42 protein-coding genes and 1 pseudogene (1 of these 43 cut by a window edge) are annotated in these 57671 nt (G+C 66.3%); 31 read left to right on the top strand and 12 right to left on the bottom strand.

Annotated features, from left to right (window positions below; translation table 11 throughout):
- Both ACQG3P_RS16435 and ACQG3P_RS16430 read left to right on the top strand, forming a co-directional pair.
- Positions 1 to 1785, top strand: the 3' portion of a protein-coding gene (locus ACQG3P_RS16435) for a DUF4105 domain-containing protein (RefSeq protein WP_426805648.1). The gene continues 9 nt to the left of window position 1, outside the view; only the last 1785 of its 1794 coding nucleotides appear in the window; the start codon falls outside the window, past its left edge; its stop codon occupies positions 1783 to 1785.
- A 138-nt stretch (positions 1786 to 1923) separates the two neighbouring features.
- A complete protein-coding gene (locus tag ACQG3P_RS16430; RefSeq protein WP_426805647.1) occupies positions 1924 to 2661 on the top strand; it encodes an MliC family protein in 738 nt (245 codons plus the stop codon).
- A gap of 14 nt (positions 2662 to 2675) precedes the next feature.
- On the opposite strand, the gene yeiP is transcribed toward ACQG3P_RS16430, so the two are convergent.
- From yeiP to ACQG3P_RS16405, 5 genes are all read right to left on the bottom strand, one after another.
- Entirely contained in the window at positions 2676 to 3242 is a 567-nt protein-coding gene (gene yeiP / locus ACQG3P_RS16425; protein WP_068851495.1) for an elongation factor P-like protein YeiP, read from the bottom strand.
- Positions 3243 to 3280: 38 nt separating this feature from the next.
- Positions 3281 to 4051, bottom strand: coding sequence for an SDR family NAD(P)-dependent oxidoreductase (locus ACQG3P_RS16420; protein ID WP_095363843.1), 771 nt, complete (start codon positions 4049 to 4051; stop codon positions 3281 to 3283).
- Between the two features lie 79 nt (positions 4052 to 4130).
- On the bottom strand, positions 4131 to 6695 hold the full coding sequence (locus ACQG3P_RS16415; protein WP_426805646.1) for a sensor domain-containing protein: 2565 nt from the start codon (positions 6693 to 6695) through the stop codon (positions 4131 to 4133).
- Positions 6692 to 7585, bottom strand: coding sequence for a hydroxymethylglutaryl-CoA lyase (locus ACQG3P_RS16410; protein ID WP_426805645.1), 894 nt, complete (start codon positions 7583 to 7585; stop codon positions 6692 to 6694). The genes ACQG3P_RS16415 and ACQG3P_RS16410 overlap by 4 nt, the downstream gene beginning before the upstream one ends.
- A 176-nt stretch (positions 7586 to 7761) precedes the next feature.
- Positions 7762 to 8550 (bottom strand): enoyl-CoA hydratase-related protein, encoded by a 789-nt coding sequence (locus ACQG3P_RS16405; RefSeq protein ID WP_426805644.1) that lies wholly within the window; start codon positions 8548 to 8550, stop codon positions 7762 to 7764.
- Positions 8551 to 8667: 117 nt separating this feature from the next.
- On the opposite strand from ACQG3P_RS16405, the gene ACQG3P_RS16400 reads away from it, so the two are divergent.
- The 11 genes from ACQG3P_RS16400 (at position 8668) to ACQG3P_RS16350 (ending at position 20760) form a co-directional block, all read left to right on the top strand.
- On the top strand, positions 8668 to 8922 hold the full coding sequence (locus tag ACQG3P_RS16400) for a FeoA family protein (protein WP_068851506.1): 255 nt from the start codon (positions 8668 to 8670) through the stop codon (positions 8920 to 8922).
- Positions 8919 to 10775: a ferrous iron transporter B gene (gene feoB / locus ACQG3P_RS16395; RefSeq protein WP_068851509.1), complete on the top strand. Its 1857-nt coding sequence runs from the start codon at positions 8919 to 8921 to the stop codon at positions 10773 to 10775. The genes ACQG3P_RS16400 and feoB overlap by 4 nt, the downstream gene beginning before the upstream one ends.
- A complete protein-coding gene (locus tag ACQG3P_RS16390) occupies positions 10775 to 11029 on the top strand; it encodes a DUF6587 family protein (protein WP_426805643.1) in 255 nt (84 codons plus the stop codon). The genes feoB and ACQG3P_RS16390 overlap by 1 nt, the downstream gene beginning before the upstream one ends.
- A gap of 174 nt (positions 11030 to 11203) precedes the next feature.
- The gene (dapB, locus tag ACQG3P_RS16385) at positions 11204 to 11932 is read left to right on the top strand and encodes a 4-hydroxy-tetrahydrodipicolinate reductase (RefSeq protein WP_283938978.1); all 729 of its coding nucleotides are present in this window, start codon (positions 11204 to 11206) and stop codon (positions 11930 to 11932) included.
- A gap of 226 nt (positions 11933 to 12158) precedes the next feature.
- Positions 12159 to 13289: a glutamine-hydrolyzing carbamoyl-phosphate synthase small subunit gene (carA, locus tag ACQG3P_RS16380; protein WP_068851517.1), complete on the top strand. Its 1131-nt coding sequence runs from the start codon at positions 12159 to 12161 to the stop codon at positions 13287 to 13289.
- A 68-nt stretch (positions 13290 to 13357) separates the two neighbouring features.
- On the top strand, positions 13358 to 16600 hold the full coding sequence (carB, locus tag ACQG3P_RS16375; protein WP_426805642.1) for a carbamoyl-phosphate synthase large subunit: 3243 nt from the start codon (positions 13358 to 13360) through the stop codon (positions 16598 to 16600).
- Positions 16597 to 17073 carry a transcription elongation factor GreA gene (greA, locus tag ACQG3P_RS16370; RefSeq protein WP_068851523.1) on the top strand — a complete coding sequence of 159 codons (477 nt, stop codon included), beginning with the start codon at positions 16597 to 16599 and terminating at the stop codon, positions 17071 to 17073. Before carB ends, greA begins: the two co-directional genes overlap by 4 nt.
- A 7-nt stretch (positions 17074 to 17080) precedes the next feature.
- A complete protein-coding gene (locus ACQG3P_RS16365; RefSeq protein ID WP_426805641.1) occupies positions 17081 to 18001 on the top strand; it encodes a phosphoglycerate mutase in 921 nt (306 codons plus the stop codon).
- Between the two features lie 84 nt (positions 18002 to 18085).
- On the top strand, positions 18086 to 19819 hold the full coding sequence (gene recJ, locus ACQG3P_RS16360; RefSeq protein ID WP_426805640.1) for a single-stranded-DNA-specific exonuclease RecJ: 1734 nt from the start codon (positions 18086 to 18088) through the stop codon (positions 19817 to 19819).
- Positions 19820 to 19906: 87 nt separating this feature from the next.
- Positions 19907 to 20455, top strand: coding sequence for a hypothetical protein (locus tag ACQG3P_RS16355; protein WP_426805639.1), 549 nt, complete (start codon positions 19907 to 19909; stop codon positions 20453 to 20455).
- Positions 20452 to 20760, top strand: coding sequence for a hypothetical protein (locus ACQG3P_RS16350; RefSeq protein WP_141236255.1), 309 nt, complete (start codon positions 20452 to 20454; stop codon positions 20758 to 20760). The genes ACQG3P_RS16355 and ACQG3P_RS16350 overlap by 4 nt, the downstream gene beginning before the upstream one ends.
- A gap of 13 nt (positions 20761 to 20773) precedes the next feature.
- On the opposite strand, the gene ACQG3P_RS16345 is transcribed toward ACQG3P_RS16350, so the two are convergent.
- Complete coding sequence (locus ACQG3P_RS16345) at positions 20774 to 21823, bottom strand: DUF1176 domain-containing protein (RefSeq protein ID WP_426805638.1); 1050 nt, start codon at positions 21821 to 21823, stop codon at positions 20774 to 20776.
- Positions 21824 to 21947: 124 nt separating this feature from the next.
- Here ACQG3P_RS16345 and ACQG3P_RS16340 point away from each other — a divergent pair, with 124 nt between their 5' ends.
- The 6 genes from ACQG3P_RS16340 (at position 21948) to ACQG3P_RS16315 (ending at position 32174) form a co-directional block, all read left to right on the top strand.
- Positions 21948 to 24869, top strand: a complete 2922-nt coding sequence (locus ACQG3P_RS16340) for a VIT domain-containing protein (protein WP_426805637.1) — start codon at positions 21948 to 21950, stop codon at positions 24867 to 24869.
- A 45-nt stretch (positions 24870 to 24914) separates the two neighbouring features.
- On the top strand, positions 24915 to 25826 hold the full coding sequence (locus ACQG3P_RS16335; RefSeq protein ID WP_426805636.1) for a LytTR family DNA-binding domain-containing protein: 912 nt from the start codon (positions 24915 to 24917) through the stop codon (positions 25824 to 25826).
- Positions 25827 to 25881: 55 nt separating this feature from the next.
- Positions 25882 to 27007, top strand: a protein-coding gene (gene prfB, locus ACQG3P_RS16330) for a peptide chain release factor 2 (protein WP_099047393.1) whose coding sequence is annotated in 2 segments (ribosomal slippage) — positions 25882 to 25956 and positions 25958 to 27007 — 1125 coding nt in all. Because the reading frame shifts where the segments join, the coding sequence is not laid out codon by codon here.
- A 94-nt stretch (positions 27008 to 27101) separates the two neighbouring features.
- Positions 27102 to 28619 carry a lysine--tRNA ligase gene (gene lysS / locus ACQG3P_RS16325; RefSeq protein WP_282247200.1) on the top strand — a complete coding sequence of 506 codons (1518 nt, stop codon included), beginning with the start codon at positions 27102 to 27104 and terminating at the stop codon, positions 28617 to 28619.
- Positions 28620 to 28819: 200 nt separating this feature from the next.
- Positions 28820 to 29959, top strand: coding sequence for a response regulator (locus ACQG3P_RS16320; RefSeq protein WP_068851546.1), 1140 nt, complete (start codon positions 28820 to 28822; stop codon positions 29957 to 29959).
- Position 29960: 1 nt separating this feature from the next.
- Entirely contained in the window at positions 29961 to 32174 is a 2214-nt protein-coding gene (locus tag ACQG3P_RS16315) for an ATP-binding protein (protein ID WP_426805635.1), read from the top strand.
- A gap of 59 nt (positions 32175 to 32233) precedes the next feature.
- Here the strand turns inward: ACQG3P_RS16315 and ACQG3P_RS16310 are convergent, their stop codons facing one another.
- The 3 genes from ACQG3P_RS16310 to ACQG3P_RS16300 form a co-directional block, all read right to left on the bottom strand.
- The gene (locus tag ACQG3P_RS16310) at positions 32234 to 33103 is read right to left on the bottom strand and encodes a crotonase/enoyl-CoA hydratase family protein (RefSeq protein WP_426805634.1); all 870 of its coding nucleotides are present in this window, start codon (positions 33101 to 33103) and stop codon (positions 32234 to 32236) included.
- A 247-nt stretch (positions 33104 to 33350) separates the two neighbouring features.
- The gene (locus tag ACQG3P_RS16305) at positions 33351 to 33935 is read right to left on the bottom strand and encodes a putative adenosine monophosphate-protein transferase Fic (protein ID WP_426805633.1); all 585 of its coding nucleotides are present in this window, start codon (positions 33933 to 33935) and stop codon (positions 33351 to 33353) included.
- A gap of 1 nt (position 33936) precedes the next feature.
- Positions 33937 to 34353 carry a YhfG family protein gene (locus tag ACQG3P_RS16300; RefSeq protein ID WP_426805632.1) on the bottom strand — a complete coding sequence of 139 codons (417 nt, stop codon included), beginning with the start codon at positions 34351 to 34353 and terminating at the stop codon, positions 33937 to 33939.
- Positions 34354 to 34664: 311 nt separating this feature from the next.
- Between ACQG3P_RS16300 and ACQG3P_RS16295 the strand changes: the two genes are divergently transcribed.
- Positions 34665 to 34964 (top strand): hypothetical protein, encoded by a 300-nt coding sequence (locus tag ACQG3P_RS16295; RefSeq protein WP_426805631.1) that lies wholly within the window; start codon positions 34665 to 34667, stop codon positions 34962 to 34964.
- A 64-nt stretch (positions 34965 to 35028) separates the two neighbouring features.
- Here the strand turns inward: ACQG3P_RS16295 and ACQG3P_RS16290 are convergent, their stop codons facing one another.
- Positions 35029 to 36705, bottom strand: a complete 1677-nt coding sequence (locus ACQG3P_RS16290) for a long-chain fatty acid--CoA ligase (RefSeq protein WP_093536271.1) — start codon at positions 36703 to 36705, stop codon at positions 35029 to 35031.
- A 199-nt stretch (positions 36706 to 36904) separates the two neighbouring features.
- Positions 36905 to 39658 (bottom strand): aconitate hydratase AcnA, encoded by a 2754-nt coding sequence (gene acnA / locus ACQG3P_RS16285; protein WP_184123731.1) that lies wholly within the window; start codon positions 39656 to 39658, stop codon positions 36905 to 36907.
- Positions 39659 to 39936: 278 nt separating this feature from the next.
- Here acnA and ACQG3P_RS16280 point away from each other — a divergent pair, with 278 nt between their 5' ends.
- The 5 genes and pseudogenes from ACQG3P_RS16280 to ACQG3P_RS16260 form a co-directional block, all read left to right on the top strand.
- A complete protein-coding gene (locus ACQG3P_RS16280; protein WP_068851559.1) occupies positions 39937 to 40161 on the top strand; it encodes an AbrB/MazE/SpoVT family DNA-binding domain-containing protein in 225 nt (74 codons plus the stop codon).
- A gap of 7 nt (positions 40162 to 40168) precedes the next feature.
- Positions 40169 to 40567 carry a type II toxin-antitoxin system VapC family toxin gene (locus tag ACQG3P_RS16275; protein WP_095363830.1) on the top strand — a complete coding sequence of 133 codons (399 nt, stop codon included), beginning with the start codon at positions 40169 to 40171 and terminating at the stop codon, positions 40565 to 40567.
- A gap of 61 nt (positions 40568 to 40628) precedes the next feature.
- A complete protein-coding gene (acnB, locus tag ACQG3P_RS16270; RefSeq protein ID WP_320458602.1) occupies positions 40629 to 43214 on the top strand; it encodes a bifunctional aconitate hydratase 2/2-methylisocitrate dehydratase in 2586 nt (861 codons plus the stop codon).
- Between the two features lie 253 nt (positions 43215 to 43467).
- On the top strand, positions 43468 to 48696 hold the full coding sequence (locus ACQG3P_RS16265; RefSeq protein ID WP_426805630.1) for an RHS repeat protein: 5229 nt from the start codon (positions 43468 to 43470) through the stop codon (positions 48694 to 48696).
- Positions 48693 to 49097: pseudogene (locus tag ACQG3P_RS16260) on the top strand (RHS repeat domain-containing protein); the annotation flags it as partial. The gene ACQG3P_RS16265 and the pseudogene ACQG3P_RS16260, both read left to right, overlap by 4 nt.
- 1048 nt (positions 49098 to 50145) lie before the next feature.
- Here the strand turns inward: ACQG3P_RS16260 and ACQG3P_RS16255 are convergent.
- Positions 50146 to 51402: a LysR family transcriptional regulator gene (locus ACQG3P_RS16255; RefSeq protein WP_426805629.1), complete on the bottom strand. Its 1257-nt coding sequence runs from the start codon at positions 51400 to 51402 to the stop codon at positions 50146 to 50148.
- 101 nt (positions 51403 to 51503) lie between these two features.
- Here ACQG3P_RS16255 and ACQG3P_RS16250 point away from each other — a divergent pair, with 101 nt between their 5' ends.
- From ACQG3P_RS16250 to ACQG3P_RS16225, 6 genes are all read left to right on the top strand, one after another.
- Positions 51504 to 52175, top strand: a complete 672-nt coding sequence (locus tag ACQG3P_RS16250; RefSeq protein WP_068851571.1) for a 4-carboxy-4-hydroxy-2-oxoadipate aldolase/oxaloacetate decarboxylase — start codon at positions 51504 to 51506, stop codon at positions 52173 to 52175.
- A complete protein-coding gene (locus ACQG3P_RS16245; protein ID WP_426805628.1) occupies positions 52168 to 53223 on the top strand; it encodes a 4-oxalomesaconate tautomerase in 1056 nt (351 codons plus the stop codon). Before ACQG3P_RS16250 ends, ACQG3P_RS16245 begins: the two co-directional genes overlap by 8 nt.
- 42 nt (positions 53224 to 53265) lie before the next feature.
- On the top strand, positions 53266 to 54579 hold the full coding sequence (dctA, locus tag ACQG3P_RS16240) for a C4-dicarboxylate transporter DctA (protein ID WP_426805627.1): 1314 nt from the start codon (positions 53266 to 53268) through the stop codon (positions 54577 to 54579).
- A gap of 80 nt (positions 54580 to 54659) precedes the next feature.
- Positions 54660 to 55940, top strand: coding sequence for a carbohydrate porin (locus ACQG3P_RS16235; protein ID WP_426805626.1), 1281 nt, complete (start codon positions 54660 to 54662; stop codon positions 55938 to 55940).
- 22 nt (positions 55941 to 55962) lie between these two features.
- The gene (locus ACQG3P_RS16230) at positions 55963 to 56985 is read left to right on the top strand and encodes an amidohydrolase family protein (RefSeq protein ID WP_210132453.1); all 1023 of its coding nucleotides are present in this window, start codon (positions 55963 to 55965) and stop codon (positions 56983 to 56985) included.
- 11 nt (positions 56986 to 56996) lie between these two features.
- Positions 56997 to 57671 (top strand): amidohydrolase family protein (locus tag ACQG3P_RS16225; RefSeq protein ID WP_426805625.1); only part of this gene is annotated, 675 nt, incomplete at its 3' end.

Here is a 57671-nt window from a genome sequence, read left to right as displayed (position 1 = left end):
CGCCGCAGGGCCCTGCGCCGATGCGCGGCGGCCCTGGCGGCGTTGCTGGCCGCCCCGGCCGCCCATGCCGCCCTGCAGCTTCAGCTGCAGGCGGACGGACTCGATCCCGGCCAGCGGGCGAACGCCGAGCAGGTGCTGCAGCAGGCGCCTGCGTTGCTGCCTGCGTCATGGCAGGCGCGCTTCGTCGCCCCGGTGACCCTGTCCTGGTCGGACCAGCTTCCCGACACGGTGCATGGCCGCACCCGCAGGAATGCGATCACCCTGCGGCGCAGCCTGCTGGACGAGGTACAACCCGGCCAACCACTGCCACGCGCGGTGCAGGCGGCGCTGATCCATGAATTGACCCACGTGCTGGACCGCGCCGTTGATGGCCGCTGGTCGTACAGCGCCCGCTGGCGTGACCTGGCCGGCTGGCAGCAGCACCCGTGGCGTTGGGGGCGTGGTGACAACGCGTTCACCGAACGCAGTCCCGACCCGTACGAGCGCCACAGCCCGGCTGAATACCTGGCGGTGAATGCCGAGCATTACCTGCTCGACACCGGGTTCGCGTGCCGTCGGCCGGTGCTGGCGGCGTGGTTTGCAGATCACCTTGGCCCCGGGCCGCAGGCCGCGTGCGACCCGCGCGTGGCGCTGGTGCAGGCCGGTGATGTCACCGGCGAAGCCTCGTTGCTGGAGCTGGATCCGCAGCGGGTATATGCGGTGGACTACCTGCTGGCCGAGGGCAACGACCAGCTGATGAGCCGCTGGGGCCACAGCATGCTGCGGCTGGTGATCTGCGCGCCGGGGCGTCCGCGCGGCCCGGCGTGCCGGCTGGATCTGGCCCATCACCGGGTGCTGTCGTTCCGCGCGTTCGTCGGCGATGTGCAGATTTCCAGCTGGCGCGGGCTGACCGGCGCGTATCCGTCGCGGCTGTTCGTGCTGCCGCTCAACCAGGTGATCAACGAGTACACCCAGCTGGAGCTGCGCGGGCTGAAGTCGGTACCGCTGGCGCTTGATGAAAGCGACATCGCGGGTCTGCTGGAACGCGTAGGGCAGGTGCACTGGAGCTATGACGGGCGGTATCGTTTTGTCAGCAACAACTGCGCGGTGGAAACCGGCAAGCTGCTGCAGGAAGGCGTGCCACGCTGGGCCGATCCCGGCCTGAACCGGCTCAGCCCCGGTGGCCTGCTGCGTCGGCTGGAGCGGCAGGGCCGTGCGGATGGCGCGGTGTTGGAGGACAGGCGCGAAGCGATGCGCATGGGCTACTACTTCCCGTCGGCGCAGGCGCATTACCAGCAGTTGTTTGATGTGGCGCGTTCGGAACTGGCATTGCCGACGGCGAAAGTGACCGCGTGGTTGGCATTGCCGGCGGCGCAGCGTGCGCACTGGGCGGACCGCGGCGGATTGCGTGCCACTTCGGCATTGTTGTTGCTGGAGCAGGCGGCGCGGTACCGCGAAGAACTGCGTGCGCGCGATGGGTTGAAGCGGGCGCTGGGCGGTTCGGATGCGGGCGATGATGCAGCGCATGCGGCGTTGCTCGCGCTGCTGGACGATGCCGGGCAGCTGGTGAATCCGGCCGGGTTGGTGGGCGGTGACGGCTATGGCTTGCCGAGCACGGAGGAGCGCATCATTGCGGCCGAGGCTGCAAAACAGATCAGCGAACGCGGCGTTCCGGCATGGACGGCGTTGCAGGCGCAGATGCGCGCGCGATTGCCTGCGGCGCAGCAGCAGGAGCTGGCCACGATCGACGACACGCTGGCCCGGCTGGGAAGCCGTATGCGCCAACTGGCACGCGAAGGGGTGTAGGGACACGCCGCGCGTGTCTGCGCGGTGCCCGGCGAAGAGCAGACACGCATGGCGTGTCCCTACGCGGCGTTTCACCCTCGCTCACACCTGCAGGGCTACGATCGTTGGTTGAACCAGAACATCGGCAAGGAGTCGAACATGCGCGCATCTCCCCTTATTCTCAGCCTGGCCATCGCCGCCGGCCTGGCCGCGTGCCAGCCCGCGCAGCAGGCCGACAGCGCGGCACCCGATCCCGTCGCGGCCGGCAATGAAGCTCCCCCGCCGGCGGCCGCACCGACTTCCGACGAACGCGTCTATGCCTTCCAGTGCGGCGATCTGCCGGTGCAGGCGACCTATCGCGGCCAGGATTCGGCCACGGTGGTCGTCGGCGGGCGTACTTTCGTGATGGCCTCGGACACTGCCGCCTCCGGCGCGAAGTTCAGCGACGGGCAGGGCAACGTATTCTGGACCAAGGGCACCACCGAAGGCACGCTGACCCTCAAGGGCGAGCCGGACCGCAACTGCACCGGATCGGGCAAGGAAGGCGAGATCGCTGCCGCCGCCGCGAGCGCAGCAGCGCCGCCCGGGTTCCGTGCCACCGGCAACGAGCCGGGCTGGCTGGCCCAGGTGAGCGCAGGCGAAAAACCGGTGCTGCGCGTGGAGACCGGTTACGGCGAGCAGAAATTCGAAGTGGTCGCGCCGACCCAGGGCAAGGATGGCTGGTCGGGCAAGGCCGCCGATGGCACCGACATCAAGGTCAGCTTCCAGCGCACGGTCTGCCATGACGACATGAGCGGGCAGGCATTCGGCGCTACCGTGATGCTCACGGTGGGCGCACGCCAGTACCACGGCTGTGGCGATTTCGCAGGGGCGCCGGCCTTGGCTGAGCGCCCCTGATTCAGCGCGCTACCTCAGTCCGCGCGGCCGGCGAATTCACCGGTCGCAGTATTGACCAGCACGCGCTCGCCGTTGGAGATGTACTCCGGCACCATGATTTCAATACCGGTGTTGAGCTTTGCCGGCTTCGGGCGCTTGGTGGCGGTGCCGCCCTTCAGTTCCGGCGGCGTCTCGACCACTTCCAGTACCACGCTGCTCGGCAGCTGCACGGCCACCGGCTGGTCATCGATGACCTGCACGTAGATGCCGGTCAGGCCATCGGTGATGTACCCGGCGTCATCGCCGATGACATCGGCATCGAGGGTGTACGGGGTGTAATCCTCATCGTCCATGAACACGAACGCATCGCCGTCCTTGTACGAATAGGTGGACTGGCGGCGCAGCAGTTCGACTTCCGGCAGGTTGTCGTCGGCATCGAAGCTGGCGTCCAGCTTGTTGCCACCGGGCACGCTATACATGATGAAACGGAAGCGGACGTTGCCGCCGCGACCCTGCGGCGAGCTGCGCTCGATGTCGCGGATCTGGTACACGCCGTTGTTGTATTCGACGACGTTGCCTTTCTTGATGTCGTTGGCTTTCATGTAATGAAGGTCGGTTCGTGGGAGGTAGTGGTGCTTGCTTACTTGGGTGCCAGGCGCACCGCACCGTCGAGGCGGATGGTCTCGCCGTTGAGGTAGGTGTTGGTCAGGATGTGGCCGACCAGGCCGGCGAAATCTTCCGGCTTGCCCAGGCGCGGCGGGAACGGGATGGAGGCGGCCAGCGATTCCTGCACGGCCGGCGGCATGCCATCGACCATCGGGGTCCAGAAAATGCCCGGGGCGATGGTCATTACGCGGATGCCGAAGCGCGACAGCTCGCGCGCCATCGGCAGGGTCATGCCGACCACGCCACCCTTCGAGGCGGCATAGGCGGCCTGGCCGATCTGGCCTTCGTAGGCGGCCACGCTGGCGGTGTTGATGATCACGCCGCGCTCGCCATCGTCGCCGGCGGCGTTGTGCTGCATGCGGTTGGCCGCGGCCTTGGCCACGTTGAAGCTGCCGACCAGGTTGACCATGACGGTGTTCTGGAAGGTGGCCAGCGGCATCGGCGCCTCCTTGCCGAGCACGCGGCCCGCGCCGAGGATGCCGGCGCAGCTGACCACGGCGTTCAGGCCGCCCAGGAAGTCGTGCGCGGCGTCGATCTGCGCGGCCACGGCGGTTTCGTCGCTGACATTGGTGCTGAAGTAGCGGGCGTTGGCAGCGCCCAGCTCGGCAACGGCGGCGGCGCCCTTGTCGTCATTGAGGTCGAACAGGGCCACCTTGGCGCCTTGGGCGACGAGGTGCTGGGCCACCGAAAGGCCGAGGCCGGAAACACCGCCGGTGACGACGGCGCGGACGGAAGACAGCTGCATTGCACGATCCCGCAGGTTCAAGAGCCGCCGATTCTAGCGGATGCCGGCCCGTTCGCCGTTGTGCAGCGCAGACGGGCGCTCAGCGGCGCGGCGGCAGGCGGCGGGCGAATTCGTCCGGGGACAGTCCGGGCGCGAACAGGAAGCCCTGGCCGACGGTGACCCCCATGCCGTGCAGGAAGCGGCGCTGCTCCTCCGATTCGATGCCTTCGGCGACCAGCCCCAGTCCCAGGCTGCGGGCGATGCCGCAAACGGCCTCGCACACCGCCACGTCCGAGCGGTTGCCGGGCACGCCCTCGACGAACATCTGGCTGAGCTTGAGCCCGTGGATGGGCAACCGCCGCAGGTAGTTGAGCGCGCTGTAGCCTTCGCCGAAATCGTCGATGGTCAGCAGCACCCCCATCTCGCGCAGCCGCGCGAAGGTCTGCAGGGTATCGGGGGCGTCCTCGATCAATACCCGCTCGGTGAATTCCAGCTCCAGCGCGCTGCCGGGCAGGCCGTACTGGTCCAGCGCCTGGCGCACGTTGCGGGCCAGGTCCTCGCCGACGAACTGGCGGTAGGACACGTTCACCGCCACCCGCACGATGCCCAGGCCATCGTCCTGCCACTGGCGTACCTGGCGGCAGGCCTCGTTGAGCACCCACAGCCCGATCCGCACGATGTCGCCGGTGCTTTCGGCGTGGCCGATGAAGATGTCCGGGCGCAGTTCCCCCAGCTGCGAGTTGCGCCAGCGGATCAGTGCTTCGGCGGCCACCAGCTGGCCGGTATGCAGGTTCACCTGCGGCTGGTAGACCAGGTGGAACTCGTCGTCGTCCAGCGCGCGGTGCAGGCGGCTTTCGATCTGCAGCCGGTCGTGCTGGCGCTGCGCCAGCTCCGGGGAAAACACCTGCCAGCCGTTGCGGGTGCGCCGCTTGCAGTCATACATGGCGATATCCGCGTTCTGGATCAGCTGCTGCGGGCGCAGCCCGTCCTGCGGCGCGCGGGCGATACCGATGCTGGTGGTGACCGAGAACTCGTCGCTGCCGAACCGGAACGGGGTGGAGAAGGCGCGGGTGATCGCCTCGGCCAGGCGCTCGGGCTGGTCGGGCTGGTCGCGGGTATCGCACACCACCAGGAATTCGTCGCCGCCAAACCGCGCCACCAGCCCCTCGGTGCCGATCGCGGTGGAAATGCGCCGGGTGGCATCGATCAGCAGTTCATCACCGGCGTTATGGCCGAGCAGGTCGTTGACGGTCTTGAAGCGGTCCAGGTCGATGTACAGCACGCCCACCTTGCAGTGGGTGGGGCTGCCCATGCGGGTGGCCAGGTCGGTGAGCACCGCATCGCGGTTCATGATGCCGGTGAGCGGGTCGGTCCGGGCCTGGATGCGCAGGGTTTCCTCGGCATGCTTGCGCGAGGTGATGTCCTGCACGGTGCCGGCGATGCGCGCGGCATTGACGTCGCCGGCCTCGGCCTCGCCGATCATGCGCACCCAGAACGAATGCCCGTCGCTGCGCTGCCCCTGCAGCTCCAGCTCGAACGGCACCTGCCGGTCGATCACGTCCAGCAGCGCCTGCTGCAGCTGCGCGCGGTCGTCCAGGCGCAGGCAGTCCATCAGGTGCGCCATGTCCTGCAGCGGCAGCTCCTGGCCCAGGATGCGCGCGGCTTCGTCGGTCAGGTACAGGCGCTGCAGGCCACGGTCCCATTCCCAGCCGCCGATGTGCGCCAGCGACTGGGCGCGGTCGAACAGGGTGTTGTTGCGCTTGAGTTCGGTGATGTCGCTGAACAGCGCGAACACGTGGTCGGGAATGTCGCGGCCGTTGCCGTACACCGGCACATTGGTGGTGGAAATCCAGATCATGCGGCCGCGCGGGCGATGGTAGAGGCCCACGATGGTGCTGCGGATGATGCGCCCGCGATTCAGGGATTCGCTGGCCGGCCACTGCTCGCGGGTGAGCGGGTGGCCGTGTTCGTCCACGCTGATCCAGTCGTCCGGTGCCAGCATCGCCTGCAGGCTGCCGCCGTTGCCCTGCGTGCCGAGGATGCGGTGCGCGGCCGGGTTGGCCGAAACCACGTGCAGGTCGCGGTCGAACAGGATCACCCCCTTGTCGATGGATTCCATCAGCAGCCGGTAGCGCGATTCGGCCTGCCAGCGGCTGCTCAGGTCGCGCGCCACCGCCACGATGCAGTGCTCGCCCTGGTGCTCGAAGCCGGCCGAATGCACTTCCACCGGGAAGCGGCTGCCGTCACCGCGCATGTTGGTGACTTCGATGACGTAGGTTTCGCCCCGGCGCAACGCTTCCCAGACCGGATCAAGGTGATCGCTGGGCAGGTCCGGATTCAGCAGTTCGATCGGCTGGCCGATGATGTCTTCGCGGGCGCGGCCATAGGCGCGGATGCCGGCCTTGTTGAGATCCAGCACCACGCCGGATTCGCTGAGGATGCTGACCGGATCAGGCACCGCATCAAACAGTGCGGCGTAGCGGCGCAGCGCCAGCTGGCGGTCGTCCATCGCTTCCTGCAGCGCCTGCTGCACATCGCGCAGCAGGGCATGCAGGTCGTCGCCGGGCGGCTGCGCCAGCGCCTCTTCCAGGGCCGCCAGCGCGTCGACGTGCCCGGTGAGGTGATCACCGACCGCTGCATCCGTGCGCGGGCGGCGTCGGCTCATGTCGCGGCCAGGGCCCTGCCGGCCTTGCTGCCGGTTTCGCGGCCGAGCCGCGCGGCCAGCCAGCGGCCGGTGGCGGCCAGCGCCGGCAGATCGATGCCGGTGCGCATGCCGATGCCATGCAGCAGGTACACGACGTCTTCGCTGGCCACGTTGCCGCTGGCACCCTTGGCATAAGGGCAGCCGCCGGCACCGGACACGGCCGAATCGACCACGCGCACGCCTTCCTCCAGGCATGCATCGATGTTGGCCAGCGCCTGGCCGTAGGTATCGTGGAAATGCACGGCCAGGGCCGGCATCGGCACGTCGCTGGCCACCGCGCGCAGCATGGCGCGGGCCTTGCGCGGCGTGCCCACGCCGATGGTGTCGCCCAGCGAAATTTCGTAACAGCCCATCTCGTGCAGCGCGCGTGCGACGCGCACCACTTCGCTGACGGCGACCTCGCCCTGGTAAGGGCAGCCGAGCACGGTGGACACGTAGCCGCGCACTTTCACCCCGTCGACGCGGGCGCGATCGAGGATCGGTGCGAAGCGCGCCAGCGACTCGTCGATGCCGGCATTGGTGTTGGTACGGTTGAACGTTTCCGAGGCGGCGGTGAACACCGCCACTTCCTCCACGCCCACCGCGCGGGCCCGGTCGTAGCCCTGCTCGTTGGGCACCAGCACCGGGTAAGCAATACCCGGGCGGCGTTCGATGCCGGCATAGACCTCGGCGGCGTCGGCCAGCTGCGGTACCCAGCGCGGGCTGACGAAACTGGTGGCTTCGATGGTGCGCAGGCCGGTCAGCGAGAGCTGGCGGATCAGCTCGATCTTGTCGGCGGTGGCCACCGGCTGGGCTTCGTTCTGCAGTCCGTCGCGCGGACCGACTTCGACAATGCGTACGAAATCATCCATGCCGATGCTCCCCATGGGAGGGAAGACGCACAGCCTGCAGTGGACGGGTGGGGGATGGAGTCACGAACGTTCCTGGCGAAGTGGAGCGACCCAGGTTTCCCTGTGGGCCATGAAAGGGGGATACGCGGGATGGGCGGCAAAGCGGCCAGCCCGCGGGTGCGTGGGCCCGGGGCCCTTCAGTCCTGGGTAACCCAATGGGGCGCGCGCTTGTCCAGGAAAGCGCCGAGGCCCTCCTGGCCTTCCTCGGACGCCCGCAGGCGGGCGATCAGGGCGGCATTGTCGCGGTCGGTGGCGTCGCGGTCGCGTCCGATCGTTACCCGGCGCACCAGTTCCTTGGCCGACGAGGAGGCGATCGGGCCGGCCTTGTCGAGCAGGCCCAGCTGGCGCTGGACCGCTTCGTCGATCCGTTCAGGTTCGATCAGCTGGTGGACCAGGCCGATGCGCAGGGCGGTGTCGGCGTCGAAATGCTCGCCGGTGGCGAACCAGCGCCGCGCCTGGCGCGGGCCGATCGCATCGATCACATAAGGCGAGATCACCGCCGGCAGCAGGCCCAGCCGGCTTTCGGTCAGGCCGAAGCGGGCGGTGGTGCTGGCAATGGCGATATCGCAGCAGGCCACCAGGCCGACCCCGCCGCCGAACGCCGCCCCGTGCACGCGGGCGATGGTCGGCTTGGGCAGCTCATCCAGGGTGCGCATCAGCCGGGCCAGCGCCAGCGAATCCTGGCGGTTGTCCTCCTCGCTGGCCGCAGCCATGCCGCGCATCCACTGCATGTCCGCGCCGGCCGAGAAAGAAGCCCCGGTGGCGGCCAGCACCACCGCGCGGACCTGCGCGTCGCGGCCGGCCGCTTCCAGCGCGGCGGTGAGCTGCGCGATCAGCCCGGCGTCGAAGGCGTTGTGCAGGGTAGGGCGGTTCAGCCACAGGGTCAGCACGGCCGCGCTGCGTTCAATTCGTAAAGCGTCACTCATCGGGGGCCTGCGCCTGCTCCATACATGTATGGATCATAGCGGCCCATGCGGCCCGGGCCATGACGCGGCGCGGCGATGCTAGAATTGATAACCATTCTTATCGACCGAAGGCGACCTGTGACGTTGTCCGATCTGCCGCTGCACGGCTCCGCTCTGGTGGAATCGGTGCGCGACCTCCATGCAAACGACGCCATCGCCCGCCGGCTCAGGGAACTGGGCTTCGTCAAGGGTGAAGATGTGCGTCTGGTAGCCCGTGGTCCCATCGGCGGCGAACCGCTGCTGGTGCAGGTCGGGTTCACCCGTTTCGCCCTGCGGATTTCCGAAGCCAGGCGCATCGACATCACCGCCGTTGCAGATGGAGCGGCCGCATGAGCGCCGCCACCCTGCGCATTGCCCTGGTCGGCAACCCCAACAGCGGCAAGACCGCGCTGTTCAACCAGCTCACCGGCAGCCGCCAGAAGGTCGCCAACTACACCGGCGTGACCGTGGAGCGCAAGGAAGGCCGCCTGCGCGCGCCATCTGGCCGTGAATTCGCCGTGCTCGACCTGCCAGGCGCCTACAGCCTGCAGCCGGCCAGCCTGGACGAAGCAATCACCCGCGACCTCTGCCGGGGTTTCTACCCGGGCGAGGCCGCCCCCGACGTGCTGCTGTGCGTGATCGACGCCACCAACCTGCGCCTGCACCTGCGCTTCGCGCTGGAACTGCGCGAGCTGGGCAAGCCGATGATCGTGGCGCTGAACATGGTGGATGCGGCCGAGCGCCGTGGCATCAAGATCGACGTGCCGGCGCTGGAGCAGGCCCTGGGCGTGCCCGTGGTGGAAACCGTGGCCGTGCGCCGCAACGGCGCCCAGGCGCTGGTCGAACGCCTGGATGCGATGGTGCCGCACCTGGATGCCCCGCTGGTGGCGGCGGTCGCCGGGGAAGCGGACTACCACGCCCAGGTGCGCGGCATCCTCGCCGCCGCGGTCAGCATGCCCACCCGCACTGCGAAGATCGACGACGCACTGGACCGCTGGCTGCTGCACCCGGTGTTCGGGTTGATGACCCTGATCGTGGTGATGTTCCTGATCTTCCAGGCGGTTTTCGCCTGGGCCACGCCGATGATGGACGGCATCGAGGCCGGCTTCGGCTGGCTGGGCGAGGTGGTGGGCGCCAACCTTCCGCCCGGCCCGCTGACCAGCCTGCTCACCGACGGCATCATCGCCGGCGTCGGCGGGGTGGTGGTGTTCCTGCCGCAGATCCTGATCCTGTTCGCCTTCATCCTGGCCCTGGAAGAGTCTGGCTATCTCCCGCGTGCCGCGTTCCTGCTCGACCGCATGATGGCCTCGGCCGGCCTGTCCGGCCGTTCGTTCATCCCGCTGCTGTCCAGCTTCGCCTGCGCGGTGCCCGGCATCATGGCCACCCGCAGCATCCAGGACCCGCGTGACCGCCTCGCCACCATCCTGGTCGCCCCGCTGATGACCTGCTCGGCACGCCTGCCTGTCTACGCCCTGCTGATCGGCGCATTCATCCCGCAGAAGACCCTGTGGGGCTTCGTCAGCCAGCAGGGCCTGATCCTGTTTGCCCTGTATGCGGCCGGCATCTTCAGCGCACTGGCGATGTCGTGGGTGATGAAGAAGTGGCGCCGCGACAAGAGCGAACACCCGCTGATGCTCGAACTGCCGTCCTACCGCATTCCGCACCCACGCGACCTGGCCGTGGGCCTGTACGAGCGCGGCATGATCTTCCTCAAGCGCGTGGGCGGCATCATCCTCTCGCTGACCATCCTGCTGTGGGTGCTGCTGTCATTCCCGGGTGCCCCCGAAAACGCCACCATGCCGGCCATCGACTACAGCTTCGCCGGCCAGATCGGCCATGCCATGGCCGTGTTCTTTGCCCCGCTGGGCTTCAACTGGCAGATCTGCATCGCACTGATCCCCGGCATGGGCGCCCGCGAAGTGGCTGTGTCCTCGCTCGCCACCATCTATGCCCTGTCCGCCGCCGACGATGACGCCGCCATCCAGGCCCTGACCCCGGTGGTCGCCAACGGCTGGTCGCTGGCTACCGGCCTGTCCCTGCTGGTGTGGTTCATCTACGCCCCGATGTGCATTTCCACCCTGGCCACCATCAAGCGCGAAACCAACTCCTGGAAGCAGGTTGGCTTTGCCACCTTCTACCTGTTCGCGGCCGCCTACGTCGCCGCGCTGGTCACCTACCAGGTGACCGTGGCCCTGGGCGGCGGCTGATGAGCACCGGCCTGCTCCTGCAGTACATCGTGGTCGCGCTGATCGTCCTGGTCAGCGCCTGGGTAGTGCTGAAGAAGCAGTTCCCCGGCACCGTGCGCAAAGCGCGTGGCGCGATAGCGCTCGGGCTGATCAAACCCCAGCGCGCCACTTGGTTGCAGGCACTGGGCCGCCGCATAGCACCGCCGGCCACCGGCGGTGGCAGCGCCTGTGGTGGTTGCGACAGTTGTGGCCCGACACCGCCAAAGCAGCATTGATTGCTCGGGGCTCTACGCTCTTGCTCTCCGTCACCGAAAACCTGTAGAGGGCGGCGTCCCCCGCGGGCCTGCCCCGGACCCGCCCTGCCAGACGGCAACGCAGAGCCGACGCTTTTGATGTTGACGTTGATGTTGGCGATTGCCCAATCCAAACCCATTCGCTAGCCTGCGGGCATGACTACTCCCCCCATCCGTTTGCTCATCCACGGTGCGTCCGGCCGCATGGGCCAGGCCCTGCTGCGCCTGGCTGCCGAGCGCGACGACCTGCAGGTCGTCGCCGCCGTCACCCGCCGCTCGCCCGCCCAGCGCGTGGTCGACGGCGTCCCGCATTTCGCCGCCAGTGAACTCCATGGCGCGCCCCAGTTCGACGTCGCCATCGACTTCAGCCTGCCCGAAGGCTTCGATCCCGTGCTGGCCCTGTGTGTCGAGCGCGGTGCAGGCCTCGTTTCCGGCACCACCGGCATCAGCGAAACCCAGCGCCAGGCCCTGATCCAGGCCGCCACCCGGATCCCGCTCGTGTGGGCCTCCAACTTCAGCCTGGGCGTGGCCGTGCTCGATGAACTGGTCGAACGTGCCGCCGCCGCCCTGGCCGGCTGGGACTGCGACATCGTCGAATCCCACCACGTCCACAAACAGGACGCCCCCTCCGGTACCGCACTCACCCTCGGTGCCGCCGCCCAGAAGGGCGGCGCCCAGCCGCACTACGCCAGCCTGCGCGCCGGCGACATCGTCGGCGAACACCTCGTCCAGTTCACCGGCCTCGGCGAGCGCATCGAACTGACCCACCGCGCCACCAATCGCGACATCTTCGCCCGTGGCGCCCTGTTCGCCGCCGTGCAGCTGAACGGGCGCGCCCCCGCCAGCTACCGCGTGCGCGACCTGCTCGCCGCCAGCGCAACCTGAACGCGCGCACCGGCCACGCCTGAACCCCAGGGTGGCCGGACGCTCCCGTACGCTGCCCATTGCAAGCAAACGCTGGCGTTGGAGGGGGGTTGCCTTTACAATTCCCGCTCGCCGAATCACGACAGCCGGACCGGTCCCGCACCGCAGTCCGCGCTTTTTTGCAACCGCTTTTCCGTGAAGCGTGGCGTGACTTCGGTGACCCCTCGGTAGCCAAAGTGAGATTCCCGTGACCCAAGCCGCAATCCTCGTCCTCGAAGACGGCACCGTATTCGAGGGCGAATCCGTAGGCGCGCCCGGCCTGTCCGTCGGTGAGGTGGTGTTCAACACCGCCATGACCGGTTACCAGGAAGTGCTGACTGATCCCTCCTACGCCCGGCAGATGGTCACGCTGACCTACCCGCATATCGGCAATACCGGCCTTACCGACCAGGACGACGAAGCCCACAAAGTGTGGTCGGCGGGCCTGATCGTGCGCGACGTGCCGCGCCGTCCCAGCAACTGGCGCAGCCAGGTCTCACTGCAGGACTGGCTGCTGCAGCGTGGCGTGGTCGCCATTTCCGGCATCGACACCCGCAAGCTCACCCGCATCCTGCGCGAGCGCGGCGCGCAGAACGGCGCGCTGATGGCCGGTGACGACATCAACGTCGACATCGCCCTGGAAGCGGCACGCAAGTTCCCCGGCCTGAAGGGCATGGACCTGGCCAAGGTGACCAGCACCGACAAGGCCTACAGCTGGAACGAGGGCCAGCTCGACCTGGATTCCAACACGTTCGTCAGCGCCGCCCCGCAGTACAAGGTGGTGGCCTATGACTTCGGCGCCAAGCTCAACATCCTGCGCATGCTTGCCGAGCGCGGCTGCGACATCACCGTGGTACCGGCCCAGACCCCGGCTGCCGAAGTGCTGGCGATGAATCCCGATGGCGTGTTCCTGTCCAACGGCCCGGGCGACCCGGAACCGTGCGACTACGCCATCGAAGCGATCAAGGTGTTCCTGGACAGGAAGGTGCCGGTGTTCGGCATCTGCCTGGGCCACCAGCTGCTGGCGCTGGCCTCCGGCGCCAAGACGGTCAAGATGGGCCACGGCCACCACGGTGCCAACCACCCGGTGCAGGACCTGGACGACGGCCGCGTGATGATCACCTCGCAGAACCACGGCTTCGCGGTGGATGAAGCCACGCTGCCGGCCACCCTGCGCGTGACCCACCGCTCGCTGTTCGACGGCACCAACCAGGGCATCGCCCGCACCGACGTGCCGGCGTTCTCCTTCCAGGGCCACCCCGAAGCCTCGCCGGGCCCACACGACGTCAGCCCGCTGTTCGACCGCTTCATCACCCTGATGGCGCAGGCCAAGGCCTGATTCGAGACGCCGCTGCCTTCGGCGCGGCGCTGCGACCCCTGACACGCTGTACTGACTTAGAGAAGACAATGCCCAAGCGCACTGACCTAAAGACCATCCTCATCATCGGTGCCGGCCCGATCGTCATCGGCCAGGCCTGTGAGTTCGATTACTCCGGCGCCCAGGCCTGCAAGGCCCTGCGTGACGAGGGGTACCGCGTGGTGCTGGTCAACAGCAATCCGGCCACCATCATGACCGACCCGGAGATGGCCGACGCCGTCTACATCGAGCCGATCAACTGGCAGACGGTCGAAAAGATCATCGCCAAGGAAAAGCCCGACGCACTGCTGCCGACCATGGGTGGCCAGACCGCGCTGAACTGCGCGCTGGACCTGGCCGACAACGGCGTGCTGGAGAAGTACAACGTCGAACTGATCGGCGCCAAGCGCGAAGCGATCCGCATGGCCGAAGACCGCGAGCTGTTCCGCGTGGCCATGGGCGAGATCGGCCTGGAGTGCCCGAGCGCGGCCGTGGCCCACACGCTGGAAGAAGCCATCGAGATCCAGACCCGCGTCGGCTACCCGACCATCATCCGCCCCAGCTTCACCCTGGGCGGCAGCGGTGGCGGCATCGCCTACAACCGCGAAGAGCTGGTCGATATCGTGACCCGCGGCCTGGAACTGTCGCCGACCACCGAAGTGCTGGTGGAAGAATCGGTGCTGGGCTGGAAGGAATTCGAGATGGAGGTGGTGCGCGACACCGCCGACAACTGCATCATCGTCTGCTCCATCGAAAACCTGGACCCGATGGGCGTGCACACCGGTGACTCGATCACCGTCGCCCCGGCCCAGACCCTGACCGACAAGGAGTACCAGCGCCTGCGCGATGCCTCCATCGCCGTGCTGCGCAAGATCGGCGTGGATACCGGCGGTTCGAACGTGCAGTTCGGCATCAGCCCGACCACCGGCCGCGTCGTTGTCATCGAAATGAACCCGCGCGTGTCGCGTTCGTCGGCGCTGGCCTCCAAGGCCACCGGCTTCCCGATCGCCAAGGTCGCCGCCAAGCTGGCGGTCGGCTACACCCTGGACGAATTGAAGAACGAAATCACCGGCGGCCTGACCCCGGCCTCGTTCGAACCGTCGATCGATTACGTCGTCACCAAGATCCCGCGCTTCGCCTTCGAGAAGTTCCCGGCTGCCGATGCCCGCCTGACCACCCAGATGAAGTCGGTGGGCGAGGTGATGGCGATGGGCCGCACCTTCCAGGAATCGCTGCAGAAGGCCCTGCGTGGCCTGGAAACCGGCAAGATCGGCCTCGACCCGACCGGCCTGGACCTGGCCAACGAAGACGACATCACCACCCTCAAGCGCGAACTCAAGGCCCCGGGTCCGGAGCGCCTGTTCTTCGTGGGTGATGCATTCCGCGCCGGCTTCAGCGTGGAAGACGTGTTCGCGCTGTCGCACATCGACCCGTGGTTCCTGGACCAGATCGAAGAAATCATCCAGGCCGAAACCCAGCTGGCCGCCGATGGCCTGGACGCACTCGATGCCGCCCGCCTGCGCAAGCTCAAGCGCGCCGGTTTCTCCGATGCGCGCCTGGCCGAGCTGACCGGCACCAATGAAGCGGGCGTGCGCGCACTGCGCCGTGCGCTCAAGGTGCGCCCGGTGTACAAGCGCGTGGATTCCTGCGCCGCCGAGTTCTCCACCAGCACCGCCTACCTGTATTCGACCTACGAGGACGAGTGCGAAGCGGCGCCGAGCAACCGCGACAAGATCATGATCCTGGGCGGCGGTCCGAACCGCATCGGCCAGGGCATCGAGTTCGACTACTGCTGCGTGCACGCGGCACTGGCGCTGCGCGATGACGGTTACGAAACCATCATGGTGAACTGCAACCCTGAAACCGTCTCGACCGACTATGACACCTCCGACCGCCTGTACTTCGAGCCGCTGACGCTGGAAGACGTGCTGGAAATCGTCGAGCTGGAACAGCCCAAGGGCGTGATCGTGCAGTACGGCGGCCAGACCCCGCTCAAGCTCGCGCGCGCGCTGGAAGCCAACGGCGTGCCGGTGATCGGTACCTCGCCCGATTCCATCGACCTGGCCGAAGACCGCGAGCGCTTCCAGCAGTTGGTGGAAAAGCTCGGCCTGAAGCAGCCGCCGAACCGCATCGCCCGCAACGACCAGGAAGCCCTGCTGCTGGCCCGCGAGATCGGCTACCCGCTGGTGGTGCGCCCGAGCTACGTGCTGGGCGGCCGTGCGATGGAAATCGTCTACGGTGAGTCCGACCTGGCGCGCTACGTGCGCGATGCGGTCAAGGTTTCCAACGATTCGCCGGTGCTGCTGGACCGCTTCCTGGACAACGCCGTGGAAGTGGACGTGGACATCATTGCCGACAAGGACGGCAACGTGCTGATCGGCGGCGTGATGGAGCACATCGAGGAAGCCGGCGTGCATTCGGGCGATTCGTCCTGCTCGCTGCCGCCGTACTCGCTGTCGGCCGAGACCCAAGCCGAGCTGCGCCGCCAGGTGGTGGATCTGGCAAAGGCCCTGAACGTGGTCGGCCTGATGAACACCCAGTTCGCGATCCAGGCCGGCGAGAACGGCGAGGACATCGTGTACCTGCTGGAAGTGAACCCGCGTGCGTCGCGCACCGTGCCGTTCGTGTCCAAGGCCACCGGCATGCCGCTGGCCAAGATCGCCGCGCGCTGCATGGCCGGCAAGACCCTGGCCGAGCAGGGCGCGACCAAGGAAATCGTGCCGGACTACTACTCGGTCAAGGAAGCGATCTTCCCGTTCGCCAAGTTCCAGGGCGTCGATCCGATCCTCGGGCCGGAAATGCGTTCCACCGGTGAGGTGATGGGCGTGGGCCGCAGCTTCAGCGCCGCCTTCGCACGTGCGCAGGAAGCCGGCGGCATCAAGGCCCCGCCGCTGGGCAAGGCCTTCGTGTCGGTCCGCGACCCGGACAAGAAGCGCGTGCTGCCGGTCGCACAGGCACTGCTTGAGCGCGGTTACAGCCTGGTCGCCACCCGCGGCACCGCGGCGTGGCTGCAGGAGCACGGCATGCAGTGCGAGATCGTCAACAAGGTCGTTGAAGGCCGCCCGCACATCGTCGATTCGATCAAGAACGGCGAGATCGTGTATATCGTCAACACGACCGAAGGGCGTGCGGCGATCAACGACTCGTTCTCGATCCGTCGCGAGGCGCTGCAGCACCGCGTCACCTATTCGACCACCATTGCCGGCGCCAAGGCGCTGGTGCAATCACTGGAATTCCGCGGTACCGGCCCGGTCTGGTCGCTGCAGGAGCTGCACAAGGAGTTGAACGCATGAGAGCACCGATTACCCTGAAGGGCGCGCAGCGTCTGCGCGAAGAGCTTGACCAGCTGAAGTCGGTCAAGCGCCCCAAGGTCATCGCGGCCATTGCCGAGGCACGTGAGCACGGCGATCTCAAGGAGAACGCCGAGTACCACGCCGCGCGCGAAGAGCAGGGCTTCATCGAAGGCCGCATCAAGCAGCTGGAAGGCGAGCTGTCGCATGCCGAGATCATCGACATCACCAAGCTCAATGCCGGCAGCAAGGTCGTGTTCGGCGCTACCGTCAAGCTGGCCGATGTGGAAAGCGATGAAGAGAAGCGCTACCAGATCGTGGGCGACCTGGAGGCCGACATCAAACTCGGCCTGATCGCGATTTCCTCGCCGGTGGCGCGTGCCATGATCGGCAAGAACGAGGGCGACAGCATCGTGATCGACGCCCCGGCCGGGCAACGCGAGTACGAAATCGTCAGCGTCGAGTACCTGGACTGACCTGACCATGGCCACGGCAACCCTGTTGCTGCCGGCGCGCAGCCGCTTCCCGGCGGCGGCGTTGCCTGATGACGTGGCCAAGGCGCTCGGCCGCGCCGAGCGCAGCCGGGTCGATGCCGGCGAGCGCGCCCAGCTGCAGCGGCATTTCCAGCTGCAGCCGGCCGATTGGCCGGTAGCGGCGCTGACTCGCCAGCTGGATGTGGGCGATGCCCACGATGGCGTGTGGCTGCGTGCGGACCCGGCCAACGTGGTGCCGGACATGCACGGCGCGCGGATGATGGGCCACGGCGACACGCTGCGGCTTGAGGCCGACGACGTGGCGGCGTTGCTGCCGGCGCTGCAGCCGCTGTTTGCCGGATATGGATTCACCCTGGATGCGCCGACGCCGTCGCGCTGGTACCTGCGCTTGCCGCCAGGCACCACGCTGCCGGCGTTCGCCGCGCCCGATGACGTGCTGGGCGATGACCTGTTCGCGCACCTGCCCGAAGGCGACGCCGGGCGACGCTGGCGGGCGTTGTTGACTGAAGCCCAGGTGGTGCTGCACCAGCACCCGTGGAACGTGCAGCGCCTGTCAGCCGGCAAGCGGGCGGTCAATTCGCTGTGGTTCTGGGGTGGCGGTGAGCTGCCCGGGGCGGTGCGTACCGCCCACGCGCAGGTCCGCAGCCGCGATGCGCTGCTGCAGGCCTTGGCCAAGGCGGCCGGCGTGCAGGCCGATGGCGACCAGCAGGTGGATGCGCTGGTGGACCTGCGCCAGCTGCGTTCGCTGGAACAGCTGGGCAACGATGCGATCCGGCCGCTGTTGTCGGCATTGCAGCGCGGCGAACTGCGCCGGCTGGTGCTGGATTTCGAGGATGGCGCGCGGTTCGAGCTGGACAAGGGCCAGCGCTGGCGGTTCTGGAAGAAGCCGGTCCAACTTCACGAAGGGTGATCGGTCGCCCGTAGCGCCTGCCTTGTGGATTGACCGCGCGTATCATGGTCGCCATCGGCGTTCGCGCTGTTTATCGAGCCCGCTTTGACTTCTCCTGATTCGCTCCAGATCCAACGTCGTCCCGTTGCCGCCCTCGGCGAGTGGCCGGGCGACATCCTGCCGCTGCTGCAGCGCCTGTACGCGGCGCGCGGGGTTACCGATGCGGCGCAGGCGCAGCCGAAGCTGGCCCAGCTGCACGCGCCGGAACTGATGGGCAGCATGCAGGCCGCCGTGGACCTGCTGGCCACGGCGATTGCGGCCGATGAGCGCATCCTTGTCGTAGGCGATTTCGATTGTGATGGCGCCACCGCCTGCGCGGTCGGCGTGCGCGGCCTGCGCATGCTCGGCGCGCGCGACGTCGTGCATGCGGTACCCAACCGCATGCTGCACGGCTACGGCCTGTCGCCATCACTGGTGGCCGAACTGGCGCCGCTGCAGCCCGGCCTGCTGGTGACGGTCGATCACGGCATTGCCTGCCATGCCGGCGTTTCCGCGGCCAAAGCGCTCGGTTGGAAGGTGCTGGTGACCGACCACCATCTGCCGGGCGAACAGCTTCCGCCGGCCGATGCCATCGTGGATCCCAACATCAACGGTGATGCGTTCCCGAGCAAGGCGCTGGCCGGCGTCGGCGTGATCTTCTATGTGTTGATGGCCCTGCGCCGGCACCTGCGGGTGCAGGGTGCGTACGCAGCGGGTACCGAACCGGACCTGCTGACCCTGCTGGACCTGGTCGCGGTCGGCACGGTGGCCGATCTGGTCGCCCTGGATGCCAACAACCGGGCGCTGGTGTCGGCGGGACTGCGCCGGCTGCGCGCCGGCCACGGCTGCGTCGGGCTGCAGGCGCTGATCGAGGCCAGTGGCCGCGATGCCGCGCGGCTGAGTGCCACCGACATCGGCTTCGCCCTTGGGCCACGACTGAACGCGGCCGGCCGGCTGGAAGACATGGCGCTGGGCATCGAACTGCTGCTCACCGAAGACCGCAGCCAGGCCCGTGAGATCGCGCAGACGCTGGAGCAGATCAACGCCGAGCGGCGCGCGGTGCAGCAGTTGATGACCGATGACGCAGAGCTTGCCGTGTCCCGCGCGGTGCTAACCGCCGAAGGCGAGCGCCCGATTGCCGCCTGCCTGTTCGATGCCGAATGGCACCCGGGCGTGGTGGGCCTGGTGGCATCGAAGATGAAGGATCGCCTGCACCGGCCGGTGATTGCGTTTGCGCCCGCCGAACCCGGCAGCGATTCGCTGCGGGGTTCGGCGCGGTCGATTGCCGGTTTCCACATCCGTGACGCGCTGGCGCTGGTCAACGCGGGCCACCCGGGGCTGATCGACAAGTTCGGCGGCCACGCGATGGCGGCCGGCCTGAGCCTGCCGCACGCGCGGCTGCAGGAGTTCCAGCACGCCTTCGTCGCCGTGGTCGAAGCCAGCATGGATCCGGCTGCGTTGCAGCAGCTGCTGATGAGCGATGGCGAACTTGCCCCGGCCGAGCTGGATTTCCAGCACGCCGAAGCGCTGCGCCTGGCCGGCCCGTGGGGGCAGGGCTTCCCGGAGCCGCTGTTCGATGGCCACTTCCAGGTGGCGCGCTGGCAGGTGCTGAAGGAAAAGCATCTCAAGCTCAGCCTGCGCGTGCCCGGCCGCGCCGAGCCGATCAACGCCATCCACTTCAGTGGCTGGCGCGGCAACGCGCCGGCCAACAACGTGCACATCGCCTATCGCCTGGTCAGCGACGACTACCGCGGCGGCGGTGCGATCCAGCTGATCATCGAGCACTGCGCCGACGCGTGATTGGGACTGCGCCTACTGTGGCGCCGGATCGAGACACGTAGTGTCACGCCATTGCCCGCCATGTTGGCTTGGGGAGTGGCGAAAGACATGTCGCATGTTCGCTGGACCTACCTGGTTGCCACGCTGTTGGTCTGCGCATCGCTCGTCCATCTGAAGGGGGAGTGGGGCAATTCCGACAGCATCAACGTCTTCAATTACTGGTGCGGAGGCGCGACATTGGTGGCGCTGGTTGTTGCCATCGGGGAGATCGTGCATGCCGGAACCGCTGGAAAGGCAGTAAGGAAGGCCTTTGCGCGTGCCGCACACCAGCAAGCAAAGGTTCTAGCTATCGAAGTCATCTCTTTGATAGATGACGTGAGCTCGAAAGTTCAGCGAAAAGACTATAGTGCGGCCTTGAGGGCACTGCAGATGGCGCGCCGCTTCCTGGCGCGGCTGGATGCGCGTTACGCGAAGGAGCTCTCCCAACCCCCTTCGCTCACGCCCCTGTTGAACGATGCGGAAATGATCATCCTGAAGGCAATCCATAACGCGACAAGCGCGACGATGAGCCGGGAGGCCCGCCACACGCTCAGCGATCATCTGGTCAGGATCAAGTCAAGCGTGGAGACGCTGGAACGAAGAGGAGTGGAAGAATGATGCTGCCGACCGGTCTATTGACGTTCCTGGAAAAGGTCCTCCTCAAGACGGAGGCTGGCGAACTGGCGTGGCTGTTCGATGCGGAGGGTGACGATGTCTCGGTGGGAACACCGGAGTTCAGCATGACCGTGCGGCACGACTTCAACCGGAATCTGGAAGCCAACCAGTTCATGGTCTTCTATCGAGGCGGCATGGATCAGCAGGCCCATCGCTTTGTCACCAACGACAGTGCCGAGGGCGATTACCTGCTGCTGCAGCGCCTGTTCAATGCCGCGCAGGCAACCTCGACCGTGTTCCCGTTCTGACCCTGCGGGCGGCTCAGGGAGCCTCCTTCACCTCGGTTACCAGCGTGGGCAGGTCCCACGCACCGCCCGCGGCGACCAGGCGGCACAGGCCGGTGGTGCTGTCTGACGTCTTGACGTAAGCGGCGCCGTTCCACGCCCAGCTGGCGCTGGACCAGCAGTCGCCCAGGCCGCGGCCCTTGTGCGAGGACGAGATGGTCAGCGCGTCGTCGTCCACGCCCAGGTTGGTGATGTAAGCGGGCTGGTAGGGCGCGTGGTCGTTGACCACCCAGTAGCCGCTGCCCGCGTTGTAGGCGCCGCGCCAGCAGGTCATGGACACCAGCAGCCGGCGGTTGTCCAGGCGCTTGACCGCGATTGCCTGGGGGCCTTCGTCCGCATAGGTGCCCTCGGTGGGGTGCAGTGATTCGCAGTCGTCCTGCGAGGTCGCGGCGGCCAGTGCGGCACGAAGCGCCGGGGCGTTGGCCAGGGCTTCGTCGGCCGGGCGCGTGGCCACGCGCCGTGGCAGGTTCACCACCGGTACCGGCAGCGAGGCGGGCACGCTGGCTTCGGCCCGGCTGCCTTTGCGCAGGATCGCGCCCGGCGTGCCGAGCCGACCCTGGAATTCGTCCATCTTCAACAGCACCGCCGATGCGCCACGGTCGGAGAGGGTCCATTGGCGGCCGTTGTCGCCGATCAGCTCGATGCTGCTGTCCTTCACCAGGGCCTTGAGCAGTGCCGTTACCTGCGCCGCAGAGAAGCGGGTGTTGTCCGCCACGGTGCCCAGCGCGATGCCGTTGATGCGCAGGGTGACAGTGGCCGGCAGGTCGCTTTCCTCGTACTCGCCCAGCATCAGCTCGGCCCCGATCAGCTGGTCCGGCCCGCCACGCCGGGTGAGCAGCACGGAGACCGGATCGCCGCCGGCGTCCTCGTTCTGGTACCCGGCAGCCCGGCAGGTGCGGGTGTTGTCGCAGGCCAAGGTCCAGTCCTCATGGCTGAATGCCAAGCCGGGCGTGATCGCGCCGGCCGGTGCGGCGTGTGCGACCGGGAGCAGGCCGGCAATCAGCAGGGGAATCAGGGACAGGCGCATGCGGACATCCTTCTTCGACAACATTCCATGGGGGAGGGATCGTGGACCAGCAGGGGGCGTGCTGTCCAACCCCGTTTCCGGTGCTGGTGCGTTCAACCCTTCGTCATCGGATCAGGAGCGTCACATGGACAGCATGCTGCGCGGTATTGGCTTGGGGTTGTTGCTGTGGGTGGGCGGGGGAGCGGGCGTGCCGACGGCGGCAGCGCAGCGCTTGATCGAGCCGCTGCTGAAGGTGGCCGGTGCGGAACAGCCGGTGCAGCTGGAGCAGGCGCGCATCGACAGCCATGTGGCGGCCGGTCTGGCCGAGACCCGCATCGAACTGGTGTTCCGCAACCCGAACCGGCGCGTGCTGGAGGGGGCGCTGGAATTCCCGTTGGCCGAGGGCCAGCAGGTGACCGCGTTCGCGCTGGATATCGACGGCGTGCTGCGCGATGCGGTGCCCGTGCCCAAGGCGCAGGGACGGCAGGTGTTCGAGGCAATCGAGCGGCGCCGGGTTGACCCGGGCCTGCTGGAGCAGACCGCCGGCAACCAGTTCCGCCTGCGCATCTACCCCATTCCAGCGCTGGGCACGCGCCGGGTCGCGCTGACCGTGCGTGAGGCCCTGCCGGTGGACAGGGAGGGCCTGCGCTGGACGCTGCCGCTGCAGTTCGTGGGCCAGGCCAACGCGGTACAGCTGCAGCTGGACGCGGTCGCCACCGGCGTACCGGTGACGCACGGACCGCCGACGCTGGCCCTGGCCCTGCGCGACGGCGCATGGCGCGCCCAGTGGCAGGGCAGCGGCAGGCAGTTGCCGGATCAGCTGGGCTGGACCCTGCCGCTGCCGCGCGGGCTGGATGCGGTGCGGGGTGACTTCGATGGCGACCACTATGTGATGGTGCAGGTGCCTGTGCCGGTGCAGACCCGCGACCGCACCCTGCCGCATCGCGTCGGCTTGCTGTGGGATGCGTCCGGCTCGGCCCGCCATCGCGACACGGCTGCGGAACTGGCCGTGCTTGAGCGTTACTTCGCCGCCATCGGCAATGGCGAGGTACAGCTGACCGTGCTGCGCGATCGCGCCGAGCCGGCCCGTCGTTTCGCGATCCGCAACGGCGACTGGAGCGCGCTGCGCCGGTACCTGGAGGCCCTGCCCTACGACGGTGCCAGTGCGCTGGGCGACTGGACCGCGCAGCCCGATATCGACGAGTACCTGCTGGTCAGCGACGGGCTGGCCAACTACGGCAAGCGCGAGCGCCCCGCATTGCGTGCGAACCAGCGCCTGTATGCGCTCAGCGGCGCCGGTGCACGCACCGACAGCGACCGGCTGCGTGCGTGGGCGAGTGCAGGGCAGGGCCAGCTGCTGGTGTTGAACGGCAGCCAGGATGTGGAATCGATGGCAGCGCGCCTGCTGCGGGACAACCCGGGCAACGTGCAGGCCGAAGGCGACGGGCTGAACGACCTGATCGTGGATGCCGAACGCGCCGGCCAGGGCTGGGTGCGCGTGCTGGCCCGGATGCAGAACGCGAACGGTGTGCTGCGGCTGCAGGTGCCCGGTGCAGACGGTAGCCGGCAGGCGCTGACGGTGCCATTGGCGCAGGCGCGCGATACCGGCGGTGCACTGGTCGCCCATGCCTGGGCAGACGCCCGGCGTCGCGAGCTGGCCGCAGATCCCGCAGGCAACCATGCCGCCATCCAGGCACTGTCGCAGCGCTTCGGGCTGGTGGGCGCCGATACCTCGCTGCTGGTGCTGGAAACGCTGGACGACTACCTGCGCTACGGCATCCGGCCGGCTGCACCGTTGCAGTGGGACTACGACCGGCTGCACGCGGTGAAGCTGGATGACGAGGCCAGCGCCCGCCGCGCGCGCCTGGACACGCTGGCCCGGCAGTTCGCCGAACGCGAGCAATGGTGGAACCGGGCCTGGCCGAAAGGCGCACCTCCAGCGGTGGCGTCGCGCAAGCAGTTGATGGCGCCGATGCCAGCTGCCGCACCCGCACCGCCCGCGCCGGCCATGATGGTGGCGGCCGAAACCGCGCAGCGCGAGCGGGCGGAGGCCGCGGCCACCACGCTGGATCGCGTGGAGCTCACCGCGGCCCGCCGCACGCAGGCCGATGCTGCCGCCGAGATGGCGGTGGAAGGCGATGCCGATGACCGGGCGAACCAGAGCGGCCTGCGCATCACGGTCGCCGCCTGGGCACCGGATTCGGCCTACGCACGCCGGTTGCGCGCGGCACGCCCGGAGGCGGTGTACACGCTGTATCTGCAGGAACGCGAACAGCACGCTGACAGCAGTGCCTTCTATCTGGACGTGGCCGACATGCTGTTCGCCCACGGCCAACGCGAGCTGGCGCTGCGGGTGCTGTCCAACCTGGCCGAGATGCAGCTGGAGAACCGCCACGTGTTGCGCGTGCTGGGCTACCGGTTGATGCAGGCCAAGGCACCGGCGCTGGCGGTACCGGTGTTCCGTGACGTGCTGGCGCTGGGCGAGGAAGAGCCGCAGAGCTTCCGGGACCTGGCCTTGGCGCTGGAAGCCGACAACCAGCCGCAGGCGGCGCTGGCCGCGTTCAATGAGGTGGTGGTGCGGCCGTGGGACGAGCGCTTCGACGGCATCTCGCTGATCGCACTGGACGAGCTGACCACGCTGGTGGCGCGCACCGGGGTGGATGCACGCGCAGTAGACCCGCGCCTGCGCCGGGCGATGCCGCTGGACCTGCGCGTGGTGCTCAGCTGGGACAGCGACAACAGCGACATGGACCTGTGGGTGACCGACCCCAACGGGGAGCGCGCCTACTATGGCAATCGGCTGACCTTCCAGGGCGGACAGATGTCGCGCGACTTCACCGGCGGCTACGGCCCGGAACAGTTCTCGCTGCGCCAGGCCAAGCCCGGCCGCTACAAGGTGGAGGCGAACTACTTCGGCAGCCGCGAGCAGCTGGTTACCGGGGCCACCACGCTGACCCTGCGCCTGAGCACGCACTGGGGCAGCCGCCGCCAACAGGACCAGCAGGTGACCCTGCGCCTGAAGGACAGTGCCGACACCGTGCTGGTGGGCGAGTTCGACGTGCGCTGAGCCGCAGCCCGTAGAATCGGGCGCTGATTCCCCGGCGCCCGATGCATGGACCCGAACGTGCCACACCGAAGTTCCCCGCGCTGGCGGCCCACCAGCCGCCTGCTGGTCTGGGCCGCCATCCTGCTCGGCAGCGGCGTGGCCAATGCCGTGGTCGAGGTGATGGACGCCCAGCGTCGGGGCGAAGTGCTGGCGCTGTGGGAGCCGATGACCTGGGAGTTGAGCAGCGCCGGCATGATCCTGCTGACCCTGCCGCTGCTGTGGTGGGGCTGCCAGCGCTGGCCGCTGCATGCCGATACCTGGAAGCGGCGGCTGCCGCTGTACCTGCTGGCCAGCGTGGGCTGGTCGCTGCTGCACGTGGCCGGGATGATGCTGCTGCGCCACCTGGCCTATGCCAGCGTGGGCGAGCACTACGTCGACGGCTCGGCCTGGCCGACCCGGATCCTGTATGAGTATCTCAAGGACGTGCGCGCGTTCTTCAGCTTCGTGGCGCTGGAGCACTTCTTCAGCTGGTTCGGCCGCCGCCGGCAGGGCGAGGCGCACCTGCTCGCCGCGCCCGATGATGCCCCGCCGGAAGAGCCGGTCGAGCGCCCCGAGCGTTTCCTGGTGCGCAAGCTGGGCCGGGATTTCCTGGTGGCCACCGCCGACATCGAGTACGCCCAGGCCGCCGGCAACTACATGAACCTGCACGTGCGCGGCCATGAGTACCCGCTGCGCAGCACGATGGCGGCGCTGGAGGCGCAGCTGGATCCGGCCCGGTTCGTGCGCATCCACCGCAGCTACGTGCTCAACCTGGGCTTCCTTGTCTCGATCGAGCCGCTGGACAGCGGGGAGGCCCGGGCCCACCTGAAAGATGGCAGCACGCTGCCGTGCAGCCGCCGCCAGCTGCCGGTGCTGCGCGCCGCGCTGGGGCAGGGGCCCGCGCCGGCCGACCCTGCAGCGACGCCGACAGCAACATGAACAAGCGCTCTGGGCTACAATTCCGGTCTTGTCCCAAGCCTTCATTACCGCCGATATGATCGAGCTCAATCCCGTGCGCCAGCGAATCACCGATCTCACCGATCGCGTGCTCTCGCTCAGGGGGTATCTTTGACTACGACGCCAAGAAAGAGCGTCTGGAAGAAGTAACCCGGGAACTGGAAAACCCCGATATCTGGAACAACGCCGAATATGCCCAGACCCTGGGCCGCGAGCGTTCCAGCCTGGAAAAGACCGTGGGCGGCATCGCCACCATCCTCGATGGCCTGACCGAATCCGGCGAACTGCTGGAACTGGCTGAAAGCGAACAGGACGAAGACACCGCCCTGGCCGTGGTCGCCGACCTGGACAAGTACCAGAAGCACGTGGAACAGCTGGAATTCCAGCGCATGTTCTCCGGCAAGATGGACAACGCCCCGGCGTTCGTCGACATCCAGGCCGGTGCCGGTGGTACCGAAGCCCAGGACTGGGCCGAAATCCTGCTGCGCATGTACCTGCGCTGGTGCGAATCGCGCGGCTGGAAGACCGAACTGATGGAAGTGTCCGGTGGCGATGTCGCCGGCATCAAGTCGGCCACGCTGCGCGTGGAAGGCGACTATGCCTATGGCTGGCTGAAGACCGAAACCGGCGTGCACCGCCTGGTGCGCAAGTCGCCGTTCGATTCGGACAACCGCCGCCATACCAGCTTCACCTCGGTGTTCGTGTCGCCGGAAGTCGACAACAACATTGAAATCGACATCAACCCGGCCGACCTGCGTACCGACGTGTACCGCTCGTCCGGCGCCGGTGGCCAGCACGTCAACAAGACCGAATCGGCGGTGCGCATCACGCACATCCCGACCAATACGGTCGTGGCCTGCCAGACCGGCCGCAGCCAGCACCAGAACCGCGACAACGCGATGAAGATGCTGGCCGCCAAGCTGTACGAGCTGGAAATCCAGAAGCGCAACGCCGAGCGCGATGCGGTGGAAGCGACCAAGTCGGACATCGGCTGGGGCAGCCAGATCCGCAACTACGTGCTGGACCAGAGCCGCATCAAGGACCTGCGCACCGGCATCGAACGTTCGGACACGCAGAAGGTGCTCGATGGCGACCTCGACGAATTCGTCGAAGCCAGCCTGAAGTCGGGCCTGGAAGTCGGTTCCAAACGCCTCGACGCCTGACGGTCGGGCCGCCACGTGCGGCCCGATCCGCTCCATCCCGGCACCCCGGGTTTCGTATTTCCCGTCCATATCCCCCCAGACATAGACCCACGCCATGAACGATCAGATCCCCGCGCCGCAGACCCCCGTCGACGAGAACAGCCTCATCGCCGAGCGCCGCGCGAAACTGACCGCGCTGCGCGGGCAGGGCATCGCCTACCCGAACGATTTCCGCCGTGAGGATTTCGCCGGCACCCTGCAGGGCGAGTTCGCCGATGCCGAGCAGTGGACCGCCGAAGCGCTGGAAGCCACCGACCGCCAGGTCAAGATGGCCGGCCGGCTGATGGCCAAGCGGGTGATGGGCAAGGCCAGCTTCGCCCAGATCCAGGACGAATCCGGCCGCATCCAGCTGTTCCTGCAGGGCAGCACGCTGGGCGATGCCTACACCGCCTTCAAGGGCTGGGACGTGGGCGACATCATCGCCGTCGAAGGCGGGCTGACCCGGACCAAGACCGGTGAGCTGTCGGTCAAGGCCACCAGCATCCGCCTGCTGACCAAGTCGCTGCGCCCGCTGCCGGACAAGTGGCACGGCCTGGCCGACGTCGAGCAGCGCTACCGCCAGCGCTACGTGGACCTGATCGTGACCCCTGAGTCGCGCGAGGTGTTCATCAAGCGCTCGCGGATCATCCGCGCCATGCGCGCGTGGTTGGACAACCGCGACTTCCTGGAAGTCGAAACGCCGATGATGCATTACATCCCCGGCGGCGCCACGGCCAAGCCGTTCACCACCCACCACAACGCGCTGGACCTGGACCTGTACCTGCGCGTGGCCCCGGAGCTGTACCTCAAGCGGCTGGTCGTGGGCGGCCTGGAGCGCGTGTACGAGATCAACCGCAACTTCCGCAACGAAGGCGTCAGCACCCGGCACAACCCCGAATTCACCATGATGGAGCTGTACGAGGCCTACGCCACGTACAACGAAGTGATGGACCTGACCGAAGGCGTGATCCGTGACGTGGCCAGCAAGGTGCTGGGCACCACCACGGTGGAGTGGGACGGCGCCACCATCGACCTGGCCCCGGCGTTCCGCCGCTGGCGGATGGACGAGGCGGTGCGCCACCACAACCCGGAAATCAGCCTGGCCGACTGCACCGACCGCGAGGCGCTGCTGCGCCATTGCGAGCGCCTGAAGATCCGGGTCAAGCCGTCCTACGGCTGGGGCAAGCTGCTGCTGGAGATCTTCGAAGCCACGGTCGAGCACACCCTGGTGCAGCCGACCTTCATCACCGACCACCCGGTCGAGGTCTCGCCGCTGGCCCGCGCCAACGACGACCAGCCCGGCTACACCGACCGCTTCGAGCTGTTCATCAACGGCAAGGAACTGGCCAACGGCTTCTCCGAGCTGAACGACCCGGAAGACCAGGCGGCCCGCTTCCAGGCCCAGGTGACGGCCAAGGAAGGTGGCGATGATGAAGCCATGCATTACGACGCCGATTACATCCGTGCGCTGGAGTACGGTATGGCCCCGACCGGCGGCCTGGGCATCGGCATCGACCGCCTGGTGATGCTGCTGACCGGCAGCAGCTCGATCCGCGACGTACTGCTGTTCCCCTACATGCGTCCCGAAAACTGAGACGTAGGTCCGGATGGCCCCGCAGGGGCCGTCCCGGCGGGCTTCCGCTGCGGTGGCCGGACGCGTATGGTTTCCCCGTGGCCCTAGATGGCGCAATCCGCGCCGGCCATGGAGCATGAGGTGGGACGGGGCATGCGTGACACGCGCATCACACTGTGACCACGATCATGAACTGGGGAATCGTGACCGGAGGTGGTTCCATGCAAGGTGCCGGTATGCAGAGCGGCGGGGTATCCTTACCGCAGCATGTGCCAGTGTGGTCCAGGAAGACGACGGAAACAGCCTTGAATATTGTCATCGTTGACGATCAGACGTCCGCGCGCACGATGCTGCGGCATGTCATCGAGGACATCGCGCCGGAACTGAGCGTGCATGATTTCGGCGACCCCCTGACGGCGCTTGCCTGGTGCGAATCGCACGGGGTGGACCTGCTGCTGCTCGACTATCGCATGCCGGAAATGGACGGGCTGGAATTCGCCCGGCGTTTCCGCCGCCTGCCCAAACACCGCGACATTCCGGTGATCCTGATCACCGTGGTCGGCGATGAGCCGATCCGCCAGGCCGCGCTTGAAGCGGGCGTCATCGACTTCCTGGTCAAGCCGATCCGCCCGCGCGAGCTGCGCGCGCGCTGCTACAACCTGCTGCAGCTGCGGCAGCAGTCGGAAAACGTGAAGCAGCGCGCGCTGTCGCTGGAACAGCGGCTGCTGGCCAGCATGCACGAGGTCGAGGAACGCGAGCGCGAGACGCTGTCGCGGCTGGCCCGCGCGATTGAGTTCCGTGATGCCGGCACCAGTGCCTACCTCGAGCGTATGGCGCACGTGGCCGGGCTGATCGCAGAGCAGCTCGGGCTGCCGGAAGAAGAAGTCAAATTGATCGAGATGGCCGCGCCCCTGCACGACATGGGCAAGATCGCCATTCCCGATGCCGTGCTGCTCAAGCAGGGCAAACTCAACGACGAGGAGCTGGCCATCATGCGCCGGCACCCGCGTATCGGTTACGAGCTGCTCAGTGGCAGCCAGAACCGGTTCATCCAGGTCGGCGCGTTGATCGCGCTGCGCCACCACGAACGTTACGACGGCAGCGGGTATCCCGACGGTCTGGTCGGTGAAGCCATCCCGCTGGAAGCGCGGATCGTGGCCGTTGCCGATGTCTTCGATGCCCTGATCTCGCCGCGCCCATACAAGGAAGCATGGACGATGGAAGCCACCCTGGCCTATCTGTACGCACAACGCGGGCGCCTGTTCGACCCGCGCTGCGTGGACGCACTGCTGCGCGGCCGCGTGCAGCTGGACGACATCTGCGCGCAGCATTCTGTTGCGTCCTCCCGCCCGGGGATGTGACATGGCCGGTCTGTTCCAGGTGTTGAAGCAGCGGCTTGGCGCGCTCCCGGGCCTGGCGCTGCTCAGGCACCGGCTGGGCAACCGCCCTGACAGCGAGCATGGCCAGGCGATCGTACGCATCGTCTTGATCGTGCTGATCCTGGGCTACGTGCTGATGCCGGGGGTGCGCAATGACCTTCCGCACCACCAGTACCAGGTGGTGCTGGGCATCGTGCTGACCGGGCTGACCCTGTCGGTGCTGCTGTTTTCGTGGCTGCTGGCGCGCCCCGGTCGTTCGGACCCGCGCCGGGTGGCCGGCATGCTGGCCGATTACGGGCTGATTGCTGCCGGCATGGTGCAGATGGGAGAGCCGCTGTCGTGGGTCTACATCGTGGTGATGTGGGTCACGGTGGGCAACGGCATGCGCTACGGCAACAAGTACCTGTACGCCGCCGTGGGCATGGCGCTGGTCAGTTTCGGGGTGACCGTGCTCGCCACCGGCTACTGGCAGGCCAATGCGCGGCTGGGCTTCGGCCTGTGGCTGGGCCTGGCGGCGGTGCCGCTGTACTTCGCCAGCCTGCTGCGCCAGTTGACCCATGCGATGGACGAGGCGCGCCGCGCCAGCGAGGCCAAGAGCCGTTTCCTGGCCAACATGAGCCACGAGTTCCGCACGCCGCTCAATGGCCTGTCGGGCATGACCGAGGTGCTGGCCACCACCACGCTGGATGAAGAGCAGCGCGAGTGCGTCAATACCATCCAGGCATCCTCGCGCAGCCTGCTGGCGCTGGTGGAAGAGGTACTGGACATCTCGGCCATCGAAGCGGGCAAGCTGCGGGTGGTGGCCGAGGACTTCTCGCTGGACGACGTGGTGCAGTCGATCGGCCTGATCCTGATGCCGCAGGCGCGTTTGAAGCACCTGGATTACCAGGTCAAGGTCGCCGCAGGCGTGCCGCGCCTGCTGCGCGGCGACCTCGGTCACCTGCGCCAGATCCTGCTCAACCTGGCCGGCAATGCGGTGAAATTCACCGAGCACGGCAGGATCGAGATCCGGGTGTCGCAGGTAGGCGAGGAGGGCCACGGCCAGGTCCGGTTGCGCTTCGACATCCTGGACACCGGCATTGGCGTGGGCCCGGAAATGCGTTCGCGCCTGTTCCAGGCCTTCGAGCAGGCCGATGTCAGCCTGGGCCGCCGCCACGAAGGCAGCGGGCTGGGTACCTCGATCTCGCGTGGGCTGGTGGAAGCCATGGGGGGACGGATCGGCTATGCCGAGAACCCGCCGCAGGGCAGCTGCTTCTGGTTCGAACTGCCGTTCTCATTGCCACCGGTGGTGGCCGGCGAGTTCACCCCGGCCGTGCTCGGCAATGGCCTGCAGAGCGCGCAGGACAATGTAATCGCTTTCGCCGACCCGTTCCTGCGCCACCGCGCTCGCGTGCGCAGCATGAAGGTGCTGGTGGCCGACGACCACCAGGCCAACCGGCTGGTGCTGCAGCGGCTGCTGCAGAAGGCCGGGCACAAGGTGGTGTGCGTCAATGGCGGCGAAGCGGTGCTCGATGCGATGGCCGAAAGCGATTACGACGTAGCCATCGTCGACCTGCACATGCCGGGCATGAGCGGGCTGGACATGCTCAAGGAGCTGCGCGTGCTGCAGGCCGGTGGCGCCCCGCGCACGCCGGTGCTGGTGCTCAGCGCCGACGTCACCCCCGAGTCGATCCAGCAGTGCACCCAGGCCGGCGCGCACACCTTCTTCGGCAAGCCGGTGGTGCCGGTGAAGCTGCTGGACACCCTGGCCGAGATCGCCGCCAACGATGGCCTGAAAGCCCGCACCGCCGTGGTGCCGTCCACGCCGGTGGCCGTCGGCGTGCTCGATACCGGCGTGCTCGATGAACTGGCCGCGCTGGGCATGGGCGAGGGCTTCGAGCAGGAGTTCATCCGCCAGTGCCTGGCCGACGCCACGCAGTGCGTGGGCGTGGCGATGGAAGCGGGCGAACGTGGTGACTGGGTATACCTGCGCGAGCAGGCGCACGCCATCAAGGGCGTGGCCAGCAACCTGGGCCTGGTGCGGGTGGCTTACCGTGCCGGCGAGGTGATGCACATGGCCGACTGGCAGCTCAAGAGCGAATGGCGCGAGCGGATGAAGCTGATCCGCACGGCGGTGAAGGAAGGCAAGCAGGCGCTGGAAGAGCGCAGGCGTCCCGGTGCTGCGTCCACGGACGACGGTGGCATCGACATGCGTTGAAAAAAAGCCCGGCTCCAACCGGGCTTTTTTACTGGTACCCCCTGCTTGCGATGGCGCAGTTACGCGGCATCGGACTGGGCACGACGGGTCTGCGCCTTGATCAACCGATCCATGGTGCGCAGCGACTTGTCTTCCAGGGCCAGTGCCGAATCCACCCAGATCTTGGTGATTTCCAGCAGTTCGTCATAGCCCACCGCCTGGGCCAGGTTGCGTGCAGCGTTCATCGCCAGGTAGGTGCGCGGGGTGCGCTGCTGCTGGCGGATCAGGTCTTCGGCAGCCTTGATGCCCTGTCCCTTGGGCACCAGCACGTCGACCACGCCCATGGCGTACATCTCTTCGGACGAGTAGACGCGGCCTTCGAGGATGATCTTCTCGGCCAGCTGCGGGGCCACGCGGCGGCACAGGAACGAGTACGCACCCATGCCCGGGAACAGCCCGAACAGTACTTCGGGCAGGCCCATGCCGCAGCCTTCCTCGGCGATGATGGTGTGGCAGGCCAGTGCCATCTCCAGGCCGCCACCCAGCGCATCGCCCTGGATCAGCGCGATCGAGCGGACGTCGCCACCGAAGCCGGTGTGCAGGTGATGCACACCTTCAACGCAGCGCTGGGCGTAGGCCAGCAGGCGGTCGCGGTTGCCTTCGCGGATGAGCTGGGCGAACAGGGCCAGGTCGCCGCCCAGGTTGTAGGCGGTGGCGTCGGAGGCGAGCACGAAGTGGCGCAGTTTGCCGCTGTTGCGCTCAGCCGGAGACAGGGTGATCTGGCTCATCACGCTCCACATCTCGTCCAGCATGTCCTTGCGGCAGCAGGGACGGATGCCGGTGGCGGCGTCGGCGTGCATGAAGAGCCAGTGGGCGGCATTGTCGGGGGTCGATTCGGTGCGGATGGTCGCATAGCCGTGGGAATACGGGAGCTTTTCGATGGATTGCATGGGGATTACCTCGGCGGGTTGGCCTGCAGGGAGGACGGTGGGCGGCAGGCCGGACGGGTCCACACGCCGCGATCCTACACCGCCAACCCGGGCCGTAATGCAAACGCCCTGCATAATGTCCAGCGGCTTCCGGAATACCCTCCAGAATCTCGTTCAGCCTTATGCCGCAAGGGAATCGGGCGATTCACATCGCGCCGCGCGGAAGGGGGGCACGCTGACGGGTCAGCATAGGAATTTGATGAAACTGTTATCCGGGGATGATCTGCTCGAAGATCGCCTGCATGGCCCGGTAATCGACTCGAACGCCGTCCAGATTCGCCTGGATCCATTGCCCAGGGTCTACGGTCGACCAATCCAGCGAATGACCCGCACTCAGCGCCAGCTGCTCGAACAGAATGCGTTGGACGCGCCCGTTTCCTTCGCGAAATGGGTGAATCATATTGAGTTCGCAATAATGCTCGGCCAGTTTGCTGCAGAGGGCATCGCGACCAAGTCCCTGCAGCCATCCGTCCTCGGCCATGGCATCAAAGCAGCGTCGCGCCTCGGCTCCGATCCGGCCATGGGAACAGAAGCGCGTGCTGCCCTTGGAAATATCGACATTCCGTACTTCGCCGGCCCAGTCGTACAGGTCGGCGAACAGCGCTCGATGAATGTCTTGAAGAGACTGCAGGCTGTACGGCGGGGGCGAGTATTGGATGGTTCTATGCGTGACGGCCGTGATGTCGCGCTCGGCAGCTTCCAGAATGTCCATCCGGGTAATGCCCAGCTTGTTCTTCAAGACGCCTGAGTCGCCAATGCAGTACTTGTCGTCTACATCGTCATACAGGTCCATCTCAGCGCTTTCGATACCTGTTGAGGACAGTCTGCAGGGATTGCGCCGGCTTCGAGTTGCGCATGTCTATGCCCTCGAGCCGGGAGCTGTGATGAAAGTTGCGTGTGCGCGTGGCCTGGTACATAGCAGCAGGGTCGCGTGCGGCAGCCACAAGCGTTGCAACAGCGTGCGACAGGGCTGCCTCCGGATCCGAAGCGGGGATCCGGACCGACGTTACGCTCATCAGGACGGTCGACAGCTTGGTTCTTGCCGCCTCGGAGACGGGATGCGGACCAGGGGAGCGAATGGACGGATCACTTTGAATGACCGCCTGGAGATCTCCAACGAAGCGGTAGAGCGACTGCCAGCTGCGCGGCGCGATTGTCAGGCCAAGCAATGCGCTGAGTGACGTTTTCAGCACATTGAAGTGCCCCAGCATTCTCAACTCTGACGGGGTCGCGACTGACAGGATGTCTGCGATGGTGAGAGATGTGGAAGCAGTTCGATGCATCTGCGCGGGTCCTGCTCGGAAGTGGCAGCTTTTTCAGCCGCAGCCAGCAGTAGGCTGCCGGCTGGGTGCGTTCACGAATCCAATTATACCGCCAGGCCCCGGTCGACGCTTTCCATTGGCACTCCAGCGGGCGATGCTAGGATCCCCCAAGCGACGCCGGTCAGCGCTCAAGTCGGGACGAGCGGCCCTGGCTCCAATGGTTGGAGGATGCGATGAGCGCACTGAGGTGGATGATTGTAATGGTGTTGCTCAACCTGCCGGTGGCGCAAGCGCTTGCCGGGGGTGACGGGGTGCGGGCGAAGCCAGCGATACCGGAGCAGTGCCTGAAGACTGTTCGTGATTACGTGAAGCGAACACGCGGGTGGGATGCCACCGTATACGCGATTGATGCTGAAGACGTTGGAGGTTCGGGGCGCGGCTTCTCTGTCCGTTTGCTGGCGGAGAGGAGCGCCCAGCGGCTTGCAGGTGGCGCCGAGTCGTTCCATGTGGATACGGACCCAGCTTGCTCGCGGGTGACGGGTGAGTTGGGGTATCAGTGAGCGCGGTAGGCAGAAAGCAGAACGCCCGCTAGGCGGGCGTTCCGGAATTGCTTGGTGTCGGCAGTTACGCGGCCGGTGTATCGCGCAGTTCGCGGCGCAGGATCTTGCCGACGTTGGTCTTCGGCAGTTCCTTGCGGAACTCGACGATGCGCGGGTGCTTGTAGCCGGTCAGGTTGGCACGCGCGTGTTCCTTGACCATTTCGGCGGTCAGGTTCGGGTCCTTCTTGACGATGACCACCTTGACGATCTCGCCGGACTTTTCATCCGGCACGCCCACTGCGGCGACTTCCAGCACGCCGGGCATCATCGCGATGACGTCTTCGACTTCGTTCGGGTACACGTTGAAGCCGGACACCAGGATCATGTCCTTCTTGCGGTCCACGATGTAGAAGAAACCGTGCTCGTCCATGCGCGCCATGTCGCCGGTGTGCAGCCAGCCGTCGGCGTCGATCGCCTTGGCGGTTTCTTCCGGGCGCTGCCAGTAACCCTTCATTACCTGCGGGCCACGGATGCACAGCTCGCCGACGTCGCCCGGAGCGAGGGTGACGCCGTTGTCGTCCTTCACGCAGGCGTCGGTGGACGGGATCGGCAGGCCGATCGCGCCGTTGTACTCGGCCAGGTTCAGCGGGTTGATGCAGGCCGCCGGCGAGGTCTCGGTCAGGCCGTAGGCCTCGACCAGGGTCACGCCGGTGACCTTCTTCCAGCGCTCGGCCACCGCACGCTGCACCGCCATGCCGCCACCCAGGGTGACCTTCAGCGAGGAGAAATCCACCTCGTCGAAGCCGGGGGTGTTGAGCAGGCCGTTGAACAGCGTGTTGACGCCGGTGATGGCGGTGAAGCGGGTGGCCTTGAGCTCCTTGACGAAGCCCTTCATGTCGCGCGGGTTGGTGATCAGGTGGTTGCAGCCGCCGAACTTCATGAAGACCAGGCCGTTCGCCGTCAACGCGAAGATGTGGTACAGCGGCAGGGCGGTGATGATCCACTCCTTGCCCATTTCGATGCCCGACGCGGAGATCCACGCCGAGGCCTGCTGCATGTTGGCCACCAGGTTGCGGTTGGTCAGCATGGCGCCCTTGGCCACGCCGGTGGTTCCGCCGGTGTACTGCAGGAAGGCCACGTCGTCGTGGTCCAGCTCCACCTTCGGCAGGGTGTGGCCGCTGCCCAGCTTCAGCGCCTGGTTGAAGCGGATCGCGCCGCGCAGGGTGTAGTTGGGCACCATCTTCTTGATGTACTTCAGCACGAAGTTCACCACCACGCCCTTCAGGCCGAGCATGTCGCCGAGGCCGGTGGTGATGACCTGCTTGATCGGCGTATCGGCGATGACCTGCTGCACCGTGTCGCCGAAGTTGTCCACCACCACCAACACGGCGGCGCCGGAATCGACCAGCTGGTGCTTGAGCTCGCGGGCGGTGTACAGCGGGTTGACGTTGACCACGGTCAGGCCGGCGCGAAGCACGCCGAAGGTGGCCACCGGGTACTGCAGGCAGTTGGGCATCATCAGGGCGACGCGGTCGCCCTTCTTGAGCTTCAGCTCGCCCAGCAGGTAGGCGGCGAACTGCTCGACCAGGGCGTCGGTTTCACCGTAGGTGAGGACCTTGCCGAAGCTGGAGTAGGCGGGACGGTCGCGGAACTTGGCCACCGACGCATCGAACACGGCCGACACCGAATGGAACTCGTTGACGTCGATTTCGGCGGGTACGCCGTTGGGATAGCTCTGCAGCCAGGGACGTTCCAGACTCATTATTCCCCCTCCAGGAAACGTTGATGGTGTGATGCTGACGGAGAGTATCCGTCGATTCGGTCCCCGGCAGCATACCGGGCCGAATGGAAAACGCGAAGGATTCGTGAAAATCGGGCGTGTCGGCCGCCGGAAGCCCCGCGTGGCGCGGGGTTCCGGGGAGGGCCGGCCAGGGGCCGGCGCCTCGGGGAGCCGGCTGGCGTCAGGCGGCTGCGAGCTGGCGCAGCACGTACTGCAGCAGGCCGCCGTGCTTGAAGTACTCCACTTCCTTGGGGGTCAGCAGCATCACGTGGGCCTGGAAGGTTTTGGCGGTGCCATCGGCCTTGGTGGCGGTCACGGTGGCGGTCTTGCTGGCCCCATCGGCCAGGCCGGTGATGTCGACCGTTTCCGAGCCGTCCAGGCCCAGGCTCTGGGCGTTCTCGCCGGCCTGGAACTGCAGCGGCAGCACGCCCATGCCGACCAGGTTGGAGCGGTGGATACGCTCGAAGCTCTCTGCGATCACCGCCTTCACGCCCAGCAGGTTGGTGCCCTTGGCCGCCCAGTCGCGCGAGGAGCCAGTGCCGTACTCCTTGCCGGCGAAGACCACCAGCGGCACGCCCTCGGCCTTGTACTTCATGGCCGCGTCATAGATGGCCAGCTTCTGCGGCTCGCCGCCCGCCTTGGGGAAGTACAGGGTGTTGCCGCCTTCCTCGCCGCCGAACATCAGGTTCTTGATGCGGATGTTGGCGAAGGTACCGCGCACCATCACATCGTCGTTGCCGCGGCGGCTGCCGTAGCTGTTGAAGTCGGCCGGCTGCACGCCGCGCTCCTGCAGGAAGCGGCCTGCGGGCGAATCCTTCTTGATGTTGCCGGCCGGGGAGATGTGGTCGGTGGTGATCGAATCGCCGAACAGGCCCATCACCCGCGCCCCGTGCACGTCCTCGATGTGGCCGACCTGCATGGTCATGCCGTCGAAGTAGGGCGGGTTCTTGATGTAGGTGGAGCCGCCGTCCCATTCGTACAGGTCGCCATCGGGCGACTGGATGGTGTTCCAGCGGCTGTCGCCCTTGAACACGTCGGCGTAGTTCTGCTTGAACATCTCCGGGCCGATGGTGGCAGCGATGACATCACCGATTTCCTTGTTGCTCGGCCAGATGTCGCGCAGGTACACCGGCTGGCCATCGCTGCCGGTGCCCAGCGGTTCGGTGGTGAGGTCGATGTCGGTGGTGCCGGCAATGGCGTAGGCCACCACCAGCGGCGGGCTGGCCAGGTAGTTCATCTTCACTTCGGGATGCACGCGGCCCTCGAAGTTGCGGTTGCCCGACAGCACCGAGGTGACCACCAGATCGCCGCTGGCGATGGCGGCACTGACTTCGGTGGGCAGCGGGCCGGAATTGCCGATGCAGGTGGTGCAGCCGTAGCCGACCACGTAGAAACCCACCTTTTCCAGCTCGGTAAGCACCCCAGCCTTCTCAAGGTAGTCGGTGACCACGCGCGAGCCTGGGCCAAGCGAGGTCTTCACCCACGGCTTGCGGTCCAGTCCCCTGGCGGCCGCGTTGCGGGCCAGCAGGCCGGCGCCGATCATCACCGCCGGGTTGGAGGTGTTGGTGCAGGAGGTGATGGCGGCGATGACCACCGCGCCGTCCTTGAGCCGGTAGCGGGTGCCGTCATGCTCGACATCGGCATAGCCCTTGGCCAGCTGCTCGTTGCCGACCGCCGCGCCGCCGCCTTCGTTGACGAACGTGGAGATCTCTTCGTTGCGCTTGTCGCGGTTGGTGGTCAGCCCGCCCAGGTTGTCGCGGTAGTTCTGCTTGACGTCTTCCAGCAGCACGCGGTCCTGCGGGCGCTTGGGGCCGGCAAGCGAGGGCTTGACCTCGCCCATGTCCAGTTCCAGCGTGGCGCTGTAGCTGGCGTGGGCGGTGTTGGCGTCGTGCCACAGGCCCTGGGCCTTGGCGTAGGCTTCCACCAGCGCGATCTGTTCCTCGCTGCGGCCGGACAGGCGCAGGTAGGTCAGCGATTCGTTGTCGATCGGGAAGATGCCGCAGGTGGCGCCGTACTCCGGCGCCATGTTGCCGATGGTGGCGCGGTCGGCCAGCGGCAGGTGCTGCAGGCCTTCGCCGAAGAACTCGACGAACTTGCCCACCACGCCGTGCTTGCGCAGCATCTGGGTGACGGTGAGCACCAGGTCGGTGGCGGTGGCGCCTTCGGGCAGGCGCCCGGTGAGCTTGAAGCCGACGACCTGCGGGATCAGCATGGAGGAGGGCTGGCCGAGCATGGCCGCCTCGGCCTCGATGCCGCCCACGCCCCAGCCCAGCACGCCGATGCCATTGATCATGGTGGTGTGGCTGTCGGTGCCGAAGACGGTGTCCGGATAGGCCACCTGCTTGCCGCCCTTGTCGGCGGTCATCACGACGCGGGCGAGGTTTTCCAGGTTCACCTGGTGGACGATGCCGGTGTTGGGCGGCACCACCTTGAAGTTGTCGAACGCCTTCTGGCCCCAGCGCAGGAAGCCGTAGCGCTCCTGGTTGCGCTGGAATTCGATCTTGCCGTTGAGATCCAGCGCATCGGGGGTGCCGAACACATCGACCTGCACCGAGTGGTCGATGACCAGTTCGGAGGGGATCTGCGGGTTGATCTGCTCCGGGCGGCCGCCCAGCTTGACCACCGCATCGCGCATCGCGGCCAGGTCGACCACGCACGGCACGCCGGTGAAGTCCTGCAGGACCACGCGGGCGGGCATGAAGGCGATTTCGATGTCCGGCTCGGCCTTGGGATCCCAGCGCGCCACCGCTTCGATGTGATCCTTGCCGACGGTGACCCCGCCGTCCTCGTGCCGGAGCAGGTTCTCCAGCAGGATCTTCATCGAATAGGGCAGGTGGGAAATGTCGAACTGCTGTCCGAGCTTGGGCAGGCTGAAGTAGTCGTAGGTGGTGCCGCCGACGTCCAGCTGGCTGCGGGTGGAGAACGAATCGCTCATGCGGGGTGACTCCTCTTGCGGATGGCTTGCAGTGGCCCGTGGGGGCCTGCTTGCGGTTGCCGGTGTTCCGATGGCCCGGCCGTCGGACTGAGTATGAACGATTCAGTCGGGCATGGTCGCTGGCAGGTGTCTCAGGCTACATAGAAATATGTATCGCCGATGTCATCGATAAGGCGGATCCTTTGCGCGGCAAGGGACTTGGCTGGCTGAACCGCGACGCAGTGGAAGTATGCCCGGGGAAGTATGTATAATTTGTGCATACTTTGGAGGTCCTACCGATGGAAGCCACCGTTGCAGAACGCGGACAGATCACCTTGCCCAAGGCGGTCCGCGATGCGCTCGGCCTGACCAAGGGCACCCAGTTGAAGGTGGAGCTCGATGGCAGCCGCATCATCCTGCGCAAGAGCGTGGATGACGCCATTTCCCGTGCCCGCGGCAAGTTCGCGCTGGACGGCTTCGAGTCGGCCGAGTCGGCCGTGCGTGCGGTGCGCGACGAAGCATGAGCCGCGCATGATCGCCGTCGATTCCCCGGTCCTGATCGAACTGCTCAGCAATGGCCCCCAGGCCGATGCGGTGGAAGCCTGCCTGCGCCAGAGCCTGGTCGGTGGGCGCGTGGTGATCTGCGGGGTGGTGCTGGCCGAGATCTGCGCCGCGCTGCGCGGCGGTGCCGAAGTGCAGGAAGCGCTGGAAGAGATGGGCATCCACTTCAGCCCGCTGGAAGCCAAGTCGGCACTGCGCGCCGGCGAGATGCACCGCCGTCACCGCCAGCGCGGCAGCGACCGCCGTGGCATCGACGATTTCATGGTCGGCGCGCACGCACTGCTGCAGTGCGACGGCCTGATCACCTGGAACGACAAATTTTACCGCGACTACTTCAAGGGCCTGAAGCTGATCGTGCCGCACGCCTGAGCCCGTAACTCAACCGCCGTATTCAACCGAAGTCTTTTCAAAGAATTTCCCGGGAGTTGTCATGTTGGAAGCCTACCGCCACCACGTAGCCGAGCGCGCCGCGCTTGGCATCCCGCCGCTGCCGCTGAGCGCCCAGCAGACGGCCGACGTCATCGAGCTGCTGAAGAACCCGCCGGCGGGCGAGGCCGAGTTCCTGCTCGACCTGCTCACCCACCGCGTGCCGGCCGGCGTCGATGACGCCGCCAAGGTCAAGGCCTCGTACCTGGCCGCCATCGCCTTCGGCAGCGAAACCAACGCGCTGATTTCGCGCGAGCGCGCCACCGAACTGCTGGGCACCATGCTGGGCGGCTACAACGTCGCGCCGCTGGTGCAGCTGCTGGACGACGCCGTGGTCGGCGCGATCGCCGCCACCGCGCTGAAGAACACCCTGCTGGTGTTCGATGCCTTCCACGACGTGCAGGAAAAGGCCAAGGCCGGCAACGCGAACGCCCAGGGCGTGCTGCAGAGCTGGGCCGATGCCGAGTGGTTCACCAGCCGCCCGGAAGTGCCGCAGAGCCTGACCATCACCGTGCTCAAGGTGACCGGCGAAACCAATACCGACGACCTGTCGCCGGCCCCCGACGCGACCACCCGCCCGGACATCCCGCTGCACGCCCTGGCGATGCTGAAGAACAAGCGCGATGGCATCGAGCCGGAAGAAGACGGCAAGCGCGGCCCGGTCAAGTTCATTGAATCGCTGAAGGACAAGGGCCACCTGGTGGCCTACGTGGGCGACGTGGTGGGTACCGGTTCGAGCCGCAAGTCGGCCACCAACTCGGTGCTGTGGTTCACCGGCGAAGACATTCCGTTCATTCCGAACAAGCGCTTCGGCGGCGTGTGCCTGGGCTCGAAGATCGCCCCGATCTTCTACAACACCATGGAAGACGCCGGCGCGCTGCCGATCGAGCTGGACGTGTCGCAGATGAACATGGGCGACGTCGTCGAACTGCGTCCCTACGACGGCAAGGCGCTGAAGGATGGCCAGGTCATCGCCGAGTTCCAGGTGAAGTCCGACGTGCTGTTCGACGAAGTGCGCGCCGGTGGCCGCATTCCGCTGATCATCGGCCGTGGCCTGACCGCCAAGGCGCGCGAAGCGCTGGGCCTGGCCCCGACCGACCTGTTCCGCCTGCCGATGGACCCGCCGGATACCGGCAAGGGCTTCTCGCTGGCGCAGAAGATGGTCGGCCGCGCCTGTGGCCTGCCGGAAGGCCAGGGCATGCGCCCGGGCACCTACTGCGAACCGAAGATGACCTCGGTGGGCTCGCAGGACACCACCGGCCCGATGACCCGCGACGAGCTGAAGGACCTGGCCTGCCTGGGCTTCTCGGCCGACCTGGTGATGCAGTCGTTCTGCCACACTGCCGCGTACCCGAAGCCGGTGGACGTCAAGACCCACCACACGCTGCCGGAGTTCATCTCCACCCGTGGCGGCATCTCGCTGCGCCCCGGCGACGGCGTGATCCACAGCTGGCTCAACCGCATGCTGCTGCCCGACACCGTCGGCACCGGTGGCGATTCGCACACCCGTTTCCCGGTGGGCATCTCGTTCCCGGCCGGCTCGGGTCTGGTCGCCTTCGCTGCTGCCACCGGCGTGATGCCGCTGGACATGCCCGAATCGGTGCTGGTGCGCTTCAAGGGCAAGATGCAGCCGGGCGTGACCCTGCGTGACCTGGTCAACGCGATTCCGCTGTACGCGATCAAGTCGGGCCTGCTGACCGTCGCCAAGGCGGGCAAGAAGAACATCTTCTCCGGCCGCATCCTGGAAATCGAAGGGCTGCCGGACCTGAAGGTCGAGCAGGCGTTCGAACTGTCCGACGCCTCGGCCGAGCGTTCGGCTGCCGGCTGCTCGGTGCACCTGAGCAAGGAGCCGATCATCGAATACCTCACCAGCAACATCACGCTGCTGAAGTGGATGATCGCCGAGGGTTACCAGGACGCCCGTTCGCTGGCGCGCCGCATCGAGAAGATGGAAGCGTGGCTGGCCAACCCGGAGTTGCTCGAGCCGGATTCCGACGCCGAGTACGCCGCCGTCATCGAGATCGACCTGGCCGACATCCACGAGCCGATCGTGGCCTGCCCGAACGATCCGGACGACGTCAAGACGCTGTCGGACGTGGCCGGTGCGGCCATCGATGAAGTGTTCATCGGTTCGTGCATGACCAACATCGGTCACTTCCGTGCGGCCGCCAAGCTGCTGGAAGGCAAGCGCGATATCCCGACCAAGCTGTGGGTGGCCCCGCCGACCAAGATGGATGCCTCGGAGCTGACCAAGGAAGGCCATTACGGCACCTTCGGCACTGCTGGCGCGCGCATGGAAATGCCGGGCTGCTCGCTGTGCATGGGCAACCAGGCACAGGTGCGCGAGGGCGCGACGGTGTTCTCGACCTCGACCCGCAACTTCCCGAACCGCCTGGGCCGCAACTCCAACGTGTACCTGGGTTCGGCCGAACTGGCCGCGATCTGCTCGCGCCTGGGTCGCATCCCGACCAAGGAAGAGTACATGGCCGACATCGGCGTGCTGGATGCCAGCAGCAAGGACATCTACCGCTACATGAACTTCGACCAGATCGAGGACTACCAGGACGTGGCCAAGACGGTTGCCGCCTGAGCCTGATCGGCTGATGTGTTGAACGAAAACCCCCGGTGAGAACCGGGGGTTTTTGTTTGCGGCGGCGTGATGCGCGCGCAAGGAACCACGAACACCCGATTGTGCGTACTCCGTCTCCCTTTTGCGCGCGGTGTCATTGATAGACTTTGTTGATGGTAAAGCGCATGGACGCGTCGTTGGCTGATGGCAGCACGAGCGCATGCGGTCATAGGGGAGTGATCCGTAGGTGCAAGCTAGAAAGTGGCGACTGCGCATGGCAGTGGCGGTGGTGGTGAGTGCGGTGGTCATGCCCGCAAGCGCGGTTGAGCCGTATCAGGAATACCGCAAACTCATCGAATCGGCGCAGAACCTGACCGCGCTGCAGGACGATCTGTTCGGCGAGAAGGTCAATCTCTACACCGGCAAGACCCAGTTCTCGGCCACGGATATCGATCTGCCCGGGAACAACAGCCTGCCGGTTCGCCTGACGCGCCGCTTCAGCGTGGAGCTGGACCTGGTAGGCACGCCCGCCAACTTCAACGCCAATCTCGATGGCGTCGGTGGGTGGGAAGTGGATGTGCCGCACATCTCCGGCACCTTCGGAGGCGTCGGCTCGTGGGCCGACACCCGGTGCTCGGTCAACATGGCGCCGACGTACAACATTGCGTTCAAGCTCACCGATATCTGGCAGGGCAATACCATCCACATACCGGAAGGCAGCGATCGCGTCATGCTGCTGGCAGAGTCCAATACGCCTCGCCCAACCGATGGTATCGCGCGCAAATGGTCCACCTCGCAGCGCGATGCCATCGACTGCATTCCGATGCAGTCCGGCCTGACCGGCGAAGGCTACCGCGTCCGCACAACGGAAGGCATCTCGTACTACTTCGATACTGCTACCAGCCGCTACGGCGGCACACTGACGAAGTCTATCGGTGAAGGTGCGCGTGCCACCTCATCGCGCGAGCGGATCTATGTACTTGCTACACGTGTTGAGGATCGGTACGGAAATTGGGTTCAGTACGCATACAACGGCGATGGCAGACCGGTTCGCATCTGGTCCAGCGATGGCCGCGAGATCAATCTGGTCTACAACGGCAAGCTGTTGGCCACGGCGTCTGCCGCAGGGCGCACCTGGTCCTACTACCATGGGCCGGTTGACGGGGTGGACCGGCTTGGAACGGTCGTACAGCCGGATGGAAGTCGCTGGACCTATGCCTACTCGAGCGCGCTGCGGGTTTCCGCTCCCTTGTGGGACGGGAACTCACAGCCGGGGTGTGGCGAGCAGCCGCCGGAGCTGACGGGTGCGCTGACCATGACCATCGGTCATCCCGCCGGCGCGGTCGGCGAGTTCAAGTTCGGCAACGTACGCCACTACCGAAGCGGGGTACATGCATCCGAGTGCGCGCGAAAGATCGCCAGGAACGGCTCTTACTACTACGAGCTGGCCACGCCTTACTTCTTTGATGTTGTCTCGTTGTTCTCCAAGACCATCACCGGGCCGGGAATTGATGCGCCGCTGGCCTGGTCGTACGGCTACGGCAGCGGCTACGAAAGGCTTTGGGGCAATCCTGACACGGGCGGCGCATATCCATGCACCACGTGCAAGAGCGAGAAAGTGGTCACCGTCACCAACCCTGATGGCTCGGCCGTCCGCTACCGATATGGTTCGCAGTACGCGCTCAACGAAGGGCGTTTGCTGGGTTCGAGCGTGCTGGATGCTGCGGGCAACGTGGTGAAGACCAGCACCAGTGTGTATATGACCAGCGACGAAGTGGCGGGCCAGCCGTTCGCGCCGCGCTTCGGCATCATCTGGAACGGGGAAGACCCCAGTACGGCCCAGGTGCGCCCTGTGGTGGCTGAGGCGGTCGAGCAGGACGGCGTGAGCTATCAGACCACGATGCTGGCGTTCGATGATCTGGCGCGACCGACCCGGGTGAACCAGTCGAGCACCACGGGCTCCCGTACGGACATTACGGAGTTCCAGGACGACCGTGCTCGCTGGATCCTGGGCAGCACGGCAAAGTCGACGAATGCGGAGACGGGAGCAGTCGTCGAGCAGACCCAGTACGACGAGCTGATGCGTCCCGTGCAGATTCTGAAGTTTGGCAAGGTGGCACAGAAGCTCACGTGGTACGGCGATGGCACTGTAGCCACGGTGATCGACGGCAACGGAAACGTGACAAGTCTCTCCGGGTGGAAGCGGGGCATTCCACAATCGGTTGGGTTTGCCGATGGCACCAGCCGCTCTGCGCTGGTGGACGACAATGGCTGGCTGACCAGTGTCACTGATGAAGTCGGTACTCAGATAGGTTATGAGTACGATCCGATGGGGCGGGTTTCGGGCATCAACTGGCCGAGTGGCGACACGACCGCGTGGGCAAAGACAACGCAGTCGTTCGAGCAGGTTGCAGGAACCGAACATGGAATCGGGGCAGGGCACTGGCGCCAGACGACGGCAACCGGGAACGCGCGGAAGTACGTGTACTTCGATGCATTCTGGCGGCCGTTGGTCACCGAAGAGTATGACGCCGCGCAGCAGGGTACTACCCAGCGGTTCCAGCGGTTTGCCTACGATGAGGCGGGGCGTCAGGCCTTCGCATCGCAGCCCTCGACCTCGCCGGCAGTCAGCGTTGGCATGTGGACGACCTACGACGCGTTGGGGCGTGCGCGATCCGCTTCGGTAGACAGCGAACAGGGCTTGTTGACCACGCTGACCGACTATCTGCCTGGTGGCCAGGTGCGTGTCACCAACCCGCGTGGCCAGAGCACGACGACGCGCTTCCAGGCCTTCGGTGGCCCTTCAACCGATGCACCGCTGACCATCGCCCACCCGGAGGGCGTGGTCACCGAGATTGAGCGGGACGTGTTCGGCAAACCACGCAGCATCACCCGCCGCAGCCAGGATGGAAGCACGCGCCTGACCCGGAGTTATGTGTACGACGGCAATCAGCTGCTGTGCAAGAGCGTCGAGCCTGAAACCGGTTCCACGTTGATGGCCTACGACGGGGCTGGAAACCTTGCGTGGAGTGCGGCAGGCCTGGACCTGCCTGCGACAGACAGCTGCGACGCCGGCGCTGCGGCGGCGACTGCCCGACAGGTGATCCGCAGGTATGACGCGCGGAATCGGATAACGAACCTGCACTTTCCAGACCTCAATGGCGACCAGAACTGGGAGTACACGCCGGATGGGAAGCCGCTCAAGGTCTACACGCTGAGTGAAGGCGGAACATCGCATGCCGCCAACTCCTATATCTACAACAAGCGTGGATTGATCAGTGCAGAGTACGTCGGCGAGATGACGATCGGCTCGGAAGTCATCCAGTATGCATACGACCCAAGTGGGGCATTGGCGTCGATCATCTATCCCAGCGGCCGCCAGGTGGATTACGCGCCCAATGCCCTGGGACAGGCAACCAAGGCAGGTTCATACGCCTCGAGCGTCCAGTACTACCCCAACGGTGGCATGAAGCAGTTCACCTACGGCAATGGACTGGTCCATTCCATGGCACAGAACGCCCGGCAGCTTCCGGCGCGCGTGACCGACGGCGGCGGGGCCTTGGATACCACCTATGAGTACGACGCCAACGGCAACGTGGGCAGAATCGTGGACCATCTTGATGCCAACCGCACGCGGACGATGGCCTATGACGGGCTCGATCGTCTGGTGAGCGCTGATTCTCCCTCGTTCGGTGGAGATGGCGCGTTCCGCTATGCCTACGATGCGTTGGACAACATCCGCTCGGCTCGGCTGGGCGGTGTGAAAGACCATGGCTACTGGTACGACGCGCGCAATCGCATGACAAACGTGCAGAACAGCGGTGGCGCAACGACCATCGCCCTCGACTACGACGTGCAGGGGAACATGGTCAAGCGCAACGGCGCTGCCTTCGTGTTCGACTTCGGTAATCGACTGCTGCAGGCCACTGGCGCCGAGAGCTACCGCTATGACATGCATGGGCGTCGTCTGTTGCAGTTGGCTTCGGATGGTTCTGCATCGATCTGGTCGTTCTACGGCAGTGACGGCCTGCTCAAGCGCCAGCGCAACTACCGCGCCGGCACCAGCACCGAGTATGTCCACCTCAATGGCAGCCTCGTGGCGAAAGCTACGCAGTACATCGCCCCGGCCGCACCGACCGTGACGGCTCCGGCCTTTAGCGGGACCGGCACGTTCGAGGTGTCGTGGACATCTGCGGCTACGGCGGATCGTTACGAGCTTCGGGAGCAGATCGACTCCGCGGCGGCCACCGACGTCTTCTCGGGCGCGGGGCGTAGCTGGTCGACCACAGGCAGGCCGGGCGGGACTTACTCCTACACCGTTCGGGCCTGCCTCCAGACTGTCTGCGGCGCGTGGAGCGCAGCGGCCAATGTTTCGGTTCAACTGCCGCCTGCGGTGGCGCCCCAGCTCAGCGTGCCCGGCGTCTCCGGGGGCGGAACCATCGCCCTCAGCTGGACTGCAGTAGCAGGTGCTTCCAGCTACTGCGTGACCGAGCAGATCGGCAGCGGGACGTGGGCATCGCTCCAATGCGTGGAAGGGCGGACGCTGACCCTCACTGCGAAGCCCGCCGGTCCATACAACTATGGTGTGCATGGCTGCAACGCAGCCGGCTGCGGGCCTGGCAACATGGCATCCACCACCGTGGTCTACGCGCCAGCTTCGGCGCCGGGCCTCTCTGTTCCGGCCACCAGCCTGGGCGGCGCCTACACCGTGAGCTGGGCACCCGTCGCCGGTGCGGACGTGTACGGGCTGGAAGAGAGCATCAATGGCGGCGGCTGGGCACTGGTGGTGTCCAACGCGTCAACTTCGCAGGGTTTCGGGAGCAAGCCAACCGGCACCTACTCCTACCGCGTTCGCGCCGGCAATGCAGCGGGCTGGGGTCCGTACTCGGGTGCAGGTGCCGTGACGGTGATCCAACCGCCGACGGCGCCCTCGCTCAGTGCGCCGGGAAGCAGCTCCAGCGGCAGCGTCACGGTCAACTGGACGCCCGTTCCGATGGCTGTCAGCTACCTGCTGGAGCAGAACGTCAATGGCGCGGGCTGGACGGGTGTCCAGCACGATGGATCCACCCAGGCCACGCTCACGGGGCTGGGGTTCGCTACGTACCTCTACCAGGTCAAGGCCTGCAATGAGGCGGGCTGCAGTGGCTACTCCAACACTGCCAGCGTTGTCTCCACGCCGCCGCCCGCGACGCCCCAGATCACGTATTCGCTGCAGACCCGTTGGCGAATCGCCCGCCTTTACAAGCAGCGCTGCGATATCAAATGGACGGCCAGCATCGGAGCTACTTCTTACCAGTTGCAGGTCCCTAACGGAACCCTTCAGTACAGTGGTTCGGCTACGTCTGTTTCCTCGCCACAGAACTCCTCTAATTACTGCGCATCAAGCCATATGATTCGGGCGTGCAACGCCAGTGGCTGTTCGGCGTGGTCCGATCCGCCAACGCCACAGCCTATCAATGACTTGGGAGATCTGGATGAAGATGGTGGTGGGGTGCCGCGATGAGATCCTTGAGTATCAAGTTTATGCTTGTGCTGGTGGCTCGACTGTTACTGGGGACCTGTGTCTTGGTTGCTTGCTTCCCGTCCCGAGCGCAGGAGGTGATCCGATACGTGCATACCGATGCTCTTGGATCACCCATCGCCGAGAGTGACGAGACCGGATCCATTGCGGTCCGGTACTCTTACGAACCATTCGGTGAAGCGGTCGGCAATGCGCCGCACGATGCGCCTGCGTACACTGGGCACGTCGCGGATGCGTCAACCGGCATGATCAATATGCAGCAGCGATACTATGATCCCAGCATAGAGCGATTTTTGTCAGTCGATCCTGTGACTGCTCACGCCAGTCCTATCGTGGCTTTCAATCGTTATCGCTATGCCAATAGCAACCCGTACGGATTTACGGATCCCGACGGGCGGAGTGCATGTGGACAAGACACTACCTGTAGGTTGAAACAAGGGGCAAGCGGGAGCACCATTCAGGTCAATCCTGCTGGCCAGCAGCTTCGCGAAACGAATCGGTACGTGGACCCAGGCCCAGGCGGGACTGAGCAGATGAGCAGAGAATTTGAGCTTGCAGAGCCTTCTCCACGTGGAGGTCATGTCGTCCAAGAAATGACCATCAAGTTCTCCCTCACTTCACCCAAGAAGAAGAGTGAGTCACTGACATACTACGAGGCGTTCCAAGTTCCAGCCGGCGCCACATCGCCTTTTCCTGCAAAGGACACGTTCGTGGTGACGCCCCCGCCCGGAACATCAGGGACTGTCACGTGGAGAGGTAGCGCTCGCTTTTACGAGGGATTGAAATTGCCGTCATCATTCGGCCAGTTCAATGTACGGCACGCCGGTTCGTTGCCGTCGACCACGATCAATCCACGCTTGGATACCAGTGGTGCCACTGCGCCAGTTATCGTAGAGTTCGAGACCTCATGGCCTTGAGGTTCTAATAGTGAAAACTCTACTAACGGCCGCTGCTATTTGGGTACACCTGGCATGCATCTCGCAAGCCGGGGCGGGACAGATTGGTCCATCACGCTATGATGAGGTGAGGGACATTTACCTGAACTTGAGACAACTTCCCGAAAGCGAGCGCCAAGAACAGGCGGCGCAAAAAGTCGACCTGCTTACCCCGTTGTTGGCGACGTCGGACGAGTCCACCGTCAGCTATGTCGCAGATGTGTTGCGGCTTGCTGGATGTCGTGCTGCGCCGGCGTTGCCCGAGATGAAAGCAGCACTCTCTCGGTTCCGAGGGCCCGAAGGCCCACGGGATGATCTACTGTCGTACGTAGTGCCCGCTGGTGCTTGGGGGGCGCTGTACAACGCTATTCTCATGATTGAAAGCGACCGTCAATGTGACGCAGCACCACAAGGAAGGTCGCCGTTGTAGTCGCTTTTTGGGGAACATTTGTAACTGACGAATGGCATTCGGGGTTTATCCGCTCACGTGCACGTGTCAAACCAAACTCGCATAGGTAAAGGGCCACGTACTGGGAGCATCGTTGCTGCGTTCGGCGCAGACGGCGCGGAAGGTTTCCACGAACGCCTGCTGCAGGCGGGTGGGGTGCCAGTCGGCGCGCGTGGTGAGGCCGATGCGGCGGCGCAGGTCGTCGCCGGCGCTGCCGATTTCGCTGAGCAGGCCGGCGCGGCGTTCGATCACGAACTGGTCGCGTGACATCAGGGTGAGCCAGTCGTCTTCCAGCAGCAGGCCGCGGGTGATCAGCACCGAGCCGCATTCGATGCGCAGCCGCGGCGGTTCGTGGCCATGCTGGCGGAACATGCGTTCCCAGCGGGCGCGCACAGGCGCGCCGGTGGCGGCGATCACCCACGGGAACGCCAGCAGCCGGTCGAAGTCGAGCGGGTCGCTGCCGGCCAGCGGGTGCCCGCTGCGCGCGACGATTACCGGGTCATCGTCGAACAGGCCCTCCTGCGCGACATCGCGTACGGGCAGGGTGTCGCGCATCGCGCCAATCAACAGGTCCAGGCTGCCGGCGCGTAGATCGCCCAGCAGTTCCGCATAAGGCCCTTCGATCACATTGACCGATGCACCCGGGTGGGCGCGGGCAAAGCGCGCCAGCACTTGCGGCAGCAGGATCGCGCGGGCCAGCGGCATCACCCCGAGCGTTACCTTGCCGCCCTGTTCGGAGCGCAGCAGGGCCACTTCGTCCAGGCCCGCTGCCAGTTCGGACAGCGCCAGCCGCACCAGCCGCAGCATGCGGGTAGCGGCCGGAGTGGTCTGCACGGTCTTGCCGTGGCGTTCGGTCAGCGGGGTTTCGATGGCGGTACCCAGCTCATGCACGGCGCGGTAGATCGCTGGCTGTGAGATGCCGGCACGCGCTGCGGCCAGGGTGAAGCTGCCGGCGTCATCCACCGCCACGAGTGCGCGCAATTGGCCGAGCGTGACGCGTCGCTCAACGGCAGGCAACGCAGGCAGGCGCTGTGCACGCCTTGCCACCCGCACGCCATCGGCGATGTACCCCAGTGCGCGCTCGATGCGGGGCACCAGCAGCTCTGCCGCTTCGGTGGGCGCCATCCCACCCGGTTGGCGGTCGAACAGGGTTGCATCCAGCTGGGTTTCCAGACGGGCAATGGCCTGGGTCAACGCCGGCTGGGAGAGATTCACGTGCGGTGCGGCGGCACTGATGCCGCCGTGGTAATGCACGGCGACCAGCGCATGCAGATGCTTCAGGTTCAGCTCAATGGGCCGGTGCATGGATCAACTATAACCAAACCCAATGGCTGTTGCGGAAATCGATCTTGAGGGGGGGGGCGCTGGCGGACAAGACTTCATCATCGTCATAGAAGGATGGATGGATGTCCCGCGTCGTCACCCGTGTCGAACGCGCCGCTGCCGGCGCACTCCAGGTCCTGGCCCAGGCAGGCGTGGCCACCGCGCATGAGGCGCAGGGCCGCAGTGGCCTGCTGCACCCGCGGCTGCGCCCGATCTTCAGCGGCGCCCGCATTGCTGGCAGCGCCATCACCGTGTCGGTGCCCCCCGGCGACAACTGGATGATGCATGTGGCCATCGAGCAGCTGCGCGATGGCGATGTGCTGGTGGTGGCGCCGACCAGCGACTGCACCGATGGCTACTTCGGCGACCTGCTGGCCACCTCGGCGCAGGTGCGTGGCTGCCGTGGGCTGGTGATTGATGCCGGCGTACGCGATGTGCGCGACCTGACCGCAATGGGCTTCCCGGTCTGGAGCCGGGCGATCCACGCGCAGGGTACGGTCAAGGAGACGCTGGGATCGGTCAACGTGCCGGTGGTGTGCGGCGGCGCGCTGGTCCACCCCGGCGACGTGGTGATCGCCGACGATGACGGCGTGTGTATCGTGCCGCGTGCCGATGCGGCACGTGTCGCCGCCGAATCGCAGGCGCGCGAGGCGCGCGAGGCGGAGAAGCGCGAACGCCTGGCCAAGGGCGAGCTGGGTCTGGACATCTACGCGATGCGCGAACGCCTGGCGGCCAAGGGCCTGCGCTATGAGTAACGGCGTGCCGGCGATGTGGATGCGCGGTGGCACCTCCAAGGGCGGCTACTTCCTGGCCACCGACCTGCCGGCCGATGCGGCCGCGCGCGACGCGTTCCTGCTGCGCGCGTACGGCTCGCCGGACCCACGCCAGATCGATGGCATGGGCGGCGCCGATCCGCTGACCTCCAAGGTCGCGGTGGTGTCGCCCTCGCGCCACCCCGGCGCGGACGTGGACTACCTGTTCCTGCAGGTGTTCGTCGACCAGGCCGTGGTGAGCGATGCACAGAACTGCGGCAACCTGCTCGCCGGGGTCGGGCCGTTTGCCCTTGAACGCGGGCTGGTGCAGCCTGCTGGCGAGAACACCGACGTGCGCATCTTCATGGTGAACACCGGCAAGGTAGCCATCGCCAAGGTACAGACCCCCGGCGGCCAGGTGCGCTACGACGGCACGGCGCGGATTGACGGTGTGCCGGGCACGGCGGCGCCAATTCCGCTGACCTTCGCCGACATCGCCGGTTCCAGCTGCGGCGCGTTGCTGCCGACCGGCAACGCGGTGGATGTGATCGACGGGGTGGAGCTCACCCTGATCGACAACGGCATGCCGTGCGTGGTGCTGCGCGCCAGCGATGTGGGCGTGAGCGGGTACGAAGACCGCGCCACGCTGGATGCCGACGACACGTTGAAGGCGCGGCTGGAGGCGATCCGCCTGCAGGCCGGGCCGTTGATGAACCTGGGCGATGTCAGCGCGCAGTCGGTGCCCAAGATGATGTTGGTGGCTGCCCCGCGCGACAGTGGCGCGATCTGCGTGCGTTCGTTCATACCTCACCGCTGCCACGCCTCCATCGGGGTGCTGGGCGCGGTCACCGTGGCCACGGCCTGCCTGCTGCCCGGTTCACCTGCGAGCGCCCTGGCGGTGGTACCCGACGGCAGCCGCCTGCAGCTGGACATCGAACACCCCAGCGGCAGCACCGGCTGCGTGCTGGAACGCGACGCGCACGGGCAGGTGGCCGCGGCGGCCATCCTGCGCACCGCCCGAAAGCTGTTCGACGGCGTGCTGTTCGACTGAATACGCGCGACGTCTCTATTCTTATGACCTGGGAGGGTTGTTATGACTGTTGTTGAGAAGCGGCAGGGCCGCTTCGGCGTCTTTGGCCAGTTGTGGTTCCAGGTGCTGGCCGGCACCATCATCGGCGTCGTGCTGGGTTGGCTGCAGCCGGACTGGGGTTCGGCGATGAAGCCGTTCGGCGATGCCTTCATCAAGCTGGTCCGCATGATGATCGGCCCGATCATCTTCGTGACGGTGGTGCACGGCATCGCCGGCATGCGCGACATGCGCAGCGTGGGCCGTCTCGCGTTGAAATCGCTGATCTATTTCGAGGTGATCACCATCCTGGCGCTGATCGTCGGGCTGGTCGCGGTGGATCTCTGGCAGCCCGGCGCCGGCATGAACATCGACCCGGCCACCATCGACATGGCCAGCATCCAGGGGTATGTGCATTCCGCGCACGACCAGTCGATCGTGTCCTACATCATGGCGATCATCCCGAATACGCTTGTGAGCGCGTTCACCGAGGCGCACGTGCTGCAGGTGCTGTTCGTGGCGGTGCTGTTCGGCGTGGCGCTGGCCTCGGTCGGTGAGCGCGGCGCGCCGGTGATGAAGGTCATCGAAGGCACGTCGTCGGTGCTGTTCAAGATCATCGGCTACGTCATGTATTTCGCTCCGATCGGTGCGTTCGGTGCCATCGCCTTCACCGTGGGCCAGTTCGGCGCGGGGTCGCTGCTGTCGCTGGGTGAGCTGATCATCGAGTTCTTCGTGGTCTGCGCGGCATTTACGGTGTTCGTGCTCGGCGCGGTGTGCTGGTGGACCGGCGCGAGCCTGTGGCGGCTGCTGGCGTATCTGCGCGATGAAATCGTGATCGTGGCGGCCACCACCTCCACCGAAACGGTGCTGCCGCGCCTGATCGAGAAGATGAAGAAGCTGGGTTGCGAGGAGGGCGTGGTGGGTTTCGTGATTCCGGCCGGCTACTCGTTCAACCTCGATGGCACCTGTCTGTACCTGACCACGGTGGCGCTGTTCCTGGCCCAGGCGACCAACACCGAGCTGACCGTGTGGCACCAGCTGGGGCTGATCGCGGTACTGCTTCTCACCTCCAAGGGCGCCGCGGGCGTGGCCGGTGCGGCGTTCGTGGTGCTGGCGGCGACGCTGGGCACCACCGGCACCATTCCGGTGGCCAGCATCGCGCTGATCCTGGGCATCCACCGCATCCTGGCCGAAGGCCTGACCTTCGTGAACCTGGTCGGCAACGCCATCGCGGTGCTGGTGATCGCCAAGTGGGAAGGCAAGCTGGACGAGAAGGTGATGGCCGAACAGATCGGCACCCGCCGCGCCCGCCTGCGCCATCTCGGCGTGCGCGAAGCCTGACCGACGCGCCGCGGGCTGCCCGCGGCGCCCCCCCCGAATGCATTGAACCCGCTGCCCACGGCAGCGGGGAGGGAGATTCCATGTCCATCCTCCGTCACACCCCGCTGGCGCTGCTGCTGAGCGCTGCGCTGGCCGCACCGGCCGCCGCCGAGGGCACCGTGCCCAAGGGCGTCGACCTGACCCTGGATTTCGTCGGCAACGTTGCCTCCAACCCCGTGGGCGGGGTGGAGCAGGGCACCGAAGGCTCGTACTGGATCATGGCCCAGTCGAAGTTCGATCTGGACGAACTGTTCGGCGTGCACAACACCGATGTGGACGCGCAGTGGGCCTGGTTCGCCGGGCGCAACCTGGCGCGCGAGAAGATCGGCAACTCGATCAGCGCGCAGCAGACCTGGCGCCCGGTGGCCGGGGGGCGCCTGACCCGGCTGACCGTGCGCCACCGCTTCGACAACGGGCTGAGCATCACCGCCGGCCGCGCTCCGGTGAACAGCTACTTCAACAACTCCGCGCTCAACTGTGTGTTCATGAGCAACACCATGTGCCTCACCCCGTATGGCGCGATCACCGACCTGGGCATCACCGCGTTCCCGAACTCGTCCTGGGCCGGCATCCTGCGCTACGACGTGAATGATCGCTGGTATGTGCAGGGCGGCGCGTTCGATTACAACAATGAGCTGAACAAGGCCGGCAAGAACGGCCTGGACTTCTCGGTGGGCGAAGGCACCGGCACCATCACGGCCTATGAGGCCGGCTACCAGACCAGCTTCGCCAACGACCGGCTGCCGCGCACCTACCGAGTGGGCATGTACCGCAACACCGATGGCGGCAAGAGCTCCTATTTCGATGCCAACGGCAACTCCGCCGCGCTGACCGGCAAGCCGACGGCGATGCAGGAGGGCGCCCGCGCGGGCTGGTACGCGATGGCCGATCAGACCGTATGGCGCGGGGAGGGCAAGCGCAATCTGGCGCTGTTCGCCCGCGCCTACGTCAACACCGGCAATGAAGCGCCGGTGGACCAGTTCGCCGCGGTCGGCTTCGTCAAGACCGGCACCTTCGCCGGACGCGACCAGGACACCCTGGCGATGTTCGTGTCCAACACCCACTTCAGCGACGAGCAGATCGCGTTCCTGCGCGACCGCCGCGTACGCAACGGCGGCAGCGGCGCGCCGAATGCCGACGAGATCATCGCCGAGCTCAGCTATGGCTGGGCGGTGCACAAGGGCATCCGGCTGATGCCCAACCTGCAGTACGTGATCAACCCGGACCCGATCTACGCGCCGACCCGCACCACCGACATTCCCGACGCGCTGATCGTCGGGCTGCGCGTGGATGTCCACTTCGCCCAGCTGTTCGGCTGGTGATTCCTCCCCCACGAGGCCTCTGATGATCATCGATTGCCACGGTCACTACACGACCGCTCCCGCCAGCCACGATGCGTTCCGCAAGGCGCAGGTGGCCCACTTCAACGACCCCACGCTGCCGGCGCCGGTGTACCCGGTGATCAGCGACGACGAACTGCGCGAGAGCGTGGAAGGCAACCAGCTGCGCCTGCTGCGCGAGCGCGGCGCGGACATGACGATCTTCTCGCCGCGTGCCAGCACCATGGCCCACCACATCGGCGACGAGGCGGTGAGCGCGGAATGGACCCGGCGCTGCAACGACCTGATCGCGCGGGTGGTGGCGCTGTACCCGGAGACCTTCATCGGCGTGTGCCAGCTGCCGCAGTCGCCCGGCGTCCCCATCGCCAACTCGATCGCCGAGCTGGAGCGGTGCGTCAACGAGCTGGGCTTTGTCGGCTGCAACCTCAATCCGGACCCTTCCGGGGGCCACTGGAACGGGGTGCCACTGACCGACCGGGCCTGGTACCCGTTCTTCGAGAAGATGGTGGAGCTGGACGTGCCGGCCATGGTGCATGTGTCGGGCAGCTGCAATGCCAATTTCCACGCCACCGGCGCGCACTACCTCAATGCCGACACCACCGCGTTCATGCAGTTCCTGCAGGGCGACCTGTTCCGTGACTTTCCGGAGCTGCGTTTCATCATCCCGCACGGCGGCGGCGCGGTGCCCTACCACTGGGGTCGCTTCCGCGGCCTGGCCGACATGCTGGGCAAGCCGCCGCTGAACGAGCATGTGATGAAGAATGTGTTCTTCGACACCTGCGTTTACCATCAGCCCGGCATAGACCTGCTGTTCAAGGTGATCGACATCGACAACATCCTGTTCGGCTCGGAAATGGTCGGCGCGGTGCGCGGCATCGATCCGGAAACCGGGCAGTACTTCGACGACACCCTGCGCTATGTGGAAGCGCTGGGGCTGTCGGCAGCGGATCGCAGCAAGGTGCTGTCGGGCAACGCGCGCCGGGTGTACCCGCGGCTGGATGCGCAGCTGAAGGCGAGGGGGCTGTAATGGCGGATTTCGTGAAGGATCCCGATTGGCTGGATTTCTGTCCGGACCCGAGCCGGCCGGTGTTCGTGCCGCCGCCGGGCGCGGTGGATGCGCATTGCCATGTGTTCGGCCCGGGGGACCAGTTCCCGTATGCGCCCGAGCGCAAGTACACGCCCTGCGATGCGGGCAAGGCGCAGCTGTTCGCGCTGCGCGATCATCTTGGGTTCGAGCGCAACGTGATCGTGCAGGCGACCTGCCACGGTGCCGACAACAGGGCGCTGGTGGATGCACTGCGCAGCGCCGACGGCCGCGCGCGCGGCGTGGCCACGGTGCGCGATACGGTCACCGATGAGGAACTGCGCGAGCTGCATGAGGCGGGTGTGCGCGGGGTGCGCTTCAATTTCGTGAAGCGGCTGGTGGATCCGAAGCCGGATGCGTACTACCACGCCATCATTGAACGGATCGCGCCGCTGGGTTGGCATGTTGTCGTGTACTTCGAGGCGGCCGACCTGGCCGAGCGCTGGAATTTCTTCACCTCGCTGCCGACCACGGTGGTTGTGGACCACATGGGCCGGCCGGACGTGACCCAGCCGGTGGACGGGGCGGAGTTCCAGCGTTTCGTGCGGTTGATGCGCGAGCACCCGAATGTGTGGAGCAAGGTGAGCTGCCCGGAGCGGCTGTCGCGGTCCGGGCCGCCCACGTATGAA

Source organism: Stenotrophomonas sp. SrG, from assembly GCF_050031795.1.
In the GTDB taxonomy this organism is placed as follows: domain Bacteria; phylum Pseudomonadota; class Gammaproteobacteria; order Xanthomonadales; family Xanthomonadaceae; genus Stenotrophomonas; species Stenotrophomonas rhizophila_A.
Note: the sequence above shows the minus strand (reverse complement) of the source record. Positions and strands in the feature narration are given on the sequence as shown.

Coding starts and splice junctions, on each gene's coding strand:
- ACQG3P_RS16295 (WP_426805631.1), top strand. CDS start 34,665: ATGGTGTTGCTCAACCTGCCGGTGGCGCAAGCGCTTGCCGGGGGTGAC.
- ACQG3P_RS16315 (WP_426805635.1), top strand. CDS start 29,961: ATGGCCGGTCTGTTCCAGGTGTTGAAGCAGCGGCTTGGCGCGCTCCCG.
- ACQG3P_RS16430 (WP_426805647.1), top strand. CDS start 1,924: ATGCGCGCATCTCCCCTTATTCTCAGCCTGGCCATCGCCGCCGGCCTG.
- ACQG3P_RS16310 (WP_426805634.1), bottom strand. CDS start 33,103: ATGCAATCCATCGAAAAGCTCCCGTATTCCCACGGCTATGCGACCATC.
- ACQG3P_RS16245 (WP_426805628.1), top strand. CDS start 52,168: ATGAGTAACGGCGTGCCGGCGATGTGGATGCGCGGTGGCACCTCCAAG.
- ACQG3P_RS16335 (WP_426805636.1), top strand. CDS start 24,915: ATGGACCCGAACGTGCCACACCGAAGTTCCCCGCGCTGGCGGCCCACC.
- ACQG3P_RS16265 (WP_426805630.1), top strand. CDS start 43,468: ATGGCAGTGGCGGTGGTGGTGAGTGCGGTGGTCATGCCCGCAAGCGCG.
- yeiP (WP_068851495.1), bottom strand. CDS start 3,242: ATGAAAGCCAACGACATCAAGAAAGGCAACGTCGTCGAATACAACAAC.
- ACQG3P_RS16415 (WP_426805646.1), bottom strand. CDS start 6,695: ATGAGCCGACGCCGCCCGCGCACGGATGCAGCGGTCGGTGATCACCTC.
- carB (WP_426805642.1), top strand. CDS start 13,358: ATGCCCAAGCGCACTGACCTAAAGACCATCCTCATCATCGGTGCCGGC.
- ACQG3P_RS16420 (WP_095363843.1), bottom strand. CDS start 4,051: ATGCAGCTGTCTTCCGTCCGCGCCGTCGTCACCGGCGGTGTTTCCGGC.
- ACQG3P_RS16345 (WP_426805638.1), bottom strand. CDS start 21,823: ATGCGCCTGTCCCTGATTCCCCTGCTGATTGCCGGCCTGCTCCCGGTC.
- ACQG3P_RS16275 (WP_095363830.1), top strand. CDS start 40,169: ATGATCGCCGTCGATTCCCCGGTCCTGATCGAACTGCTCAGCAATGGC.
- ACQG3P_RS16365 (WP_426805641.1), top strand. CDS start 17,081: ATGGCCACGGCAACCCTGTTGCTGCCGGCGCGCAGCCGCTTCCCGGCG.
- ACQG3P_RS16355 (WP_426805639.1), top strand. CDS start 19,907: ATGTCGCATGTTCGCTGGACCTACCTGGTTGCCACGCTGTTGGTCTGC.
- ACQG3P_RS16390 (WP_426805643.1), top strand. CDS start 10,775: ATGAGCACCGGCCTGCTCCTGCAGTACATCGTGGTCGCGCTGATCGTC.
- dapB (WP_283938978.1), top strand. CDS start 11,204: ATGACTACTCCCCCCATCCGTTTGCTCATCCACGGTGCGTCCGGCCGC.
- ACQG3P_RS16250 (WP_068851571.1), top strand. CDS start 51,504: ATGTCCCGCGTCGTCACCCGTGTCGAACGCGCCGCTGCCGGCGCACTC.
- ACQG3P_RS16340 (WP_426805637.1), top strand. CDS start 21,948: ATGGACAGCATGCTGCGCGGTATTGGCTTGGGGTTGTTGCTGTGGGTG.
- ACQG3P_RS16305 (WP_426805633.1), bottom strand. CDS start 33,935: ATGGACCTGTATGACGATGTAGACGACAAGTACTGCATTGGCGACTCA.
- ACQG3P_RS16280 (WP_068851559.1), top strand. CDS start 39,937: ATGGAAGCCACCGTTGCAGAACGCGGACAGATCACCTTGCCCAAGGCG.
- dctA (WP_426805627.1), top strand. CDS start 53,266: ATGACTGTTGTTGAGAAGCGGCAGGGCCGCTTCGGCGTCTTTGGCCAG.
- ACQG3P_RS16320 (WP_068851546.1), top strand. CDS start 28,820: ATGCAAGGTGCCGGTATGCAGAGCGGCGGGGTATCCTTACCGCAGCAT.
- ACQG3P_RS16235 (WP_426805626.1), top strand. CDS start 54,660: ATGTCCATCCTCCGTCACACCCCGCTGGCGCTGCTGCTGAGCGCTGCG.
- greA (WP_068851523.1), top strand. CDS start 16,597: ATGAGAGCACCGATTACCCTGAAGGGCGCGCAGCGTCTGCGCGAAGAG.
- ACQG3P_RS16290 (WP_093536271.1), bottom strand. CDS start 36,705: ATGAGTCTGGAACGTCCCTGGCTGCAGAGCTATCCCAACGGCGTACCC.
- ACQG3P_RS16255 (WP_426805629.1), bottom strand. CDS start 51,402: ATGCACCGGCCCATTGAGCTGAACCTGAAGCATCTGCATGCGCTGGTC.
- acnA (WP_184123731.1), bottom strand. CDS start 39,658: ATGAGCGATTCGTTCTCCACCCGCAGCCAGCTGGACGTCGGCGGCACC.
- acnB (WP_320458602.1), top strand. CDS start 40,629: ATGTTGGAAGCCTACCGCCACCACGTAGCCGAGCGCGCCGCGCTTGGC.
- ACQG3P_RS16405 (WP_426805644.1), bottom strand. CDS start 8,550: ATGAGTGACGCTTTACGAATTGAACGCAGCGCGGCCGTGCTGACCCTG.
- lysS (WP_282247200.1), top strand. CDS start 27,102: ATGAACGATCAGATCCCCGCGCCGCAGACCCCCGTCGACGAGAACAGC.
- ACQG3P_RS16230 (WP_210132453.1), top strand. CDS start 55,963: ATGATCATCGATTGCCACGGTCACTACACGACCGCTCCCGCCAGCCAC.
- ACQG3P_RS16350 (WP_141236255.1), top strand. CDS start 20,452: ATGATGCTGCCGACCGGTCTATTGACGTTCCTGGAAAAGGTCCTCCTC.
- ACQG3P_RS16410 (WP_426805645.1), bottom strand. CDS start 7,585: ATGGATGATTTCGTACGCATTGTCGAAGTCGGTCCGCGCGACGGACTG.
- ACQG3P_RS16300 (WP_426805632.1), bottom strand. CDS start 34,353: ATGCTGGGGCACTTCAATGTGCTGAAAACGTCACTCAGCGCATTGCTT.
- feoB (WP_068851509.1), top strand. CDS start 8,919: ATGAGCGCCGCCACCCTGCGCATTGCCCTGGTCGGCAACCCCAACAGC.